This is a genomic window from Pantanalinema rosaneae CENA516 (assembly GCF_050753385.1).
In the GTDB taxonomy this organism is placed as follows: Bacteria; Cyanobacteriota; Cyanobacteriia; order Leptolyngbyales; family Leptolyngbyaceae; genus Pantanalinema; species Pantanalinema rosaneae.
The window spans coordinates 56,910-113,811 of the sequence record NZ_JBLZFZ010000012.1; the positions used below are offsets into that span (position 1 = coordinate 56,910).

The 56,902-nt window shown below is 50.8% G+C and carries 58 protein-coding genes (1 of these 58 running past the window's edge); 28 read left to right on the forward strand and 30 right to left on the reverse strand.

Annotated elements, in window-relative coordinates; genetic code table 11:
* The 7 genes from proC to ACN4EK_RS09255 form a co-directional block, all read right to left on the reverse strand.
* Positions 1–572, reverse strand: the 5' portion of a protein-coding gene (gene proC, locus ACN4EK_RS09225; RefSeq protein WP_431657545.1) for a pyrroline-5-carboxylate reductase. 232 nt of this gene lie to the left of the window's left edge; only the first 572 of its 804 coding nucleotides appear in the window; its start codon is at positions 570–572; the stop codon falls past the left edge of the window.
* 151 nt (positions 573–723) lie between these two features.
* Entirely contained in the window at positions 724–1,302 is a 579-nt protein-coding gene (locus ACN4EK_RS09230; protein WP_431657546.1) for a cell division protein SepF, read from the reverse strand.
* Positions 1,303–1,854: 552 nt separating this feature from the next.
* On the reverse strand, positions 1,855–2,538 hold the full coding sequence (locus ACN4EK_RS09235) for a YggS family pyridoxal phosphate-dependent enzyme (RefSeq protein WP_431657547.1): 684 nt from the start codon (positions 2,536–2,538) through the stop codon (positions 1,855–1,857).
* Positions 2,539–2,559: 21 nt separating this feature from the next.
* Positions 2,560–2,829, reverse strand: a complete 270-nt coding sequence (gene pipX / locus ACN4EK_RS09240; protein ID WP_431657548.1) for a transcriptional coactivator PipX — start codon at positions 2,827–2,829, stop codon at positions 2,560–2,562.
* 205 nt (positions 2,830–3,034) lie between these two features.
* Positions 3,035–4,033, reverse strand: a complete 999-nt coding sequence (locus ACN4EK_RS09245; protein WP_431657549.1) for an energy-coupling factor transporter transmembrane component T family protein — start codon at positions 4,031–4,033, stop codon at positions 3,035–3,037.
* Position 4,034: 1 nt separating this feature from the next.
* Entirely contained in the window at positions 4,035–5,393 is a 1,359-nt protein-coding gene (gene der / locus ACN4EK_RS09250) for a ribosome biogenesis GTPase Der (RefSeq protein WP_431657550.1), read from the reverse strand.
* 196 nt (positions 5,394–5,589) lie between these two features.
* Positions 5,590–6,906 carry an NAD(P)/FAD-dependent oxidoreductase gene (locus tag ACN4EK_RS09255; protein ID WP_431657551.1) on the reverse strand — a complete coding sequence of 439 codons (1,317 nt, stop codon included), beginning with the start codon at positions 6,904–6,906 and terminating at the stop codon, positions 5,590–5,592.
* A 424-nt stretch (positions 6,907–7,330) separates the two neighbouring features.
* Between ACN4EK_RS09255 and ACN4EK_RS09260 the strand changes: the two genes are divergently transcribed.
* From ACN4EK_RS09260 to ACN4EK_RS09270, 3 genes are all read left to right on the forward strand, one after another.
* On the forward strand, positions 7,331–7,897 hold the full coding sequence (locus ACN4EK_RS09260; RefSeq protein ID WP_431657552.1) for a hypothetical protein: 567 nt from the start codon (positions 7,331–7,333) through the stop codon (positions 7,895–7,897).
* Between the two features lie 63 nt (positions 7,898–7,960).
* Positions 7,961–8,365 carry a hypothetical protein gene (locus tag ACN4EK_RS09265; RefSeq protein ID WP_431657553.1) on the forward strand — a complete coding sequence of 135 codons (405 nt, stop codon included), beginning with the start codon at positions 7,961–7,963 and terminating at the stop codon, positions 8,363–8,365.
* Positions 8,366–8,505: 140 nt separating this feature from the next.
* Complete coding sequence (locus tag ACN4EK_RS09270; protein WP_431657554.1) at positions 8,506–9,027, forward strand: photosystem I reaction center subunit XI; 522 nt, start codon at positions 8,506–8,508, stop codon at positions 9,025–9,027.
* An 84-nt stretch (positions 9,028–9,111) separates the two neighbouring features.
* On the opposite strand, the gene ribH is transcribed toward ACN4EK_RS09270, so the two are convergent.
* Both ribH and psbZ read right to left on the reverse strand, forming a co-directional pair.
* Positions 9,112–9,687 carry a 6,7-dimethyl-8-ribityllumazine synthase gene (gene ribH, locus ACN4EK_RS09275; RefSeq protein ID WP_431657555.1) on the reverse strand — a complete coding sequence of 192 codons (576 nt, stop codon included), beginning with the start codon at positions 9,685–9,687 and terminating at the stop codon, positions 9,112–9,114.
* Positions 9,688–9,837: 150 nt separating this feature from the next.
* Complete coding sequence (gene psbZ, locus ACN4EK_RS09280; RefSeq protein WP_431657556.1) at positions 9,838–10,029, reverse strand: photosystem II reaction center protein PsbZ; 192 nt, start codon at positions 10,027–10,029, stop codon at positions 9,838–9,840.
* 110 nt (positions 10,030–10,139) lie between these two features.
* On the opposite strand from psbZ, the gene ACN4EK_RS09285 reads away from it, so the two are divergent.
* The gene (locus ACN4EK_RS09285; RefSeq protein ID WP_431657557.1) at positions 10,140–12,962 is read left to right on the forward strand and encodes a CBS domain-containing protein; all 2,823 of its coding nucleotides are present in this window, start codon (positions 10,140–10,142) and stop codon (positions 12,960–12,962) included.
* A gap of 154 nt (positions 12,963–13,116) precedes the next feature.
* A complete protein-coding gene (locus tag ACN4EK_RS09290) occupies positions 13,117–13,992 on the forward strand; it encodes a PEP-CTERM sorting domain-containing protein (protein WP_431657558.1) in 876 nt (291 codons plus the stop codon).
* Here ACN4EK_RS09290 and ACN4EK_RS09295 read toward each other — a convergent pair.
* Complete coding sequence (locus ACN4EK_RS09295) at positions 13,964–14,200, reverse strand: hypothetical protein (RefSeq protein WP_431657559.1); 237 nt, start codon at positions 14,198–14,200, stop codon at positions 13,964–13,966. The two genes, ACN4EK_RS09290 and ACN4EK_RS09295, sit on opposite strands and share 29 nt — an antisense overlap.
* On the opposite strand from ACN4EK_RS09295, the gene ACN4EK_RS09300 reads away from it, so the two are divergent.
* The 4 genes from ACN4EK_RS09300 to ACN4EK_RS09315 all read left to right on the forward strand — a co-directional run bounded on the left by ACN4EK_RS09300 (position 14,199) and on the right by ACN4EK_RS09315 (position 19,049).
* The gene (locus ACN4EK_RS09300; RefSeq protein ID WP_431657560.1) at positions 14,199–15,842 is read left to right on the forward strand and encodes a serine/threonine protein kinase; all 1,644 of its coding nucleotides are present in this window, start codon (positions 14,199–14,201) and stop codon (positions 15,840–15,842) included. The two genes, ACN4EK_RS09295 and ACN4EK_RS09300, sit on opposite strands and share 2 nt — an antisense overlap.
* Before the next feature lie 134 nt (positions 15,843–15,976).
* Positions 15,977–16,306: a DUF6825 family protein gene (locus tag ACN4EK_RS09305; protein ID WP_431657561.1), complete on the forward strand. Its 330-nt coding sequence runs from the start codon at positions 15,977–15,979 to the stop codon at positions 16,304–16,306.
* A gap of 163 nt (positions 16,307–16,469) precedes the next feature.
* Complete coding sequence (locus ACN4EK_RS09310) at positions 16,470–18,263, forward strand: ABC1 kinase family protein (RefSeq protein ID WP_431657562.1); 1,794 nt, start codon at positions 16,470–16,472, stop codon at positions 18,261–18,263.
* Positions 18,264–18,302: 39 nt separating this feature from the next.
* Positions 18,303–19,049: a Stp1/IreP family PP2C-type Ser/Thr phosphatase gene (locus ACN4EK_RS09315; protein WP_431657563.1), complete on the forward strand. Its 747-nt coding sequence runs from the start codon at positions 18,303–18,305 to the stop codon at positions 19,047–19,049.
* Here ACN4EK_RS09315 and ACN4EK_RS09320 read toward each other — a convergent pair.
* On the reverse strand, positions 19,000–19,167 hold the full coding sequence (locus ACN4EK_RS09320) for a hypothetical protein (protein ID WP_431657564.1): 168 nt from the start codon (positions 19,165–19,167) through the stop codon (positions 19,000–19,002). The two genes, ACN4EK_RS09315 and ACN4EK_RS09320, sit on opposite strands and share 50 nt — an antisense overlap.
* Before the next feature lie 19 nt (positions 19,168–19,186).
* On the opposite strand from ACN4EK_RS09320, the gene ACN4EK_RS09325 reads away from it, so the two are divergent.
* Positions 19,187–20,035, forward strand: a complete 849-nt coding sequence (locus tag ACN4EK_RS09325; RefSeq protein ID WP_431657565.1) for a FecR family protein — start codon at positions 19,187–19,189, stop codon at positions 20,033–20,035.
* Positions 20,016–22,346, forward strand: coding sequence for a CHASE2 domain-containing protein (locus ACN4EK_RS09330; protein ID WP_431657566.1), 2,331 nt, complete (start codon positions 20,016–20,018; stop codon positions 22,344–22,346). Before ACN4EK_RS09325 ends, ACN4EK_RS09330 begins: the two co-directional genes overlap by 20 nt.
* Here ACN4EK_RS09330 and ACN4EK_RS09335 read toward each other — a convergent pair whose 3' ends face one another.
* The 3 genes from ACN4EK_RS09335 to ACN4EK_RS09345 all read right to left on the reverse strand — a co-directional run bounded on the left by ACN4EK_RS09335 (position 22,347) and on the right by ACN4EK_RS09345 (position 26,227).
* Positions 22,347–22,760 carry a hypothetical protein gene (locus ACN4EK_RS09335; protein WP_431657567.1) on the reverse strand — a complete coding sequence of 138 codons (414 nt, stop codon included), beginning with the start codon at positions 22,758–22,760 and terminating at the stop codon, positions 22,347–22,349.
* A 199-nt stretch (positions 22,761–22,959) separates the two neighbouring features.
* Positions 22,960–24,750: a C2 family cysteine protease gene (locus ACN4EK_RS09340; protein WP_431657568.1), complete on the reverse strand. Its 1,791-nt coding sequence runs from the start codon at positions 24,748–24,750 to the stop codon at positions 22,960–22,962.
* Between the two features lie 700 nt (positions 24,751–25,450).
* Complete coding sequence (locus ACN4EK_RS09345; protein WP_431657569.1) at positions 25,451–26,227, reverse strand: type 1 glutamine amidotransferase; 777 nt, start codon at positions 26,225–26,227, stop codon at positions 25,451–25,453.
* Between the two features lie 202 nt (positions 26,228–26,429).
* Here ACN4EK_RS09345 and ACN4EK_RS09350 point away from each other — a divergent pair, with 202 nt between their 5' ends.
* From ACN4EK_RS09350 to ACN4EK_RS09380, 7 genes are all read left to right on the forward strand, one after another.
* Complete coding sequence (locus ACN4EK_RS09350) at positions 26,430–27,785, forward strand: FAD-binding oxidoreductase (RefSeq protein WP_431657570.1); 1,356 nt, start codon at positions 26,430–26,432, stop codon at positions 27,783–27,785.
* A 3-nt stretch (positions 27,786–27,788) separates the two neighbouring features.
* On the forward strand, positions 27,789–29,180 hold the full coding sequence (locus ACN4EK_RS09355; protein ID WP_431657571.1) for a (Fe-S)-binding protein: 1,392 nt from the start codon (positions 27,789–27,791) through the stop codon (positions 29,178–29,180).
* 331 nt (positions 29,181–29,511) lie between these two features.
* Complete coding sequence (locus ACN4EK_RS09360; protein WP_431657572.1) at positions 29,512–30,057, forward strand: hypothetical protein; 546 nt, start codon at positions 29,512–29,514, stop codon at positions 30,055–30,057.
* Positions 30,058–30,169: 112 nt separating this feature from the next.
* The gene (locus tag ACN4EK_RS09365) at positions 30,170–31,012 is read left to right on the forward strand and encodes a VanW family protein (protein ID WP_431657573.1); all 843 of its coding nucleotides are present in this window, start codon (positions 30,170–30,172) and stop codon (positions 31,010–31,012) included.
* A gap of 110 nt (positions 31,013–31,122) precedes the next feature.
* Complete coding sequence (locus tag ACN4EK_RS09370) at positions 31,123–31,296, forward strand: hypothetical protein (protein ID WP_431657574.1); 174 nt, start codon at positions 31,123–31,125, stop codon at positions 31,294–31,296.
* Between the two features lie 277 nt (positions 31,297–31,573).
* The gene (locus ACN4EK_RS09375; protein WP_431657575.1) at positions 31,574–32,644 is read left to right on the forward strand and encodes a ribonuclease T2 family protein; all 1,071 of its coding nucleotides are present in this window, start codon (positions 31,574–31,576) and stop codon (positions 32,642–32,644) included.
* An 88-nt stretch (positions 32,645–32,732) separates the two neighbouring features.
* Positions 32,733–33,842, forward strand: a complete 1,110-nt coding sequence (locus ACN4EK_RS09380) for an endonuclease/exonuclease/phosphatase family protein (protein ID WP_431657576.1) — start codon at positions 32,733–32,735, stop codon at positions 33,840–33,842.
* 219 nt (positions 33,843–34,061) lie between these two features.
* On the opposite strand, the gene ACN4EK_RS09385 is transcribed toward ACN4EK_RS09380, so the two are convergent.
* Positions 34,062–34,577: a hypothetical protein gene (locus ACN4EK_RS09385; protein ID WP_431657577.1), complete on the reverse strand. Its 516-nt coding sequence runs from the start codon at positions 34,575–34,577 to the stop codon at positions 34,062–34,064.
* 105 nt (positions 34,578–34,682) lie between these two features.
* Here ACN4EK_RS09385 and ACN4EK_RS09390 point away from each other — a divergent pair, with 105 nt between their 5' ends.
* Positions 34,683–34,994 carry a hypothetical protein gene (locus tag ACN4EK_RS09390; protein ID WP_431657578.1) on the forward strand — a complete coding sequence of 104 codons (312 nt, stop codon included), beginning with the start codon at positions 34,683–34,685 and terminating at the stop codon, positions 34,992–34,994.
* A 101-nt stretch (positions 34,995–35,095) separates the two neighbouring features.
* Positions 35,096–35,788, forward strand: coding sequence for a response regulator transcription factor (locus tag ACN4EK_RS09395; protein WP_431657579.1), 693 nt, complete (start codon positions 35,096–35,098; stop codon positions 35,786–35,788).
* Positions 35,789–35,790: 2 nt separating this feature from the next.
* Here ACN4EK_RS09395 and ACN4EK_RS09400 read toward each other — a convergent pair whose 3' ends face one another.
* From ACN4EK_RS09400 to ACN4EK_RS09410, 3 genes are all read right to left on the reverse strand, one after another.
* On the reverse strand, positions 35,791–36,318 hold the full coding sequence (locus ACN4EK_RS09400; RefSeq protein ID WP_431657580.1) for a ComEA family DNA-binding protein: 528 nt from the start codon (positions 36,316–36,318) through the stop codon (positions 35,791–35,793).
* Entirely contained in the window at positions 36,315–37,538 is a 1,224-nt protein-coding gene (locus ACN4EK_RS09405) for a phospholipase D-like domain-containing protein (protein ID WP_431657581.1), read from the reverse strand. The genes ACN4EK_RS09400 and ACN4EK_RS09405 overlap by 4 nt, the downstream gene beginning before the upstream one ends.
* A 121-nt stretch (positions 37,539–37,659) precedes the next feature.
* Complete coding sequence (locus tag ACN4EK_RS09410; RefSeq protein ID WP_431657582.1) at positions 37,660–38,361, reverse strand: hypothetical protein; 702 nt, start codon at positions 38,359–38,361, stop codon at positions 37,660–37,662.
* 194 nt (positions 38,362–38,555) lie between these two features.
* Here ACN4EK_RS09410 and ACN4EK_RS09415 point away from each other — a divergent pair, with 194 nt between their 5' ends.
* Positions 38,556–39,356, forward strand: coding sequence for an LmeA family phospholipid-binding protein (locus ACN4EK_RS09415; RefSeq protein WP_431657583.1), 801 nt, complete (start codon positions 38,556–38,558; stop codon positions 39,354–39,356).
* An 86-nt stretch (positions 39,357–39,442) separates the two neighbouring features.
* Here the strand turns inward: ACN4EK_RS09415 and ACN4EK_RS09420 are convergent, their stop codons facing one another.
* Genes ACN4EK_RS09420 through ACN4EK_RS09440 form a run of 5 tightly spaced genes read right to left on the reverse strand, consistent with a single transcriptional unit; the run spans position 39,443 to position 42,161 of the window.
* Positions 39,443–39,916 (reverse strand): divergent PAP2 family protein, encoded by a 474-nt coding sequence (locus ACN4EK_RS09420; RefSeq protein WP_431657584.1) that lies wholly within the window; start codon positions 39,914–39,916, stop codon positions 39,443–39,445.
* Positions 39,917–39,952: 36 nt separating this feature from the next.
* Positions 39,953–40,879, reverse strand: coding sequence for a geranylgeranyl diphosphate synthase CrtE (gene crtE, locus ACN4EK_RS09425; protein WP_431657585.1), 927 nt, complete (start codon positions 40,877–40,879; stop codon positions 39,953–39,955).
* A gap of 27 nt (positions 40,880–40,906) precedes the next feature.
* On the reverse strand, positions 40,907–41,167 hold the full coding sequence (locus ACN4EK_RS09430; RefSeq protein ID WP_431657586.1) for a hypothetical protein: 261 nt from the start codon (positions 41,165–41,167) through the stop codon (positions 40,907–40,909).
* Positions 41,168–42,040 (reverse strand): bifunctional methylenetetrahydrofolate dehydrogenase/methenyltetrahydrofolate cyclohydrolase FolD, encoded by an 873-nt coding sequence (folD, locus tag ACN4EK_RS09435; protein WP_431657587.1) that lies wholly within the window; start codon positions 42,038–42,040, stop codon positions 41,168–41,170. It lies immediately after the preceding gene.
* Positions 42,012–42,161, reverse strand: coding sequence for a hypothetical protein (locus ACN4EK_RS09440; RefSeq protein WP_431657589.1), 150 nt, complete (start codon positions 42,159–42,161; stop codon positions 42,012–42,014). The genes folD and ACN4EK_RS09440 overlap by 29 nt, the downstream gene beginning before the upstream one ends.
* 101 nt (positions 42,162–42,262) lie before the next feature.
* Between ACN4EK_RS09440 and ACN4EK_RS09445 the strand changes: the two genes are divergently transcribed.
* Positions 42,263–42,682 (forward strand): hypothetical protein, encoded by a 420-nt coding sequence (locus ACN4EK_RS09445; RefSeq protein WP_431657590.1) that lies wholly within the window; start codon positions 42,263–42,265, stop codon positions 42,680–42,682.
* Positions 42,683–42,730: 48 nt separating this feature from the next.
* Here the strand turns inward: ACN4EK_RS09445 and ACN4EK_RS09450 are convergent, their stop codons facing one another.
* On the reverse strand, positions 42,731–43,426 hold the full coding sequence (locus ACN4EK_RS09450) for a lipase family alpha/beta hydrolase (RefSeq protein WP_431657592.1): 696 nt from the start codon (positions 43,424–43,426) through the stop codon (positions 42,731–42,733).
* A gap of 79 nt (positions 43,427–43,505) precedes the next feature.
* Here ACN4EK_RS09450 and ACN4EK_RS09455 point away from each other — a divergent pair, with 79 nt between their 5' ends.
* The 3 genes from ACN4EK_RS09455 to ACN4EK_RS09465 all read left to right on the forward strand — a co-directional run bounded on the left by ACN4EK_RS09455 (position 43,506) and on the right by ACN4EK_RS09465 (position 48,010).
* On the forward strand, positions 43,506–44,288 hold the full coding sequence (locus tag ACN4EK_RS09455) for a precorrin-2 C(20)-methyltransferase (protein WP_431657593.1): 783 nt from the start codon (positions 43,506–43,508) through the stop codon (positions 44,286–44,288).
* 254 nt (positions 44,289–44,542) lie between these two features.
* Positions 44,543–45,670, forward strand: a complete 1,128-nt coding sequence (locus ACN4EK_RS09460) for a hypothetical protein (RefSeq protein ID WP_431657594.1) — start codon at positions 44,543–44,545, stop codon at positions 45,668–45,670.
* A 156-nt stretch (positions 45,671–45,826) separates the two neighbouring features.
* Positions 45,827–48,010: an ATP-binding protein gene (locus ACN4EK_RS09465; protein WP_431657595.1), complete on the forward strand. Its 2,184-nt coding sequence runs from the start codon at positions 45,827–45,829 to the stop codon at positions 48,008–48,010.
* A gap of 5 nt (positions 48,011–48,015) precedes the next feature.
* Here ACN4EK_RS09465 and ACN4EK_RS09470 read toward each other — a convergent pair whose 3' ends face one another.
* The 5 genes from ACN4EK_RS09470 to ACN4EK_RS09490 all read right to left on the reverse strand — a co-directional run bounded on the left by ACN4EK_RS09470 (position 48,016) and on the right by ACN4EK_RS09490 (position 52,337).
* Entirely contained in the window at positions 48,016–49,020 is a 1,005-nt protein-coding gene (locus ACN4EK_RS09470) for a beta-ketoacyl-ACP synthase 3 (protein ID WP_431657596.1), read from the reverse strand.
* A gap of 96 nt (positions 49,021–49,116) precedes the next feature.
* The gene (gene plsX / locus ACN4EK_RS09475) at positions 49,117–50,166 is read right to left on the reverse strand and encodes a phosphate acyltransferase PlsX (RefSeq protein ID WP_431657597.1); all 1,050 of its coding nucleotides are present in this window, start codon (positions 50,164–50,166) and stop codon (positions 49,117–49,119) included.
* A gap of 158 nt (positions 50,167–50,324) precedes the next feature.
* Complete coding sequence (locus ACN4EK_RS09480) at positions 50,325–50,492, reverse strand: hypothetical protein (RefSeq protein WP_431657598.1); 168 nt, start codon at positions 50,490–50,492, stop codon at positions 50,325–50,327.
* Between the two features lie 182 nt (positions 50,493–50,674).
* Positions 50,675–51,352: an ATP-dependent Zn protease gene (locus tag ACN4EK_RS09485; protein ID WP_431657599.1), complete on the reverse strand. Its 678-nt coding sequence runs from the start codon at positions 51,350–51,352 to the stop codon at positions 50,675–50,677.
* Between the two features lie 208 nt (positions 51,353–51,560).
* Positions 51,561–52,337, reverse strand: coding sequence for a M15 family metallopeptidase (locus ACN4EK_RS09490; protein WP_431657600.1), 777 nt, complete (start codon positions 52,335–52,337; stop codon positions 51,561–51,563).
* 309 nt (positions 52,338–52,646) lie between these two features.
* On the opposite strand from ACN4EK_RS09490, the gene ACN4EK_RS09495 reads away from it, so the two are divergent.
* Positions 52,647–53,582: an AEC family transporter gene (locus ACN4EK_RS09495; protein ID WP_431657601.1), complete on the forward strand. Its 936-nt coding sequence runs from the start codon at positions 52,647–52,649 to the stop codon at positions 53,580–53,582.
* An 8-nt stretch (positions 53,583–53,590) separates the two neighbouring features.
* Here the strand turns inward: ACN4EK_RS09495 and rimI are convergent, their stop codons facing one another.
* Positions 53,591–54,220: a ribosomal protein S18-alanine N-acetyltransferase gene (gene rimI / locus ACN4EK_RS09500; protein WP_431657602.1), complete on the reverse strand. Its 630-nt coding sequence runs from the start codon at positions 54,218–54,220 to the stop codon at positions 53,591–53,593.
* A gap of 100 nt (positions 54,221–54,320) precedes the next feature.
* On the opposite strand from rimI, the gene lysA reads away from it, so the two are divergent.
* Both lysA and cdaA read left to right on the forward strand, forming a co-directional pair.
* On the forward strand, positions 54,321–55,730 hold the full coding sequence (gene lysA, locus ACN4EK_RS09505; RefSeq protein WP_431657603.1) for a diaminopimelate decarboxylase: 1,410 nt from the start codon (positions 54,321–54,323) through the stop codon (positions 55,728–55,730).
* Positions 55,731–55,797: 67 nt separating this feature from the next.
* Positions 55,798–56,772, forward strand: a complete 975-nt coding sequence (gene cdaA, locus ACN4EK_RS09510; protein WP_431657604.1) for a diadenylate cyclase CdaA — start codon at positions 55,798–55,800, stop codon at positions 56,770–56,772.
* Positions 56,773–56,902 lie beyond the last annotated feature (130 nt).

Genomic DNA, 56,902 nt, shown 5'->3' on the forward strand with positions numbered 1-56,902 from the left:
GCTACTCCACCATCGGCTAACGCTTCCACCACTAAGGCGATATAACCAGGGCCCGATCCCGATAAGCCTGTGACTGCATCCATTTGAGACTCTGTCACCTGTACCACTTCTCCCACAGCCGCAAATAGATGTTGGGCTTGTTCAATCTGGGCGGGCTGGGTATGTTGCCCTGGGGCGATCGCGGTTACGCCTGCGCCAACGGTAGCGGGGGTATTGGGCATGGCGCGGACGATCGATTGACCGGGAAATGCGGCTTCTAACTTGGCTAAAGGGATACCTGCCAGAATCGAAATGACTAACGCAGGCTGGGACTGAGCAGAATCCGCTTGTAGACGATCGATCACCGTTTGAAACATCTGGGGTTTAATCGCTAACAACAATACCTCTGAAGCTGCGGCCAACCGATTATCATCGGTGACTTGAATCTGATAGGTCGTAGCCAAAAACTGACGACGGGCGGCGAGGGGTTCACTCACCAGGATGTCCTCAGGGGCATAGATATTTTGAGCAATTAAGCGAGAGATCAATGCCTCTCCCATTACCCCACCCCCAATCATGCCCAGCTTTGCCATGAGTCACACCTGTTAACAATCATCTGCAATAGAAAAGCACCTGAAACAACTCTAGGGTTTACCATCAAGTTGACTTCAGATGCTTTTGATCACGTCCAAGATTTAGGCAGAACGCAATCTGTTCATGCCGATCGAGATAACTGCGATCGACTTATTGTGCCATCCGAATTGGCTCGGTACCCCAGGCAGGAGTTTGGGCGGTAGCACGAGGAACCCGGATTTGAGGTTGAGGGACTTCGTGAACGGTGCCCGATTGGGTGCTGACTTGCACACAACTGGGGGTGAACAGGAAAATGCTTTCGCCAATGCGCTCTTGATGACCATCGATCGCATAGGTTCCACCCGCCACAAAATCCACTGCTCGTTGAGCTTGATCCGGATCCATAATCGTCAGGTTTAAAACAACTGACTTCCGTTCGCGCAGAGCCTGGATTACCTGGGGCATTTCTTCAAAGGAACGGGGTTCCATTACTACCACTTCGGAAATGCCATTCACGGCACCGGGCATCCCAATCACATTATTCATGCCTATACCACCACTACTGCTAGCTGGCGCACCCATGGTTGGAGCCGCGCCCATCCCCACATCGGCGGTCAGACCGGGGCGATCGCGTAACCGAGCCCGACGACTCCGAGGCTCTTCAGTTGGGGCAGCGGGAGGATGCTCTTGCTGGTAGAGATTCTGATAGTCATCCCCTTCCATTTCATCGTATTCGTAGTCGTATTCCATTGATTCGTTGAATCCTACGAAATCCCGTAATTTGCTGAAGATGTTACTCACTGTTTACGCTCCATCACGATCGGTATTGATTGACTGAAGAAAACATCGTAAGTGCTAGAAATGCAAATTCTGATTAACAAGTCCAGTCCTTACTTCCGAAACGAGAACTAATCCTTAAGCCTAATAAGCAAACGTAAAAGCTCAACAAACGGCAAACTGATTAGATTTAGAGAATTTGGCTATTCACCTTGGGAGTCTTGCTCAGTTTTGCTGATTGCTCGGTTTTGCTGAATTGAGAGAACAGTATACATCTGAATTTTTGAATTGATCACTTTATTAAAGTTTTTTTGGTTAATTGATGGGGGAATTGGCTGAAAGGGCTGTCACTCAAGCAAAAATTAGTGACTAGCAGTGTTAGCTTACACTTAACATTTAGATAATCAACCTCAAATGAGAACGATTTAATTATTTCTCAAGGTTTGCCGTGAGAAGCCAGCGCTATTCTACACAATGCTGTCGAAGTTTACGATCGTGATTGGAATTAACCCCAAATCATTTCAATCATGTCCGATCGCCAAACAAAATTCGACCCAAGCGAATCATTGTAGCGCCTGATTGCACCGCTAACACATAATCTTCCGACATCCCTATTGAAAGTTCCTGGATGTCGAGACGGGGCAGTTTTTGCTGAGAAATTGTTTCAGCCAACTCCCGAGTTTGTTGAAATACGCTTTTTACTTCAGCATCACCTAGCCCTAGAGGGGGAATCGTCATCAGTCCTCGGATATTGAGGTGTTGACACTGATTCAGCGCCGGTAGATCCGCTAATAACTCCGCGATCGTCCAGCCAAATTTATTCGGGTCGGGCAAAATTTTTACCTGCAAACAAATTTGTGGAGCTGTCTCTAATGTCGCTGCAAGCTGATCTAACCGTTGCGCGAGTTTAAGGTTATCGACGGAATGAATCCACTGGAACATCCGCATGGCTTTGGCAGCTTTGTTGGCTTGCAAATGTCCAATCAAATGCCAGGTGACATCAGACCAATCAGTTAGTTGGGCTTGCTTAGCTTCGGCTTCCTGTACCCGACTTTCCCCAAAATCTCGAACTCCTGCCTCGTAGGCTTCTCGCATGGCAGCGATCGACACCTGCTTACTGACGGCAATTAACCGAACCTGGGGGGGGAGTGTTTGGCGAATTTGCCTGATGCGATCGGCGATCGTGCCATTCCTGGAAACGTCAGTCATGCTGCCACGCTGTGATCGCCATTATTGAAAGGTACGTTTATAAACTGCCTGAATCTGCTCATAGTCCTGGTTTGGACCAATCCGGCGCAACAACCGCATCCGGTTTTCCACCAAAATTCGGGCATCGGTACGAGTAATCGGTTCAAAAGACAGTCCATTGGGTCGAGTAGCTACCAGGAAGAAGAGGCGTTGCGCGTACAACGTGGTAAATAGTTCTCGCTCATCATCAATTAAGCACACTCTGAAGAGCAAGCCAAAATTGGGGTGGTTTAGATAATCCTCGTTGCTCATTCAGGCGGAGGCGAAATAGACGTTCACACAGGGTACACGCAAGATGTTACACGCTATTGCGTCCCACATTCACGCAAATTTAGGCTTTTCTGGAAGGAAATCCGCTTTGGTATCATCTGTAACTGCTTTTTATTCGTTATGTGTAGCGTTATATGGGTTTTTGTGCTATAGGGTCGTGGTGACTCGATCGCTGGGTCGTTGGTAACTAGAGGGTGCCGCCCCAGACGAAGCGAGCTACCCATAAACTCACCATGCTGCCTAAGGCTAACCAGTCGATCGCCCGCAACCGAAATTGATACCAGTCCACGCGGTGCTGATCCGGACTGGTAAACCCCCGGACTTTCATCGCACTGGCGATCTGTTCTGCCCGTAGCAACAGATTATTTAGCAACCGTTCTGCTACCATCAGCCAGATTTGGGCACTCTGTCGCAGCCCCAGTTTCTTCCAGTTAATCGCCCGTGTACTCACCGATCGCACCAGGTTTTGGAATTCCTCCAGAACCAGGGGAATAAAGCGCAGGGAGAGGGTGAGGGTGAGCGTAATCTCGGTAACGGGCAGCTTAAATCGCTGTAATGGTTCCATCCAATTTTCGATCGCCGCCGTGATTTCCTCCGGTGAGGTCGTCAATAAAAACAGATTGGTACTGTAGACCAGGGTAAATAACAGGGTACTGACTCGCACCGCCAGATCCAGCGATCGGCGCGTGATGGTTAACGGCCCTTGTTTGACCAATACATAACTGTAATTCGTGGGCGGGGGCAGGTCTGGAGCCTCAGTGAGGGGAGTGGCGGGTTGGGGCGGGTTGGGCTGTCCCCACCCAAAGGGGTTATACCAGGGCTTGGGGGTTGGGGCAGGGGGGATGGTGGGGGGCTGTTGGGCAAATGCCAGTTCATTCGCGGGTAATCGTGGCTGGTGTTGGGCATTTAAGCCATCCGGCAGAATCATCGTCAGACTGAAGATCAGCAGGCACAGGATCAACAGCCACCCCATTTGTTGTCGCCAGACCCGTAGGGGAATCAGGGCGGTGATCGTGAGCAGGATTAGTAGCCCCACCAGACCAATGCGCCAAAAGGGATTGGCTAAAAAGGGGGTCGCCAAAAAGGTCATCAACCATGCCAGTTTGACGCGGGGATCAAGCCGATGCATCCAGGTAATCGGTTGTTCTAAATAAAGTCCCAGTGGCAGGGAGCGCAATAAATCCATCTCAAACCTTCGTTGCCCGATTCACCCCACGTTCCATTTCGCGCATCTTCTTGCCCCGCCATAGCAAGCGAATGGGGGTGCCTTGAAAGCCCAGGGATTGGCGAAACTGCCGATCGATATAGCGACGATAGTTGTCGTTAAACAGATGGGGGTCATTGACAAACAGCGCGATCGTCGGGGGTTGGCTGCTGACCTGAGTGCCATAGTAGAGCCTGCCCTGCCGTCCGCCGCGAGTGGTAGGTGGAGTATGCCAGCGGACTGCATCCTCAATCACTTCATTGATCACAGAGGTTGTCACCCGGCGTTTATGCTGTTCCGCCGCAACGTTGACTAGATCGAGAATTTTTTCCACCCGTTGTCCGGTCTGGGCACTAATAAAGATCACATCTGCCCAATCAAAAAAGTGCAAGCGATCGCGCACCTGCCGTTCAAAGTCATAAATCGTATGGGAGTCTTTTTCGATCGCATCCCATTTGTTAACCACAATAATGCAGGCTCGCCCTTCATCGGCAATGCGTCCTGCCAACTTTTGATCCTGTTCCGTCACCCCATCCAGGGCATCAATCACCAGCAAAACCACATCGGCTCGGGCGATCGCCTTGAAGGCACGATTAATCCCAAAAAACTCAGGCCCATATTCCACCTGCTTCTTCTTGCGAATACCCGCCGTGTCCACCAGGCGATACGGTTGCCCGTTCCGTTCTACCAACATGTCGATCGCGTCACGGGTGGTTCCTGACACAGGACTGACGATCGCCCGATTCTCACCGACAAAGGCATTCAGCAAGCTGGACTTGCCCACATTCGGACGACCCGCGATCGCCACTTTAATTTCGGCAGTTTCCTCTAACTCATCGACGGGAGGCAGGTACTCGACTAAGCGATCGAGTAATTCCCCAGTGCCGCTGCCATGAATCCCCGAAACCGGATAGGGTTCCCCTACGCCTAACTCCCAAAATTCGGCAGCTTGGGTAATACCCTGTTCGACGGACTCACATTTATTTACCGCCAATAACACGGGCACCGATTGCTGGCGTAACCAACTGGCAATCTCTTCATCACCGCCCGTAATTCCGGCTTGCCCATCCACTACGAAGATCGCCGCGACGGATTCCGCCAAGGCGGCCATTGCCTGTTCGCGAATCAAGGGGAGAAATTCGGTGTCATCATCAAACACTAATCCACCCGTATCCACAACCAGGAATTCTCGATCGCGCCAGTAGGCGGGTTTATACGTGCGATCGCGAGTGACACCGGGTTGGTCATAGACGATCGCGTCCTGTACCTGCGCCAAACGGTTGACGATGGTAGATTTGCCCACATTGGGGCGACCGATAATAGCGACAATTGGCAAGGACATAAAAGCTCTATAAAACGTGAGTCGTCTCAATTCATTCTAGTACCTCCGGTCGGTTTGCCTGCGTGGGCGATCGCGGCAAGGCGGGAAGCCAAGCAACCTGCGGCAATCAGATCAAGCATGGGATGAGATCGTCGCAGGTTACTTACCTATCTGACTGGGATTCAGTAATTAGGATTTGGCGAGTTGAGCCATGCCGTTATTGCTTCTTGTCCGGCGACCAACCCCAGTTGAGAATTTCCCCTTCATGCTGTTTGCCCTTCAGCATCCGGTTCCAGTACAGGCGAGGCAGGACGTGGCGCTTCACTAACCACATGCTGTACCGCTCCTTACGCGGATCGATCGGGAAGGAGGACATCGGTTGGTTGGTGTAGTCAAATTCCGCCATGATTGTCTTACCGTAGCCCGTAATCAACGGACAGCAGGTGTAACCGTCATAGCTACCCGTTAGTGCCGCCGACTGCATTGTGGCTAAGAGGTTTTCTACTAAAACGGGTGCTTGTTTGCGAATTGCCGCCGCTGTTTTAGAAATCGGTAGCGAGGAGGCATCTCCCAAACTAAAGACATTGGGATAGCGATTGTGTTGCAGGGTGTGTTTATTCACATCGACCCAGCCGGTAGCAGGTCCTTCTGTGCCAGCCAACGGACTGTTTTTAATAAAATCGGGGGAACCCATTGGGGGAGTGACATGGATCATGTCGTAGGGGATGACGATATCCTGTACCCCATCATCGGTCGTAACTTCAAACACTGCTTCTTTACTGGCGGCTCGAATCGCTTTTAAGTTGTGTTTGAACTTGAGGGTGATGTCTCGACGCTTGACGACTTGCATTAGGGGTTCGGCATAGGCAGGGACGGGGAAAATCGCGCCGACGGCAGAACAGAACATGACGTTGGTGTTGTTGCGGACTCCATTCTGGCGGAACGTGTCGTCTGCCAGGTACATGATTTTTTGCGGTGCGCCACCACACTTAATCGGGGTGGATGGGAAGGTGAACAAAGCATTGCCACCTTTAAAGTTCCGGATCGTTTCCCAGGTGTAGGTGGCGTATTTCAGGTCATAGTTGCTGCACACGCCGTTAGAGCCGAGGGCTTCCTTCAGACCTTCTACTGCCGACCAATTGATTTGGATGCCGGGACAGACAATCAGATAGGCGTACTGCACCTGAGTTCCGGTGCGGGTCGTGACGGTGTTTTGCTCGGGTTCAAAAGTAGCTACATAGTCTTGAATCCATTTAACCCCGGCAGGAATACAGTCTTGTTCGGGCTTGATCGTGGCTTCGGCGCGAAACTGACCACCACCGACTAAGGTCCAGGCGGGTTGGTAATAATGCTGGTTGGACGGTTCAATAATGGCGATATCCAGGTCGCTGCTTTTGGCACAGAGTTGAGCCGCAACGGTAATTCCAGCCGCTCCACCGCCGACAATAACAATTTGGTGTTTGAGCGGTTTACCGATCGGGGCGGGTTGGGCAGATAGCGATGGAGACGAACTCGGCTCGACGGATGTAGTCATGATTCTCTACTGTGCTCAGTCTATAGGTAGTTGCATTCTTAGCAAATTTTGCCCCGCTGATCTAGGGCTCTTCCCTGATCCCCGTCGGAATTACACAAAATTCATAGATTTTACGGAGATTCCCAAGTAAAACTTAATGAATAAATATTAAGACTACTGAACTTGCCAGGTATGACACTGCTTGGGTAATGATGCGGAATGGATGCAATGGTTAGTGTAGCTCCTATTACCCACTGTGAATCAGCTTGTGATTTCAGTGATTCCCCACTGTACAGTTCTGAAAAGATGACTGTATTGCACTGCTGCGTCTGCCCTCTTAGTTAATCATCAGTCGCAAAATTGAACGGCTGAAGTATGAATTAATTGGCTCCGGGGAATACTAACTGAAGGTATCACTTCTTACACCCAGCTTTTAATTACTCCCATGAAAACTCTATCTTTGGCGATCGCCGCGACGATCGCCCTGATGGCGGCTGCCGTTTCTACCCTCAATCCCGATCCGGCGGCGGCAATGCCCCTGGAAGACACCAGAATTAGTTGGGTGGCAACCAAACACCCCGTGTTGCGAGTCACCCTCAGTTCAGATCTGACGGAGACGGGCGAACGCCTGCTCAACCTGGATTTAGTGGTGAATGGTCAGGTGAAACAACGGTTACAGGCTGTTTCTGGGAAGGCAGATGTGCAGCATTTTCGGCTGGGGCAAGCCTCTAGAGCCAATTCCAGAGAACCTCTTCCCCAAGGGATGTATACGATCGGTCAGGTCGATCGGGCGGGGGGATTGCCTCAAGCCATGGGCGATACCTTTATTCCGCTAGCTCCTCAGTTCGCTACGGGACGTAGTGGCTTGGGGATTCATCTGGATGCCGATCGCCCAATAGGACCGGGAACGATCGGCTGTTTAGCCCTATTAACTCAAGCTGATATCGATACCGTTGCCAGGTTCGTCAGTGGTTACAACGTGCGTACCTTAATTGTGGATTATGGGTTGTAACCCGGAGGGAGATCGGTTAACCTGACCCTGTTCCTGTTCATCTCGTTACGCCGATCACTACTGATGTTGAAATCCTTATCCAGTTCGTGGTTCCTGTTGGGGATGCCGGTGCTTCTGGTTTGCCCCTCTGCCCTGGCATTGCCCGCGATCGCTGGGATTGATGATCCATTCCATAAAATCACCTTTGATCTGTCGCAACTATCACCCGACGGCTTGGTGGGGTCGGGAACCGGACGGAGATCGCTAAATTACGAATTTTGTATTCCCGCTACGGAAATGGCGGTGAGCGAAATTCAGGCGATCGATCCCAGGATGCAGATCTACCGCAACTCACGGGGGCGAATTGGCTGCGATCGGGCTCAATATCTCAGTATTGGCAACACCCATCATTCTCAGTGGCGTAGTATCCTCAACCAGATTGTGCAGTTGGACTATGTAGAGCGGATTGATCAATCCTTTGCCGAGTAGCGCAGTGACGGGGCTGAAATCTTTCAGATGTAGTGTTTACAACACATTAAATCCAACTTGCCTTATCCCCTCAGATTGATGTTAGGGGAGCAAATTGTTGCCTAATATACGCTCAAGCTCTTTAAAGGACACTCAGGCGTATGTTTGTAGACGCTATCAGCGCATCTAATGAAAATCCCAACGATCCCCGGAATCGGGATGTAATTCATCCTGCCGATGATCTGTTTTCCGCTAACCTGAAAACCCCGATTAACTCGTCACCCTTCACCCGCACCTTTATTAACAACCTACCAGCTTACCGTAAAGGCTTAACCCCACTCAGACGGGGCTTGGAAGTGGGTATGGCTCACGGCTATTGGCTATTGGGGCCCTTCGTGAAACTGGGACCTCTGCGGAATACAGAAGTCGCCAACCTGGCAGGATTGCTTTCGACCGTAGGATTATTGCTAATTTCAGCCCTAGTAATTTCGCTGTATGGCTCTAGCAATCCCCCATCGCCCACTCCGACCTTAACTACCCCTAATCCACCCCGAGAGTTGAGCCATTCCGAAGGCTGGAATGAATATGGTAGCGGCTTTTTGATTGGTGGGATTGGTGGCGCGATCGTTGCCTACTTCCTACTATCTAATCTGGGTCTATTCAAAGGATTAGCCGGGATGTAAGCTCATCTATCCCCAAACTAAGTTTCAGCAGGAGGCAAGTGACTGGAAGCCAGAATTGATCCAGTTCTGGCTTCTATTTCTTGTTTAGGAGATCTCGCCTTGCTGCACGGAAAGATCGGATAAATCGGCGGCAGCATTCTTCATGGCAGCAGGGAGCGTTGCAGTGGCGACCGTTTCCCCACTGCCTTTGATCTGACGCATTAAACTTGCCATTTCCAACGCACTCATGGCATAGTTCCAGCCCAAGTTACTCTTAATCCCTGCCCGTTCCAATGCTTGCTGCATCGTATCGGTGGTGACAATGCCAAACACAACCGGCACCCCAGTCTGAAATCCGGCGGCGGCAATGCCTTTGGACACTTCGGCAGCGACATAATCAAAGTGGGGCGTTTGTCCCCGAATTACCGCCCCTAAACAGATAATGGCATCGTAGCGATTGGTCAGTGCCAGTTGACGCGCCACGATCGGCACTTCAAAGCTACCCGGAACCCAGGCATAGTCTACTTGAGTCCCATTGGGGTCAATATCTACCCCATGTCGTTTGAGGCAGTCCTGGCATCCTTCCAGAAGCTTACCCGTAACTAAGTCATTAAAGCGACCAATGACGATCGCGAAGCGGAGTTGATCTGGACGGGTAAACGTGCCCTCGAAAACAGCCATTACTACCTGCGATTCCCTGCAATTCTGTGATTTACCTCATCGATCCAATGGCACCCAATAGCATGTCATTGAACCAATGAGGTTCAGATGATCTAAATGATCTTATGTCAGTGTTCTTATATCTCAGCGCGAAACTTGAACTAGGTTGAACTAAGCGACCAACGAATTGAGTACGCCTAGAGCAATCACCAGTGCCGCCCACACTCCAGATCCCAAAAGCACCAGCCGCTTGGATTGGTCCCAATTTTGGGGTGTTGCCAAAGCAACCGGAACTCCGACTACCATGACGAACGATAGGAACACGAAAGCAGCCAGGACAAGCTGGAACAAAATTGTAAACATCTTCGCTCCTTCCGATACAGCAATTACAGTGATTAGAGTGATTCGCTTGGGCTTGATGGTGCAATGCCCTTATCAGTAGTACGCTATCAGAAAATTGCTACCAACGGTCAATGGATCTGATTCTCTGCCATACGACTGCCGATTTTGATACGCTGGGTGCCGCTGTCGGACTGACTCGGTTACAGCCTGGTGCCCGGATTGTTCTGGCAGGGGGGGCACATCCAGCCGTCCGAGATTTTTTGGCATTACACCGCGATGAATATGCCTTGATCGAACGGCGATCGGTGACTCCCGATAGTATTCGATCGATCACCGTCGTGGATACGCAGTTGCGATCGCGCTTAGGTAAAACGGCAGAATGGCTCGATTTACCCCAGGTGACGATCCAGGTTTATGACCACCATTGCCATGCTGACTCCGATATTCCCGCCGCTCAGGTTGTGATTGAAGCCGTTGGGGCGGTGACGACCCTGGTAGTAGAACAGCTTCAGGCGCAAAATGTCATATTGACTCCGGTAGAAGCCACGGCAATGGCATTAGGGATTCATGTTGATACCGGATCGCTCACTTTTGATCACACGGCGGTGCGGGATGCTAAAGCCCTAGCGTGGTTGATGGAACAGGGGGCAACCCTGCGGACGATCGCGGATTACATCGATCCCGGACTATCGCCGCAGTTGCAACAATTACTGACGACCGCGTTAGACCACCTGCAAACTGCCACCCTTCAGGGGTATACGATCGGCTGGGTATTGCTGAAACTGGATAGTTACGTGCCGGGATTATCTAGCCTGACCTCCCGATTGATCGATTTAACGGAACTGGATGCCTTCTTGCTGGCCGCCCACTATTGCCGAGGATCTGCGTGTCGAACTGATGCTGAGGTCGAGGATGATACCTTAACCATCATTGCTCGATCGCGGATTGAGGGCACGAACCTGAACGCGTTACTCAAACCCTGGGGAGGTGGTGGGCACCCTCGCGCTGCCTCTGCCAATCTGCATGATGTGCCGCCTCAAGCTACCCTGGAAACTCTGGTGGCCCAACTGCAAGCCCAACTGCCCCAGCCACCCACCGCCAGGGAACTGATGTCGTCTCCCGTCCGCACGATTCGCCCGGAAACGACGATTGATGAAGCCCAACGGATTCTGCTGCGCTATGGTCATTCGGGGCTATCGGTTGTGGATGCGGAGGATCGGTTGGTGGGTGTGATTTCGCGGCGAGATCTGGATATTGCCCTGCATCACGGCTTCAGTCATGCCCCGGTCAAGGGCTACATGACCACCAATTTAAAGACGATTACGCCGGAAACCTTATTGCCAGAAATTGAATCCCTGATGGTGACCTATGATGTCGGACGCTTGCCGGTGTTAGATCAGGGAGAATTAATCGGCATCGTGACTCGGACAGATGTGTTGCGGCAAATTCATCAGACGGATATCGGGCGGCAGGGTGGGGAGGATGAGGGAGATGAGGGAGATGAGGGGGATGGGGAGGATCGTCGCAGGCGAGATATGGTGTTGCGATCGCGGCACTCCTGGCAGAATCCTCAATTCCTCCTGGCAACATTACGGAAGTATCTCAAGCCGGAACTGGGGGAGTTTTTGGCGATCGCGGCGCACCATGCCGAGCAACGGGGTTGGCAGTTGTATCTGGTGGGTGGGGCGGTTCGGGATTTGCTGTTAGCCACCTGGCAACCTCAGGAGTTAGCAGAACAGCAACTGATTCAGGATATTGATTTGGTGGTCGATGGCTTTCATCGGGCAGCGGATGTGGGGGCAGGGGTGGAACTGGCGCGATCGTTGCAGGAAACCTATCCTCAGGCGCGGCTGGATGTGCATGGCAAGTTTCAGACGGCAGCGCTGCTGTGGCATAACGATCCAGTGTTTAAGTCACTATGGGTAGATATTGCTACTGCCCGAACCGAATTCTATCCCTATCCTGCCGCTAATCCGGAAGTGGAAGCCAGTTCAATTCGCCAGGATCTCTACCGCCGCGATTTCACCATCAACGCTCTGGCGATTCGGCTGACTGCACCTCGCACAGGGGAAATGCTGGACTTTTTCGGGGGCGTGTTGGATTTACAGGCTCGCCAGATCCGGGTGCTCCATGCCAATAGTTTTATTGAAGATCCCACTCGAATTTATCGGGCAGTCCGGTTTGCCGTTCGTCTGGGCTTTCAAATTGATCCGCAAACGGAGGGCTATATCCGTCATGCGATCGCCAGTGGCATTTATGAGCAACTGCACGATCGCACCGATGGCAAGTTTCGGGCTCCAGCGCTACAAACTCGGCTGCGGGCAGAACTGAAATATATTTTGCAATCTTCGTACTGGTTGCCTGCCTTGAAATTACTGGCAGATTTGGGAGCCTTTCAGTGTATTCATCCCACGTTGCAGCCCGATCGCACCCTATGGCGACAGTTACGGTTGGCAGAGCGCTGGTTGCATGGGAGTGCCAGACAATCCCAATCTGTGACGAAGGAAGCATGGTTATTGTTACTGGAAGTGATTCTGGCGGATCTGCCTCAGGCGTGTCGGGGAACGGTTGCCGAGAATTTGCAATTGCCCCAGGACAGCATTGAACGCTTACACCATCTGGCAACGGCTCAAACCACGATCGCGACCAAACTACCGGACTGCGAGCGTCCCAGTCAAATGAGCGACTTACTCCAACCCTATGAGCCGGAATTGCTGGTATTGGTGGCGATCCGCAGTTCGCGATCGCTGCGGAAACAGATCTGGCGTTACCTGACCCATTGGTCGCAGATTAAGGCTCCCTTAGATGGTCGGGATCTGAAGGCAATGGGGTATAAACCAGGACCCCAATTCAAGCACATCCTACAGACCTTAACGGCAGCTACATTAGATGGAGTGATCGCCAACCGTGAACAGGCGGAGATTTATTTAAATAAATGTTTTCCTGGGAACTAATTCCTCCGTAATTCTGTCGAAGTCGCTACGGAGAATACAGTACGATCGCGGCAAGTCTCAGCGATTTTTGACTTGAATTATTCTCTTGTCGCAGGGTGATTATGGCTACTTTAGCGTTCAGCATAACCAGATAAGTCAGGTGCAGGAGAAGCAAATGTTCCTCAATCATGTCGTTCGTTCCCCTGGTTTACCCGTGTTTCGTACTACTCTTGCCGCGATCGGGCTGGTTGCCGGATTAGGCATAGCTACTGAGGCTCAAGCCGCGAGATTACGGCTGGGCGATGTCAGCTTTGAAGAAGTGTCGGGTAACTTTCAAATTACTGGAGGCAGTCGTAGTACCGATTTTTATACGATCTACCAGGATGTGACAGGGCCTGATGTCAATCTCTTGATGCGGATTGAGGGATTCGACAGACTGTATCGCCAAGGGTATGTCGGGATTCGGGTGCAGTCGATCGTCCGCAATCTTACGGGCACTCCCTGGATTTTCTTCGATCATGAACTGCGGGAAAACCAAAATATTCCCAGTCCTGAAGCCGATGGGTTGTCGTTTGCCCAGGGGTATACCACGATTCGTCCCTTTACTTCAGATCTGTTGCCGCTTGCCAATGAAGTGATTGATGTGCGGGATTTTGTCAATTATTCCGGGGGGATTGTGCAACCCGGACAAACGGTGACATTTATCTACGCCATTACGGATAATAGCCCCCAATCCCACTTTTTCCTGCTCCAGCGCCCTAACTTTCAGCCCGGTGGTGTCGGATTTGTTGATCCGCTGCCCTCACCCCCCCCGGAACCTCCGGTGATTCCTCCCATCCCCGAGCCTGAGCCAGTGGTCATCACGCCGCCGATCGTCGAGCCGCCAGTCATTATAGAGCCTCCACCCGTGGTTGTCGAAAATCCCCCTACGGCACCCCTACCGTCACCAACCAATGCGGCGGCGGTGCCCGAACCGACGACGATCGCGGGCGTGATGTTAGCGGCTCTGAGTGGCTTCTGGGTCAAGCAACGCCAACGCCAAAACTCTTAGAAATGGGAGTTAAATCAGTTTGAGATCTAGTAGGGGTGGGTTCTGCCGCCAACTCTATGCCAAAGGTATAGGGAGCAAATTGCTCGGCTAAACCTGCCCGTACAGGTTGCTGACCATCTAGATGAGATCCTGGATCTGCCCATGCCTCTATCCCAAAAGACAGGGAGGCGTTAGCATGGGGAGGCGAATTTTCATGGTGGATTTCCATGCCTCTAACCGCCGGTACCTCATTACAGCATGGTAAGTATGTCGTAGAGAAAATCTTAGGACAGAGCGGTTTAAGCATGACGTTGCAGGTAATTCAGACTCGACTGAACCAACCTGCCATCATCAAAACTCTACAACCGGAGATCACCCTACCGATCGACCGGGTTGACCTCAATCAGCGATTTGCCGAGGAGGTGCGGCGGTTTGCCCAGTGTCAGCACCCTGGCTTAGTCAAAATTCAAGACTTCTTTGAAGAGGATAACTGGCCATTTGCCGTGATGGATTACACGCCGGGACATTCCTTAGCGGAAATTGTCCAGGTGCGGGGAGCATTACCGGAGGAGTTAGCCATCCGGGTGGTGCGGCAGGTTGGGGCTGCTCTCACTGCGTTGCATCGACAGGGGTTAGTTCATCGCAACATCACACCCCGGAATATCATTCATCCCCCTGGCTCAGATGTGGTTGTCCTGGTCAATTTAGGCTTGGCTCATCCCATGGTCTTAGGGGTGCCCGATGGCATAGTGTCCCCACCGGCGGGAGAGTACGCGGCGATCGAGCAATATTACGCTCAGGCGGCGATGACGGCGGCAACGGATATCTATTCCCTGGCAGCCACCCTCTACTATTTGGTAACTGCTCAGGTTCCGATCTCGGCTCCGACCCGCAGGCACTCGCCGTTAGTTCCGCCGCGCCAGATTCAACCAACCATTAGTGCCCTCATGGAATCTGCCATCCTGAATGGCATGGCATTGGACGCGGCGACACGCTCTCAGGCGATCGCGGCTTGGTTAGGCTCCCTTACGGGACACGAGGTGCTACTACCATTGATCCATGCCACCCATCATAGTCATGCGGCAACCAAAGTTGTGACTTCCCCACCGGAATCGCCCTCGCCTACTGTGAATGGTTATCAAGGCGATCCTGGTTCGATGTCCAATGGCTCTCGCCCTCACCCTGTTTATCCTTCCCCTGACCCGTTATCTTCTCCTGTGACTAAATCTGTAAATCAACCTGCCGCCACGGCGATGACAGGGCGTTCGTTAAATGGTGCTCGATCGCCCCATGCTGGTCGTCTCAACCGTCGTTTTCTCAGTCAAGTAATTGCGATTTCGGCAATTACCGCCTCCGCCGGATTAGGACTGGGCTTAGTGCTGCGAATGGCAGGAGCTAAAACTCCAGGTTCCACGTTTTTCCATACCGAACAAGCATTTCCACCCGTTGGGGATTGGCCCCTGTCGGCTAAACCAGTGACGGAGCCCGTTCCCACCTCACTCCCGGAAGTGCCGGTGCGAGATACCTGGATTCCAGAACCCGCCGCGATCGAGCCTGCACCCATGACTCAGGAATCGTATCGGCAAGCCCCACCTGCTGCACCTGATCCCCAAGCGAACCCAGAAAGTAGCCCTCAGGGGGTGGCTCCCTCGAACCCCGAGCTTCCCAGCGAATTCGCCGCACCACCACCAACGGCTACCACTCCCAGCAATCCAGCCCCTAGCCTGGATGCTCCAAGCGTTGCTCCGGTAGCTCCTGCCGCACCCGTTGATCCGCCGCCGCCAGCCCCAATGGTGGATCCGGCTCCGGTTGCTCCATCGGCTCCGGCTCCTGTCTCTGGTGCCGCTTCCTCTACCAGCCCACCCCCATAAGAACTAGATCGTGGTTAAGTCAGCATCGGCAACTGTCTGAGTTTGCGGCTTTTCCTGCTATCTCCTTCTTCCGTTCTATGCCCTCTCTATCTGCTCTTCGCTATAATGCGGGGGGAGCAAATGGAATGGTGTTTATGAGTAACCCGATCGTACATGCTTTTTTCGTGGGTCGGGCGCTGGCAGAGTTGCTCTATGAACAGACAGAGCATGCTTTGACAGATGCCTTAAGTGAGTTAGGAAAGTTTGATGCCGAGCAGCGGGAACGGTTGCGTCAGTTTACGGTGCAGGTGCTGGAACGGGCAAATCGAGAAGAAGAAGTGACAATGCGAGCGCGAACTACCACCGCGATCGTGCCGTTAGATCATCAGCCTGCGGACTTGCAAGCGATGATTGATGATTTGCGGGCAGAAATTGCTCGGTTACGGGCCGAGTTAAAGCACTATCGCAATCAGCAGGTTGGCTAAACTCTCAGTGGCTAGCGTCCATTAGTCAACCTTTGATAGCATTCAGTTACATTAAGTAAATCAGCCCAACATTCGAGTGTCTGCTGTTCATGATGACTCTGTTACCTCCCAGCCATCTGCGGAGCCTGACTTTAATCTGCGTTCTGGGCATGTTTTTGGCGCAATGACTGGTGATGCAATGACTGGGATTGACGTACAAAGAGACCATCCAGACAGGGAAGCGTGGGAAGAACCCAGTGCTTCTAGCCCATCTGATCTGCGATCGCGGAATAAGTCCTATGGGGATAATTCCTATCGCTGGAGTCGCGAAAATTATTCCCGTCCCCGTCGCTATGTGGACATTTGGGGATTTGTGATTGCCCTTATGTTGGCGTACTGGTTATATAACAAGCCCTGGAGTTATCGGGGCGGCATGACCGAGACCGCGAAACAAAAGCGGCGTAAGGCTCTCGCTATCTGGATTCGGGAGACATTGCTGGAACTTGGGCCCACCTTCATTAAAGTGGGGCAATTGTTCTCGACGCGGGCGGATCTGTTTCCGGCGGAGTACGTCGAAGAACTGTCAAAACTGCAAGATAAAGTCCCCGCCTTTAGCTACGAACAGGTGAAGGCGATCGTTGAGCAGGATCTGAGCAAACCGATTCAGGTGTTGTATTCCAGCTTTGACCCGATTCCGATCGCCGCTGCCAGTTTAGGGCAGGTGCATCGTGCCCAATTACATTCCGGGGAAGAAGTGGTCGTCAAGGTGCAGCGCCCCGGTTTACAAAAGCTATTTAAAATTGACCTGGCAATTCTCAAGGGCATTGCGCGTTACTTCCAGAACCATCCCGATTGGGGGCGGGGACGAGACTGGATGGGCATCTATGAAGAATGCTGCCGCATTTTGCATCAGGAGATCGATTATCTGCGGGAGGGGCGTAATGCCGATACCTTCCGCCGCAATTTCCGGGGTGAGGATTGGGTACAGGTGCCGCGCGTCTATTGGCGCTATACCTCCCCACGGGTGTTGACGCTGGAATATCTACCTGGCATCAAAATCAGCCATTATGAAGCCCTGGAAGCGGCAGGGCTCGATCGTCGGCGGCTGGCTCAATTGGGTGCCAGAGCCTATCTGCATCAGCTATTGAATGATGGGTTTTTCCATGCCGATCCCCATCCCGGCAACATTGCCGTCAGTCCGGAGGGTGAGGGATCACTGATTTTCTATGACTTCGGCATGATGGGGCAGGTGCAGGCGATTACCCGAGAACGGCTATTAGGAACTTTCTTTGGCATTGCTCAGAAAGATGCCGATAAAGTGATTGCCTCTCTGATTGAGTTGGGAGCGTTAGAACCGACGGATGATATGGGGCCAGTGCGGCGATCGGTGCAGTTCATGCTGGATAACTTCATGGATAAACCGTTTGAAGCCCAGTCGGTTAGTGCTATTAGTGACGACCTGTATGAAATTGCCTATGGACAGCCCTTTCGCTTTCCGGCTACCTTTACCTTTGTGATGCGGGCATTTTCCACTCTGGAGGGTGTAGGCAAAGGGCTGGATCCAGAGTTTAATTTTATGGAGGTAGCAAAACCATTTGCAATGCAGATTATGAGTAATGGCAATCCGTCCTCAGAAGTAGGCAGTGTGCTAGGTGAGATCAGCCGTCAGGTGGGTGAGGTGAGTAGCACTGCCTTTGGCTTACCTCGCCGGATTGAAGATACCCTGGAAAAATTGGAGCGGGGCGATATTCGGGTCAGGGTTCGTTCCACGGAAACCGATCGGGCTTTGCGCCGGTTAAGTGGGGTGAATCAGGGGATGAACTACACATTACTGGTCTGCACTTTTACTTTGTCGGCTACGATTCTATTAGTGAACGGTTATGGCTGGTTAGCGCTGGTTGCTGCTGTCGTGGCAATTGCCATAGGAATTAGCCTCGTTCGCTTATGGATTCGGCTCGATCGAGCGGAACGTATGTAACTGTGATCACCTGGTGCTGAGGCACACGCTGCTTATTTTATGAAACGTCTGTTTACGGGGCTTACCGATGTTGGACTCCTCCGCAGTGTCAATCAGGATGCTTATCATATTGATCCTGATGGGCGCTTCTTCATTGTTGCGGATGGCATGGGTGGGCACGCCGGAGGACAGGAAGCCAGTCGGATTGCGACCCAAACGATTCAAACCTATCTAAACGAGCATTGGTTATCTGATATACCCTCCCAGAAACTTCTAGAAGAAGCGTTAGTCGAGGCAAACCAGGAAATTCTCCGCGACCAACGGCAACACCTGGAACGATCGGATATGGGAACGACGATCGTGGTGGTGATCTTCCGGGAGGAGCAGCAACCCTGGTGTGCCCATGTCGGAGACTCTCGGCTGTATCGCCTGCGGGGAGCTAAACTGGAGCAAATTACCGAAGACCATACCTGGGTTGCCTGGGCAATGAAGATGGGTGAGATTAGCCCCGATCAAGCCAGAAGCCACCCTCTCCGGCATGTGTTAGCTCAGTGTTTGGGTCGCCAGGATCTACGCCAGATTGAGGTGCAGCCCCTTCAGGTGCAACCGGGCGATCGCTTGTTGCTATGTAGCGACGGGTTAACCGAAGAACTTTCGGATCAAATCATTGCGTCCCACCTGAAATCAATTCGTGCCTGTGAGATGGCAGCCACAGCGCTGATCAATGCTGCCAAGGATCGAGGCGGTCGTGACAATATTACGGTGGTGATTGTCGCGATCGATAGTTTGAGATCCAGCGATAGTTAGGTGATCCAACCGCCGCGATCGCAGGTTCGCTGCCTGATTCCACCTCAATATGGACAGAATCTTTACATTTATGGTGGACTTCAGTGCCTAATGTGATGGTTAAGTACAGTTTATCCATCGCTCGTTAGTGAATCACAATGAAATACACCATTTGGGTTGGAACTGCGATCGCGGCGCTACTAGGGGTTGGAGTGATGAAAAGCTTTGCCCAACCCGCCCTTCAGGTTCGGGTACAACGCTGGCTTGATGTGCGGCAGGCGACGGGTAGCGTGATGATGTTGGAAAACGGCAACCTCCAGCCCGCCAAGGTTGGAGCGCGTCTGGCAGGCATTGGTGATGGGATTGAGACAGGCAGCAACTCTACGGCGATGCTAGGTGTCGATACCAATGTGGGGTTTGTCAATGTTTCTGAGAACACATCCCTCCGCATCCAGAGGCTAGAGATTGCCCCTGATAATGGACGAGTTACGCATTTAAGTGTGACCAAAGGGCAGGCTCGGCTGAGAGTGCGTCCGTTTACCCATCGCGGTTCAGAGCTAAAAATTCAAACTCCCGCTGGCTTTAGTGGGGTCAGGGGAACCGAATTTGGGTTAGCAATCCAACCCAATGGCAAAACGGGTTTAGCCGTGTTAGATGGGCGGGTGAATAGCAATGCCCAAGGCAAAGAAATTCCCGTAGCCAAAGGTTTCCAAAACTTTACGATTCCGGGGGAATCCCCCTCGACACCCGTTCCATTGAAAGACGATACTGGCTTAAAGTATGAATTTGAAAGAGTCGTTGAACGAGGAGTTCGGAAGGTGCGCTTGGTGGGGCAAACGGATCCCGTCAATAGCGTGATTGTCGATGGCACTCCCCGTGATACTGATCGCTCGGGTCGGTTTACGGCAGATCTGCTCCCTGTTGGCACTACTCCGGCTCTCAGCTTTCAAGTAACTGTGATTACGCCACTTGGCAAGCAACAGGTGTATGACCTGGTCTTTCGGTAAGCATTATTGGCGGCTGCTGCCAGGTGGGCTGGTGACTCTGGTGTTTGCTGGGTTGCTGAGACTCGGAGCCATACAGCCGCTGGAGGATGCTGCCTATAACCTGTTATTTACTATCCGGGGCGAAACCGCCTGGGACGATCGCCTGGTGATGGTGACGATCGACGAGCATAGTATTCAGCAATTAGGACGCTTCCCCTGGTCACGCCAACGTTATGTTGAACTCCTGAATACTCTCTATCAAGGTAATCCTAGCATCATTGTGTTTGATTTGCTCTTTTCAGAGCATAGTCGTGAAGATCCGGCTCTGGCGCAGGCAATGCTTCAATCGGGTCGGGTGGTTCTGGCTCAGGCTCAAGATCGCACTGGACCCTTATTGTTGCCTGTCCCCGAACTTCAGGATGCCGCGATCGCGACCGGACATATTTTGCACCAGGCCAGTCGGGATGGTGTGACTCGCCAAGTGCCGCTGACCATTCGCGACAAGCCTGTATTGGGACTGGCGGCAATTCAAGCCTATAAGTTGGTTCAGGCTCCGGTGAAAATATCTCAGCTTGATCAACCGTTCTGGATTAACTGGCCCGGTCGGGTGGCTCGGATTCCGCAGTATTCCTTTATTGATGTGTTACGGGGACAAGTTCCTGCCGATGCCTTCAACCACAAAATTGTTCTCATTGGCATGACGGCGGCGGATGTGGATTCTCTGATTACTCCGTTTGACCATACGCCACCCGCGAGTGGAGTCTATCTACATGCGGCGATCATTCATAATGTGCTGCAACAGAATGCTCTCCAGGTCACGAAACCCGTTTGGACATGGCTGATGTTATTTCTTGGAAGTCCCGCTTTAAGTTGGGTACTGAGTCAACGGCGTGAAGGGACACAAATTCTGGTGTGGGCAGGGTTGTGTCTGGGTTGGGTAGGGGGCAGTATAGTCCTGTTTCACCTGAATTACTGGGTGCCGATCGCACTACCCCTGACGGTAATTACAGCAACGACTATAGCGGTACTGCTCAATGATCGCCTGCGGATGAATACCGTGTTGCAACAACAGGTGCAGTCCCTTTGGCGCAAGTACCAGCCGGATTTAGTTCAGCCTGCCTCTGCACTAGCGATATCTCCAGTTGGGGCAATTCAGGGGCTAGGGAATGCCGCCTCTAGTGTGACTCAGCTTGCCACTCTGGCAGAACAGTTTGGCAAATCGCAATCAACCCAGGCTGCGATCGCTCGTAGTTTATCGATTGGGCTAATTGCGGCTGATCTGGATGGCACGATTTGGTTCTGTAATCCTCATGCCTGCCAGTGGTTATCTGTGCAACCGGGAGATCCGCTAACCTCTAGCTTGGTGCCAAACTGGATGACGACTGCACAGTGGCAAGCGGATCTTCAGCAACTGATGCAACACCAACCTGTGTTACCCAGAGAATTTCAGCGTGACGATCGCTGGTTTGAACTGAAGTTAGAGCCATTAACCTATCAGGTTACAGTTGTCCCCGAACGGTCTGAACCCGATCGCTTAGATGGATTACTGTTGCTGCTAGAAGACATCACGTTGCGTAAACAAGTTGAGGTGAATCTGGCAAATCAAGTGCAGGAACACCAGCGATTGATTCAACTGAAGGATGATTTTCTCAGTACCGTATCCCATGAATTGCGAGCACCGATGGCGAACATTAAGATGGCGATCGCTATGCTGAAAATCGCTAAATCGGATTTGGAGCGAGAGCGCTACCTGAAAATTCTCCAAAGTGAATGTGCCCGTGAGATGGAGTTAATTAATGATCTACTTGATCTACAACGCTTAGAGGCAGGGGCACGTATTTACAGTCCAGAAACGATCGATTTGCAAGATTGGCTACCAGTGTTAGTCGAACCGTTTTATGAGCGAGCAGAGGCACAGCAACAAACCTTGCAGGTTCAACTACCTAAACACTTGCCTAGTGTGGTTTCCGACCAACCCAGCTTAGAGCGAATCATGGTGGAATTGGTGAATAATGCCTGTAAATATACACCGCCCACTGGGGAGATTAAAGTCATGGCAGATTGGTCGCCAACCTATGTGGAATTAGTCGTGCAAAACTCTGGTGCAGAAATTCCCCCAGCCGATTTGCCTCGCATCTTTGAAAAGTTTTATCGAGTCCCGCGTACCGATCGCTGGAAACGAGGTGGTACAGGGTTAGGATTGGCTTTAGTCAAGAAATTAGTTGAATATTTAGGTGGCAAGATCGAGGTCAGAAGTAGTGCCGGACAAACAACATTTATTGTGCAACTGCCTCTCCGCTACCAAGTCCCTGACCTGTCAGAATCTTCATAGCTAGTGAAATACGGAGACATCAAAGCCAGGAGATGTCACTGTAAAGGTTTTGCCCTGATAGCTGTAGGTGACGATCGCCTGAATGGTTTGATGATGACTAAACCCCTGTTCGTTTGTTAGCCGCAATCCAGATTCTTGAATTTGCAAACCACCCAGTTCTACCTGCCCAACCGCTTTTTCCATCAAGACCGGCTGACCAGATAAGGAGGTGATTTTGACACTGGCGATCGTCAACGCTACAGGCTGCTGACTCAAATTCTCCATCCGTAACCGCACCACCGCATTCCCAACAGGATAGTGACCTCTTGATCCGGGTGGTGGAGTTCTGCCTTCATAGGCTTCTAGGACGCTGACCGTTAAGGTTAAAGGTAAATTTTTTGGGGGTTGACTTTGATTGGTTAATTGTGGTGACATAGCTTGGGAATGTAAAAGAGTGAACCTGTGAGAAAAGCAATGTGCTGGAAGTAGTGAAATTAATACTGTCAGAGGCACAATGGGCAGCATAGAAGCAGACATAAACAGATCACAAATGACAGTAATGGATCGCTGTAGTTTGTGGAGGATGCTGTTGCCCTCCGACAAACCACAGCTAACGATAGCTAACGATGGATAGTTACGCGATCGCTATCCCACTAAACTGACTACGGAAACTCTCGAACGATAGATCAATGAAGCCATCATAGGCATCCCCATTCGCAGCACGACCATCAACTCCCCAAGGATTTCGCACCACGACTCGCTGCTGCCCACTGCTATTCACATATACATTAGTGACAGAATAAGCATGGCTACGAACAATATCTTGAGTATTGACAGTTAGGCTACTGGCGGCAACTGCCTGGTTGTTGTTGAACGCTGTCTGGAGTTGGCTGAAGGAGAGTTGTGTGGTACTGGTATAGTTAGCAGTACGACCCGTCACGATCGGCAATAGATTGATAATATAGTCACCATTGCCAATCTCATTGTAACCAGGTCGTCCACTACGCCACTCTTGCCATTGAGCATAGGCACGCTCTGCTAATGCTGCCCATAATACGTTGCCATTGGTTCGAGCTCCTAATAATTGAGTCCCATTGTAATAGGCTAGACGTTGATCCACCGTTTGGTACTGGGCACCCCCGCTAGAGAAGAAGCGAATGGTATATGTGCCATCACCGTTGTTGGTGATCATATTGTTGATCACGTTACTAATGGCGTTGCCAGCATCGTTGGATTGTCGTCCAAAGGTTGCCCCTAAGGCTGCCAGGAAGGTGCAATCACCTAATTGCCCTTGATCAATGTCGCCGATTTGAGCGCGTCCAGAGCTACCATATAAACTGCCTTGGACTGAGACAAAGTTCAGGTTAAATATCGTTGTACTTCCATTGTCCTCCCGTCTAGCAAACTGAGCGGTCGGGGTATAGGTGCCCCGGAACCAGCGACCAACAAGGGTTGAATCAAATTGGCTGGCACTCATGTTCGTTGATGCACCATTGGCAACCTGATCGGATAACCAGCGTACCGGATCAAGCATGGTAAAGCGGCTGCTATTGCTAACGATCGTGCGTAAATCTAAGACTTCGTTGCTGTCAATGATTGAGCCATCTTGGATGTTGCTGAAAATCGCTAACATATCATTACGGCTCAAGTTGCCATCAGCCGCCAGACTGCGAGTTAAACTGACTAGCTGAGCATCGCGCAGATTCTGGCTATACCAATCAGTAATGGGACTGACTACGGCGGTAGCAGAAAGCCCCAGGTTGTAGTTAGTGTTGCCACTGAATTGATAGACGCGAATGTAATACGTGCCAGCATCTAATGTCCGGGCGATCGAGTCGGCGCTTGTTCCCCCATTGACTGAACTGGCAATCAGCGTACCGACACTGTTCAACAACTGAACATCGGCATCTGCGGATAACCCATTCAACAGCAGATTGAAGTTACTCCGACCACTGAGGCTGAAGCGATAATAGTCATTGGTATCGCCTGTCCCCACCCAGTCGCTATAGGTTGATGTGGTTGAACCAACGCTAATAGAACGGGCACTACTCAGGGCATTGCCAGCATAATCAGGGGGGAGAACGGGAGCGGCAGAAACCCCCAAGTTATAGTTTGTGCTACCACTGTAAGGGTAGACGCGAATGTAATACGTGCCAGCATCCAATGTCCGGGCGATCGAGTCTACAGTTGTTCCTCCATTAACTGAACTGGCAATAACTGCGCCTGTGCCATTTAATAGAGCAACATCAGCATCTGCGGATAGCCCACTCAAGGTGAGGTTAAAACTGCTGCGACCACTTAGACTGAAGCGATAGTAGTCATTAGTGTCTAATGACCCAACATAATCGGTAAAGGTTTGAATACTGCTACTCAGAGTGACATTTCTAGCTGTAACTAAAGAATTTCCGGCAAGATCAGTAGGCATAAAGGTTCCAGAGAGGTGAATAGTGACATGGCAAGCCGAAGGGAAGAGAAAGGTAGCCTACATCCCCTTGGGCTGCGCCTAATTGACGAAAGCATTGATTTAGTGAAAAGCTTGACTTGACAGTCTTTTGCTTATCATCCGTTCTGTATCGGTCACGAACAAAAGCCTCAGCAATGTTGACACAATTACTGCAAGCTGTTTTTACAGGAACCGTCTCATTGTTGAGCTCAATTAAGCTGCTACATACGACGTTGGTTTACCCAAAGCCTAGAGCGGAATACGCCCCTCAGCGATGTCTTGATAATGAGTATGGCTAACTTGATCTGAGATGGCTATCAGTGGGTACTGAGAAGCTTGAACTAAAGATATAAGGAAGCTTTAAGGAGATAGCAGTAGGTTCACGATCGCGCTGTGTAGCTAACTCACAACGTTCCAAGTGTGATTATGGAGTGCTTGAAAGTCAGAAATTGTTGATTGACTACCGGGTAATGTATATATTTCTTCAGCAAGAATGCCTGATCCAGGTATGAGCGCAGCAATTTTAGGGCTTGCCATAGCCATCCCCCATATCCGTAATTATCTCGGTTAGGAGAGAATTAAGTATAGAGATCTGCGATTTTTAGCTGGTTACTTGCTTAATATGTTCTATTTAGGTCACAAATAATTAATTATTTCTTCATCAAAGAATGAGCGTCCTAACTTATGCTAACAAGATGCGATCGACGAACTTGGCGATCAGTTGATTGGCAATGGGGGTGTCTTGCAAGCTGTTGAGGATGCCATCTAAAACATCGCGATTGTCTAAATAGCGATCGTGATAGCGGGTGATCCGGGCGGAAAGATCTTTTGCATCAAGTTCGGGATGAAACTGAAAACTGTAAAATGGTCGGTCTGCCATTTTGAAGGCATGGTAGGGACAGCGATCGGAATAGGCGAGTAAAATCGCTCCTTCCGGTAAAGAAACGGCACGTTCTTTGTGACCGGAGACTGCCCAAAACCCATTGGGGACATCATGAAATAACTGATCTGTAGCGGCAGCCTCGGTTAACCAGAGTGGATAGGTGCCCATCTCCATATTGTCTTTGTCTAAAATCACTTTGCCACCTAAGGCTTCTACGGCCGCTTGAAACCCAAAACAGGACGCGAAAACTGGGATACTTTTCTGTAAACAATAAGCCAGGAGTTGTTTAGCCGATTCCACAAATAAATAGATCTCTGGCTGAATCACTGAGGCATCACTGGAGCCGCCGACAAATAGCGCATCATACCCATGAATCCAGTCAGGAGCGAAGTTGGGAGTTTTGAACACATTTAGAACCGTAAATTGTTCTGGTTCTAGATCGCTATAACGAACAAATTCATCAAACTCTTCTAACCGGGTGACTTCATCATCCCGAATTTGCATCAGTAGAATTCGGAGTTGGGAACGGTGGCTTGCCATAAGGGAGCGATCGCCTGACGTGAGTTGTAGCACCATCTATGATGATAGCGATCAGACTGCTTGCTAACTCAGTTTGATTGTCAGCAAACCGTAGCCAAAAATTATACATCCAGAGAATATATTGACGGGCTCTTCTGGCATTCTGGGTCAGAGGGAGCATTGAGGTGATGCGTCATCGGGGGCATCCTGCTGCTACAGTAGCCAATAGCCCTATCGCGAAGGAGTGAAGCCCCACTGTATGGGAGTCCGTTCTACCTCAAGTGAGGCAATGATTGCTACCTGTGAGCAAGTGCTTGGAACTGCCAATGTTTGCCCTGCTGACCAACTGACGGCAACCTGGAAAGCCGCGATCGCCCGTGCCTTGACCCCTGATCAAGCGATCGCTGGTCTGGTATTGCCAACCACGCAGGCAGAACTGGCGGCGATCGTCACCACAGCACATCAACACCAGTGGCGGATTTTGCCCTGTGGAGCGGGGAGTAAATTGGACTGGGGTGGCTTAGTGGGAGCATCACAGCCTGGTGAATCACCCATGATTGCGATTAGCACCGATCGCATGAATCGCGTGATTGATCATGCGGTGGGCGATCTGACCGTGACCGTAGAGGCAGGGATGAAGTTTGCTGACTTGCAAGCCCTGTTGGCACAGGCGGGTCAGTTTTTGGCGATCGATCCGGCGTTTCCTGACCAGGCGACGATCGGCGGCATTGTCGCCACGGCAGACACCGGCTCCCTGCGGCACCGTTATGCCAGTGTGAGAGATATGTTGCTGGGTATCTCCTGGGTACGGGCAGATGGTCAACTGGCAAAGGCGGGCGGACGGGTGGTGAAGAATGTGGCTGGCTATGACCTGATGAAATTATTCACAGGTTCCTATGGCACGTTGGGGGTGATTAGCCAGGTAACCTTTCGGGTTTATCCCTTACCTGAAGCCTCACAAACGGTGGTGTTGAGTGGAACGGCGGATGCGATCGCCCAAGCTACCCAAACCTTGCTCAGTTCTGCATTGACCCCGATTAGTTGTGATCTGATCGCGGGAAGGGTGGTTCAGGAGTTACAGATTGCAGGGGAAATCGGTCTATTGGTCAGGTTCCAGGGGTTGCGATCGAGTGTGCTGCAACAGGTGGAACGGGTGATTGAGGTTGGTCAGACATTGAACTTGCACCATGCTACCGCCGTAGAAACAAGCGAACAGGATCTATGGCGACAATTGCGAGAACAAATGACGATCGCCAGCCGCGAGCAGGCAATTACTTGCAAAATAGGAGTACGTGCCTCTGACGCGGTGATGTGCTTGAAGCAACTACCTGGGTTAGGAATGTCTACCTGGTCAGTTCAGATTCATGCCGCCAGTGGTCTGGGACGTTTAGTGATTGCTGATCCGGCTTTGCCAACGAATACATTGTTAAAGATTCGTACCCTCTGCCAAATCAAAAGTGGCTTTCTCTCGATCCTGCAAGCTCCGACTGCCGTTAAACAGCAGGTGGAGGTGTGGGGATATGCCGGAAACGCCCTGGAGATGATGCAGCGAATTAAGCAGCAATTTGACCCGCATACGTTGCTCAGTCCCCACCGATTTGTGGGGGGAATTTAAGTCATGACGACTCAGTTTGACCAGCCCGAAATCACTGCTACTGTCGGTTCTTTCACTGCGATCGATCCGAATCAAGCGTTGAACGAAACGGTATCTTTTGACGCTCACCATCCTCCCGATCCCAAACTAATTGACACCTGTGTTCATTGTGGTTTTTGTTTATCGACCTGTCCCAGCTATCGGGTGATTGGTAAGGAAACCGATTCACCCAGAGGGCGGATTTATTTGATGGATGGGGTGAATGAAGGTGAGATTCCGCTATCTGCGGCAACGGTGCAGCACTTTGATTCCTGTTTAGGCTGTCTCGCCTGTGTCACGACCTGTCCGTCGGGAGTGCAGTATGACAAGTTGATCGAAGCGACCCGGCAGCAAGTCGAACGCAATCATGCCCGATCGCTGCCTGAGAAACTGTTGCGACGGTTGATTTTTTCTACCTTTCCGTATCCCGATCGCCTGCGCTTATTACTGCGTCCCTTAGGGCTATATCAACGATCAGGGTTACAAAAGTTGGTGCGATCGTTAGGGATTTTGCCCCAACTCTCGCCGCAACTCGCGGCCATGGAATCGATGCTGCCACCGATTCCGCCCCAAGCCTTTCAAGACACTTTACCTGAAGTGATTCCAGCCGTTGGGACAAGGCGGTATCGCGTGGGATTACTCCTGGGCTGTGTGCAGCGTCTATTTAATCCGGAGGTCAACGAGGCTACGGTACGAGTTTTAACGGCAAATGGCTGTGAGGTCGTGATTCCCAAGTCGCAGGGGTGTTGTGGAGCCTTAACGCATCATCAGGGGCAGGAGCCGCAATCGCAGGTATTAGCGCGACAGACGATCGCTAGCTTTGCTGATCAAAACATCGATTTTGTATTGATCAATGCCTCGGGTTGCGGGCATACCCTGAAAGAATATGGCTCGATTTTGCACGACGACCCTAACTATCGTGAGTCGGCTCAAGCGTTTGCGGCTCAGGTGCGAGATGTGCAGGAATTTTTAGCAGATGTCGGTCTAACTAGCAAACTGTCTCCTCTCCAGGAACAACCTTTGAGCATTGTGTATCAGGATGCTTGCCACATGTTGCATGGGCAGAAAATTAGTGTGCAACCGCGTCAATTACTGAAACAAATTCCGGGTGTGCAACTGCGGGAACCTGTAGATGCCGCGTTATGTTGTGGCAGTGCCGGAGTCTACAACATTCTGCAACCGGATGTGGCAGCAGAACTGGGACGGCAAAAAGTGCAAAACCTGACGAATACAGGGGCTAGTGTGATTGCCTCTGCCAATATTGGCTGTTTTGTGCAAATTACGAAACACTTGCAACTCCAAGGAAAATCTGTACCCGTCCTCCATCCCATGCAATTGTTAGATTACTCTATGCGGGGAATTCGCCTCGATCGCTAGGCAGCCCTCGTGACCCGGAAACAGTTTAGATCTCAGGCTGGCTGTGGGATCGGCGTTACAGTCAGGTTTAAATTTTATATCTAAAGATTTATTTAAGCTTTCTGCGTAATTCTCTAATGACAATTATTATGCAGAAGACTATTGTTCTGATTTCCTCATTTTTGGATCTTATACCGACTTAAACGGTGACTGCTGCCTATCAAATTTCTGTCAGGGCGAACCGCCGTTTGTCCCTACCCAAGCTATCGCAATGAACGTTTAATTTGGTATCAGAAACGGAGTGCATTTTTACTGAGTTATTAAGGTGTAAGAATTTTCTGGCAGTCAGAGTATGACCAAAAATTATGATAGGAACTTCAAGGAGTTAATAGTTGATACAACAGCTAACCTTTCTGATCAATATCTCAGTCAACTGTTGATCGAAATCTTTGGGCGGTATAATTATCACCTGGAAATTGCCAAGAAGAATCACAAGTTTTTTAGAAACTCAAACTATTTCTTTTCTTTCTTAATTCCTACCTATTCTGCTTTTTTAACCTACGTGGTTAGCAATGATTTTATTAATTCAAAAGCAATTTTAGGGTTGCTGGGATTGTTTCTCACACTGCTAACGATTGTTTCATCGATTTTGAAACCCTATGAACGATGTATTTCTGCGGCAGATGCCTTGATTGTGTTAAGTGATTGGAAAACCGATCTGATTATTAATTTAGGTGCTATTGAGTCTGAACTAGATCAAGTTCAACGAAGTAAATCATTTTATGAGTTATTGCAGCGAAAAGACCAGGAAATTTCCAAAGTAGGAGAGGCAATGATGGAAAATTTGATCCTTAAAGGGATTAGTGTGCAGGGCAGTGCCGATCGAGAGAAGAGTTGATCAAGGTAAAGTCCATGATTGACTAGTCAGGATAGTCGATTATCCCGATCGACTCCTGGCAGGCTAGATTTCTTTATCAACACTCTGTTTAGCTCCTTGAGAAAGGGTATTCATGCTGAAAGAATCAAAGCGATCGCTGCGGATTGGGTACAAGTATGCTAAGAACCTACTCCGGGGTTATCCTTTGTTTTATGCTCGGCAACAGACTTCCCATCATTCCCATCTTTACCCTTATTTATGGGGTGAATCTATTACTGCAATCCCAGAACGGGGCAGTCCAGAAATTCGGAACAATCGCATTGCTAACCTCCAACTCGCTACGAGCAAAATTCATCAATTGCAGCTTGACTCTGGACAAATCTTCAGCTTCTGTCATCGTGTGGGTGATCCAACGGTTCGGAATGGGTTTAAGGAAGGTCCTGTATTTGTGCGGGGGCAGGTACAAACTGGGGTAGGAGGAGGGTTGTGCTTAATTGCTACTAACTTGTTTCATTTATTTTTGACCTCCGGCTGTCAAATTTTGGAGCGGCATTGTCATAGTATTGATGCCTATGGCGTGAATCGTTTTTACCAACTGGGGCAGGATGCTGCGATCGCCTATGGCTATAAAGATTTAATCGTTCGGAATCATAGCGCCGTACCACTACAATTACGCTTGGAAGTATTGCCTGAACAAGGGCACGTTATTTCAAGTTTATGGGGGCAATCTCCTTATCCCTGGCAGGTTAAAGTGAGCTCGACTGTTTTACAGGAATTACCTTCCCCGTTGGCAAAAGGGGTGCCCGGCTGGATCGTGGCAACCCAGCGATACAGACGCGATCGCTCTACTAATTTAGCCGGAAAAACCGAATTAAAACCGATACCTGAAAAGTTAGCGTGGCAGCTTGATTACCATACCATTAGTGTTTATAAACCTTGTGACGATAACAATGCGGAAATTATCGTTGAAGAATAAGTTCAGATGTTACACCTTTCGTCGCGATCGCTATGCTAAAGCTGAGAAAGTTATACCCGATACTGCTTGGTGTGTTGTGTCTGTACCTATTCAGTTACGCCGTTGCTAGAGTGACTATTTTTCAAGCTGTAGAATACTATGCCGGGGCAGAAGGTAAGAGCAAGCCTCGACAAGATTACATTGCTAAGAAGGATCGTCCGGCGGGTGAAGGATGGGAATATCAGTTGTTTTTACCAGCGATTAAGGCTGAAGAAGGAATTATCAATTTCTTCCACAATCTTTGAGTGATGCCTATGACTAAAGCCTATAGGAGCAGCCTAATCTGACTCTAGCTCATAGGAGCATTTGATATTTTTGCCTCACCAAAAAAGTACCCTTATGGGTGATGACCCTGTGCTAATTCGTTGTCTAGATTAGGGCTGTTCCGCAGCAAGAGCGGTTTGCTCCCCTAGTTCTGAAAAAGGGTTAGGCAAGAGCAGAAAACGATACATCAGATCACAGGGTACTACCAAAATCATCAACTTTAATACTTAGAGCAATCGATTGGTTAAGCGCTTTGCAATGACTGAGGGAATACTGCATCACTCAGAAATCTTGGCATGTTTAGATAACGATTTGAACCTGAAGACAATCATGATGCTAATGCTGAAAAATTGTTTGTTGTTTGCCATCTCCCTATGTTTCTTTTTTACCCTATGGGCTAAAACGGCTTATGCCTTAATTACCCTTGACGATCGCTTTGTCCCTCAAGAGGCTTGTGTTGCATTAAACTCCATTCGGCAGGGAACAAACCCCGGTAATATTCGCTTAGATCCGCAAAAGATCTACCCAGTAATTGGCAAAAATCGGGAGAATGCTTCCCATTACTTAGTCACCATTGAGGGGGCTAATCCGCCGAATCGCTGGGTATCAGTACAATGTGGACGGCTTTTAGGTGCGGCTCAGAGTGATCAACCTCAACTACCAGACAATCAGGATTATTTACTTGCCTTAAGTTGGCAACCCTCGTTTTGCGAAACCAAACCCAATAAGCCCGAATGCCGCAGCCAAACACCAGAGAGATTCGATGCGACCAATCTAGTTTTACATGGGTTATGGCCGCAGCCCCGTAAAAATGTTTATTGCAACGTCAGTCGTGAAATAGAGCGTTTAGATAAAGCCGATCGCTGGTCAGAATTACCACCAATTACCCTATCGGATGAAACCCTCACGGCACTCGCTGTAAAGATGCCCGGATTGGCTTCAAACCTCCATCTGCATGAATGGTATAAACATGGAACTTGCTATAGCGACTCACCGGAAGAGTATTACCAAGAGTCGATCGCGCTGTTAGATCAAATCAACAACTCTTCTGTGCGGGATCTGTTCGCTAGCAATATTGGTAACTTCCTATCCTCAACGGCAATTCGAGATCAGTTTGATACTGCCTTTAAGTCAGGTGCAGGTAGCAAGGTGCAAGTGCAGTGTAAAAAAGATATTGATGAAGACCAGCAGAATATGGTGGTCGAGCTTCAGATTAACCTCAAAGGTAATATTCAGCCTGATACCGCGATCGCAACGCTGCTAGCAGCCGGTCAAACAGTGCCATCGGGTTGTGCGCTGGGAGAAATCGATCCAGCAGGGTTTAATTGATTACAGGGGTAGGCTTGTTGCCACCTACCTTGCTTTGCAACCGCCTAACCGTTCGCACTGTCATCATCTCAAGTTGGAGCTGTCCGGTATGCGTATCGCTGCATTCAACGTTGAAAATTTGTTTTGCCGTGTCCGAGCGATGAATCTTGAAGATTGGGAAGCAGGCAAGCCAATTTTGACTGAATATAGTCGTCTGAACAACTTGTTGCTAGAGCCTGAGTACACGGCGGCGATCAAGTCTGAGATGCTGTCATCCCTTGATCGCCTGGGTTTGCTCAAGAGTGATACGTCTCAATATGCCGTGTTGCGACAGAATCGGGGGGAATTTCTCAAACGTCCCCGCACTGGTGATCCAGAGATTGTGGCGACAGGTCGCGGCGATTGGATTGGGTGGGTAGATCTGAAGACTCAATCGGTGAATGAGATCGCCATGAAGATGACTGCTCGGGTGATTCAAGATGTGAATGCCGATATTCTGGCAGTCGTGGAAGCTGAGGATCGGATTGCCTTAAATCACTTTAATCAGCAACTCCTGAAGCCGATCGCGGCGGATTACCAGGAAACCATGCTAATTGATGGTAATGACGAACGGGGGATTGATGTTGGCATCCTGACCAAATCTGGCTATTCAATTGAGTTAATGGTCAGCCATATCAATGACATGCAGGGAGCATTTCCCATCTTTAGCCGCGACTGTCCGGAGTATACGATTCGGGTTGGTCAGACCAGGTTACTTGTGATGGTCAACCACTTTAAAAGTAAGGGATTTGGTTCGCAAACGTCGTCGAATGCTAAGCGCCGATCGCAGGCGCAACGAGTCCGGGAGATCTACGAGCAACGCCGCCGTGAGGGGATTGAGTTGATCGCGATCGCGGGCGATTTAAACGATATCCCCACCAGCAAACCGCTAGAGCCACTGTTAGCGAATGGCTCAGATCTGCGAGATATTAGTATGCACCCATTGTTCGTCAGCGATGGACGACCCGGAACCTATGGCAATGGGACGGCATCGCAGAAAATTGACTATTTACTTCTGTCTCCCGCCCTGTTCGATCGCGTGACTGGGGGTGGTGTGTTTCGCAAGGGGGTATGGGGTGGCAAGAACGGTACTCTGTTCCCCCATTACGCAGAAATGACGAAACCCATTCATGCCGCATCCGACCATGCCGCAATTTGGGCAGACATTGAGCTACCGTAACCTCGACTGTACTGCATGTGCATGATGGGTGATAATCATCGGTACAGTCATCAGGTTTATTGAAGCTTTTGACCAATTTCTCTCCGTTCTTTGGGGACAAGCTTGCTATTGCTGAAGCATAGGTTTTTTCTCTTTACTTGTACTGATCTACGAATAATTGATTGGGCGCGATCGTGACACACAAAGCTCCAATGGCATCTACAATTTGCTGACTATAAGTTAGGGAGTGCCAAACCAACCGCCAGTATCTCCCCCTGCCCAACAGGAATAGTTACGACAAACACTGGATAGTTTTTCCATACATAACTGTTTGAATTTGAATTCAGCACTGATATCGGCATCCTCAAATCCTTTAGGTTGGCAAATTCGTCCGGCATAACTCCCGGGCACTCGGACTTGTCCCATCACATAAATACCTCCACCAACCGGATAAACACTGTTGCTTGCCCGACGAGAATAACAGGCGACATAGCATCCAGGAGTGCCAGTGAAGGAGTTGATAGTCGGCAGATTTCTTTCAGTTGCCCCCCGATAGGGCGCATTCGTAACCAATGCCCCATTTGTATAGACTTTATAGGGATTCGGTAACAAAATCCGGTCTTGGGGCGGGATCGGCGGAACGGGTTTTGGCGGCGTTTTCCGGGGGGGTGTTTGAGCCGTGATCCAGGTAGACCCGATCGCGATCGTCAGCATGGCGATGGGGGTAATTTGCTGGTTCCAGATGAAATTGCTCATAGGTCACCTCTTGGCATCCGAATCATTCACTACTCTACAGGAGTAGCGCCAACCAATCAGGGAGTATCATAGGGATAGATCAAGCCATGAGCGTTCTCTAGCGTTATGCCAGCCAGTGATTCACCCGAAAGTTTGCAACAACAGGTTTTAAGCGAACTGCAACAGATTAACCAGCGGCTCGATCGTCTGGAGACAGATTTCGGTAAGTTAGAAACTAATCTAGGCAAGTTAGAAACTAACCTGGAAAAAATTGATTATAAATTTGATACCTATCAAAAAGCGTCTGATCAGGTTGTCCGGTTGGCCACTACTATCATTATTGCCGGAGCTTCCGTCGTGATTCTTTCCCCGGTATTACAAGCCGTTGCTCCGATCATTAATGCCTTTGTGTCTGGTGCTGCCAGTTCTAATAGTTAACCTCCCTGATTATCGGGGGCGGGGCATAGGGTTCAGCGTTCCGCCGATCGATGAAATCGCTAGAATAGGGAAGGTAACGCATGTAGGAGCAAGGAAGCCAGATGTCGGGACACCTGTTACTGGTTGATGATGAGCCAGCTTTACGCGAAGCGGTACAAGCCTATCTGCAAGACAGTGGGTTTGAAGTGGATGTTGCCAGTAATGCCCGCGAAGGTCTGGAACTCGCCCAGCAAAAGTCGCCGGATCTGGTGATCACCGATATTATGATGCCCCAGATAGACGGCTACCAATTCTTGCAACAACTGCGGGACGATCCCCAATTCAAAACCCTACCGATCGTGTTTCTGACGGCGCGGGGCATGACCACCGATCGGATTCAGGGCTATAACGCGGGATGTGATGCGTATCTCTCCAAACCCTTCGATCCAGAGGAATTGGTGGCGATCGTATCTAACCTGTTAGAAAAACAAAAATCACTTCAAGCCGCTGCCTCGGATGGGGAGCCCCACAAAATTGAAGAGGTGGTACGGCAAATCGAAGAAATTAAACGCATGTTGCAGCAACGGGGGGCACTGCCTCAAACCCCGAGTCCGCTTAAGTTTGACTTCACCCCCCGGGAACAAAGTGTCTTGGAACTGGTGGTGGATGGCTTGATGAATAAAGAAATTGCCCGACGACTGGATACCAGTGTCCGGAATGTCGAAAAGTATGTCAGCCGTTTATTTAGCAAAACCGGGACGAATAGCCGCACAGAACTTGTTCGGTTTGCCCTGGAACATGGGTTGACGAAATAGCCCTACCAGGTGACGTGATCCTTGAGTTTGGTCAGCAGCTTCGGACCGACTCCAGATACCCGATCGAGATCCGCGAGCGATCGAAATGGTTGACGCTGACGGGCTGCGATAATTCGTTTGGCTAAACTAGGCCCAACTCCAGGTAAGGCTTCCAGTTCTGCCTGAGTCGCCGTATTCAGGTTAACTCGTGGATTAGAGTGGGGCGATCGTTGGGCTGGAACGGTTGTCCGGTTAGCTGCCTGCTGGGGGCGGGTGGTTGCACGACGAACTTGAGGCGTGGGCGAGGGTGGGCGATCACTCGGTGAACCTGAAATCGCTGTTGCGGCTGTCGCCTGTAATTTGGCACACTGCCGTTGTTGCTCGGCTGCCTTGTGGCGAATTGCCGGTGGAACTCCCAGAATGGCGTTGGTATACAATCGCTCAAACTCTCGCTGGTAATGGGCGGCAACAACGGGATTATGGATTACTAACACTGTCTCATCATTGCCCGTGTTCGCGGCGGCTGTCCAATTATGGGAACCCGTAATCACAATCTGCCGATCGACAATGCCAAACTTGTGATGCAGCAGATCACCAGGGGCATCCGAGGTACGCCGACACTAGCGATCGCGGGTTGCCAGGGAGTGTTGCCAGGTTCTAGCTGACAATTTTCTGGCAGGACAATCCCCAACATATCCAATCCTTCACTGTACGATCGATAGGCAAATTGCGGATCGATTAATGCTCGGATCTCTACTCCCTGTTGATGTCGAGGTCGGATCTGATTGACTAATGGCTGATCGGAAAATACAAATAGCGCCATCTCGATCGATTGCTGGGCGGTAGCTAAGGTTTTGCCAATTAAGCCATTACTGGTTTGTTCCCAGGGAATCGAGCGGCTACTGGGGGAAAACTGTACGTCTACTCGGGTTTGCCCGACCTGGAGCGATCTCGCTGGACGAAACGGCTTCTTGACCCCAAACCGACTATCTGGCTTGCCTCCTACACCATCCCCCCACATCAGATTAAACTCTTGAGTAAAGAGTTTTGCCAGTTCTGGGCTGTTAATCTTGAGTAAATTATTAGCATTACCCTGGCTACTGGGAGTTTTGAAGTCGCCATGCACATCACTGGTCGTCCAATTGGCGGAGGTGACGATCAAGGTGCGATCGTCCACAACTAGAAACTTATGGTGCATTAAGTTACTACCAGCAGAGCCATCCGCCCTATCATCGATCCGGGGGACTTTGGCTCGATCGAGGATGACCAGCGCATCCCCCTGAGCTACTTCCGCCGGACTGAGTTGACCATCCTGATCCCGATCGACTAATTCCCGAAACTCCTGGTAACGACTGCGTTCGCGATCGGGTAAACGATTGACCTCTGCCGGTGTGAATTGACTGAAAGGACGGGCGTAGGTGTTTTCTAGGATCACCCGCACGTTGACCCCCGCTTGTTGCCGTTCCACCAGTGCCGCCGCGACTTTGGGCAACCGCAATTCCTGTACTGCCACATCTACAGTTCGTTCCGCCTGAGCGATCGTGTCAATCAAAATCTGCTCTAAATCATGCCCATCACGGGTTTGCTGCCGATAGGGTTCCGTGTAACTGGCAGAGGGTTCATGATTGGTATAAACCTGAATCAACTCATCCTGCGGTAACGGCTCGGGACGGAGCGGTTGAGATTGTCCGGTTTGGCAGGCGGCTAGTCCCCCCGTTAGGAGAGCCACGATCGCCCAGCGCCAGGATTTACCAGAAGAAAATTGCACCACAGTAGTTTGCCATCCTGAAGGGTATGCTCGTCAGCAATCCGCCATGATTTTTCCCGATGGCAAAATTACTCCTACATGCCAGAGTACCCACGGATAGCGCGATCGTCTCAGCCTAAGCCGTTTAACCGCCCATTGCCCAGTTCCAGGTGGTTTGGGCAAATTGTTCCAGCAGGGCATCAACCGATTGTTGGGTAGCTTTCAGGTTGTCAGTCATGGTTTGTTGCATCGATTCCTTCCATTCAGGAGAAATTTCCTGCCAGATTGCCCGTAAGACGACCGCACTCACCAGCACCATGCCGATCGCGGGGAACAGCAGCATCACCGTTGTCACCAGTCCACTCAGTAAGGGGCGGAGTCCCACTTGAGAGACGGCTTGTTCCAGCGTCATTTCGTTCTGCATCACCTTCAGCAGCGTCGGGATCAGTTGCGTACACACCATAAAGCCCAATGTGGCAAACGCGCTACTCCCAGTTAAGGCTTTAATCACACTAATCGCCATGCCCCGAATCCAGCCCCCTTTCAGGGCATCCGTGGCGATCGTCAGAATCTGCCATGCTTCCGTTTGGGCAAGTTCCTGTTCTCCCCGGCAATAGGCTCCTGCCGCTTTAATCGATTGCAGCAAGACCCGCAGTTCCGTGTTGAGGATGGCTCCCTCAATTCCCCACCCAATCATGTCCTCAAACGGCATATCCATTGGGTTAAACCCAGACCACTCTGTACCCGACTGGGGCATAAAATCGCTGGAAAAGACTTGACCAAACATGGAATTGAAAGCTTCAGGAATCATCGTCGTGCTGCCGCGATCGCAAGTTTCCTTCCACATTAGCTTGTCCGCTACAACCATGACAGGAGGAAAACCGTCTTACTCCTCATCACCCCATCTCCCTATCACCCCCATCTCCCCTACCTTTCCACTCCATTCATAAGTAAAACTTTATCCCCCCTGCTAAGACAGCCAATCAATTAACATTGCCGATACTTCATAATCTGTTACAAAATAGGAAGGAAACGTTCTAGGTGAAAGACGGCATGTTTGGAGGATTTACAGTTAGCCCTCCTGGCGTAGACTTTGGGGAGCGCATGCTCAACACAGTTGCCAGCCAATCGATTCGCCATTTGTTCACCCAGAGCGAATCGGTGGATGTAGCCATTCGGTGTCACCCTTCTAGCAAGCTGCTGCAAGGGAGCATTGATAGCTTTAAGATGAGCGGACGCAATCTGGTGATCCGCCGCGACTTTTATGTGGAGGAAATGTCCTTTGAGACGGATGCCGTGGCGATCGACTTTGCCTCTGTTCTCAGTGGTAGCCTGCGGTTGCGCCAACCGACTCAAGCGATCGCGCAAGTTACCCTGTCGGAACAGGGGATTAACCATGCGTTCACGGCTGAGTTAGTCAAGCAACACCTCCGCAATCTGGATACACCGGAGTTAATGGCGTTATCGGGTGGAGAGCCGGTGTCGTTTACCGATATCAACTTGCAATTGCTGCCGAATAACCAAATCAAAATCTTTGCGAAGACAGAATTAGCTAATGGCAGTGTGCCGATTAGCCTCCTGGCAACGTTGGGGGTAGAGCGACGGCGGCGGATTCTGTTTCAAAACCCTCAATTTCAACCGGATGTTGTGCCAGAGTCCCTGCGGGGCACATCGGAGGTGTTAACGATGGCGTTTGCTCAAATTTTGAACAATATGGTTGATCTCGATCGGTTTGATTTAGATGGTGTCACTATGCGGATCAATCGCCTGGAAACTCAAGGTCAGCAATTAATTTTCAGTGGCTACGCGCAAATCGAACACTTCCCCAAAACGGGGCAGTAGAGCCATTACCATTCTCAAAAGATGCTGAAACAGGGGAGCACAATCAACCGGTGTTCCCCTTCGTTCTAGCAACATTGGTAGGTTATCTAAGCAGGCCTAGCGCCTACGAGCGCCAGTTGTGCCACCCAAGAGATAACGATGCCTAGAATCGAGCCAACAATGACTTGAAATGGCGTGTGACCTAACAACTCTTTCAGCCGATCTTCGTTAAAGTGGTGGTCGCCCTGGAAGAATTCATCAATGATCTGATTCAGCACTCGGGCTTGCTTGCCCGCCGCTTGTCGGACTCCGGCGGCGTCATACATGACGATGACGGCGAACACGACCGCGATCGCGAATTCAGAACTGTCCCAGCCCGCATTCTGACCCACACCCGTGGCTAAAGCCGTCACCAACGCGGAGTGGGCACTGGGCATACCGCCGGTTTCAACCAATGCCCGGATATTGACCTTACGGTTTTTAACGATCTCAACGATGAGTTTAATGGCTTGGGCGGTGAGGCACGCCACCAGTGCAACCAGCAGCACATGGTTGTTAATAATATTGCCAAAGTCCTGCATGTCGGTTTGAGAGGGGTAGAGGTTAGGGAGAAAGGTTTAGTGTTTTCTAGCGGTAATAAATTCAGCCAGGGCTTGCAGCGGCATGGCACGATCGCCAAAGCTAGCCAATTCTGCTTTTGCCTCGTCAACCAGCGTTTGAGCCTGCCGACGAGACTCCTCCAATCCCCAGATACTGGGATAGGTGGCTTTTTGGGCTTGCAAATCTTTGCCTGCCGTTTTACCCAGTTCTTCCTGAGTTGCTGTGATATCTAGAATGTCGTCAATGATTTGGAAGGCGAGTCCAATATTCTGGGCATAGCGAGAGAGCTGCTGAAGTTCGGCATCCGATCCTCCTGCCAACAAGCCACCTGAAACCACAGATGCTTCCAGGAGTGCTGCCGTTTTATGGTTATGGATAAAGTTCAGCGTTTCGAGGGACACATCGGGTTTACCCTCACATTCTAAGTCCACCACTTGTCCACCCACCAAGCCAGCCGCACCGACTGCCCGCCCTAACATCGCAACAACGCGCAACACCCGATCGGCAGGAACGTTTTGCGTGGCAACCGCGACATGCTCAAAGGAATACGCGAGTAACCCATCTCCCGCCAGAATTGCCACATCCTCACCGTAGACCTTGTGGTTAGTGAGTTTGCCGCGCCGATAATCATCGTTATCCATGGCTGGCAGATCATCGTGAATCAGCGACATGGTGTGAATCATCTCTAAGGCACAGGCAGTGGGCATTGCCATCGCGATCGTGCCCCCAATCAACTCACAGCTTGCCAGACACAAAATCGGTCGTAGGCGCTTGCCTCCAGCCATGAGGGAATAGCGCATGGCTTCATAAATTTTCTCTGGGTAGACAATCGGCAGGGAGCGATCGAGTGCCGCTTCAACCTGAACTTGCCGTTCTTTCAAGTAAGCCGATAGGTCAAAATGAGCTTCTGTCTGGAATGATGTGCCAGTGTCCGTCAATACCATTCCCGTATCTCTCCCAGTAATCATCGCTTATCTCTCAACCACACTAAAAAAATCTCCCAAATGCCTGATATTGGCAATTCCCCCGGATGTACGGTGAGAAAATGGGGCTTCAGTCGTCGGCAGCAAAAATTGTCCCTGCAAGAAGTCTACTAGACTTCCTGCCCTGGTAGTGCTGTCACCTGATGATTTTGTTTGTAGAGGCACAGCGATTAACCAGGGGAGATGCTTGAAGGCATCGGCTTTGGTAGCTGCTTGCGAGAAATAGTCAAAAAGATGCGATCGCGGCATCTAGCCGAACTGCTGACAACTCCAAACGGTGTTTTGCATTAGCATGGCAACGGTCATGGGCCCAACACCACCCGGTACAGGAGTCAAAAATCCAGCCACAGGTTGAACGGAAGCAAAATCCACATCTCCGACTAAACGGGATTTGCCACTGTCATCGGTAATCCGATTAATGCCGACATCCATCACAATGGCTCCTGGCTTAACCATATCTCCTGTAATCAAACCAGGGCGACCGATCGCCGTCACCAGAATATCGGCACTCCGAGCGATCGCTGCCAGATCCGGTGTTTTAGAGTGGGCGATCGTCACAGTGGCATCGGCTTCCAGCAACATCAATGCCATGGGTTTACCGACTAAAATACTCCGTCCAATCACCACAGCGTGCTTCCCTTTCGGATCCAGGTCGTATGCCTGCAATAGACGCATGACTCCAGCAGGGGTACAACTGCGTAGACCCAATTCGCCCCGGACTAACCGCCCCAGGCTGACGGGATGTAAGCCATCGGCATCTTTATTGGGGTGAATGCGATTCAGTAATGCCACCGAATCTAAGTGATCGGGTAAGGGTAGTTGAATTAAAATGCCATCCACCCGATCGTCCTGATTGAGGGCATCAATGATTTGCTCTAATTCGGTTTGGGTGGCGGTAGCGGGTAAATGTTGCCCAAAGGAGGCGATGCCAATATGGCTACAGGCTTTTTCCTTGTTGCGGACATAGGCCGCACTGGCAGGATTGTCGCCGACCATCAATACGGCTAATCCCGGTGGACGACCCTTTTGGGCTTGCAAGGTCTGAACCTGTTGGGTCAACTCTGCCTGAATCTGTTGAGCCAGGGCTTTTCCATCAATTAGTTGTGCGGTTGAGGCAGACATGGGTAATTCGCCAATCAAATATCTCTAGCGATCGCAGGTGCAATGGCATTACGATCGTCCAACCCAAATTCTGCCATTGATAGCCGCAGATGTCCTCTGAAATTGCCGGATCTTGGCTCATGATTGCCTGACAACCTGGCATTTCTGATTAGGCAGATCGGCTGACTTTGTGTTAACACAACGATAGTTTTCTATCACAGCGCTCAGTTAGCTGGTTTTGCGATGAACTTCCAGACCATTGCTCACGCGATCGTTCCCTTCAGAAGCCTCATTAGTTTGCGGCTGGCTTTCGTCGGTTTACTCATTGGCTGCATGGGCTGTCAACCTATCGCTAGCTCTTCCGACTCGGCTCTGCTACCCAAATTTACAGCGAATACCGTCAGTATTCGGGAGTTATCTCGCCCAACTCAAGCGAGTCCGACGGTCTACCTCAAAGGCACTGTGAAAAACCGCGCCCCTTTATTGGATGGCACCGTGTATGAACTAACGGATGATACTGGCAGCATTTGGGTCTTAGCAAAAACCGCCATTCCTGATGCAGGGGAGGAGGTGACCATTAAGGGTGTGCTGCGGTATCAAACCATCCAGTGGGAGCAACGGGAGCAGAATGAACTGTATATCGAGCAGCAGGAGCGGTTATAGAGGAGCAGATTAAAGATAGGAGAGATGGGGAGATCGAGAGGCGGAGGATTAGCTCAGGTATGTTGTCCAGACTGACAGTAAATCCGGTGAGCCATACCAGAGACGATCGGCACGAGGAGAATGGTTGGCACCTTCCAGAATCAGGTTTTCGGCACCGTTGAGGTGAGCAGCCGCGATCGGGGTAATGCCATCTCCCCAGCAATTGCCTGTACCACAGGTGAGTTTGTAGCTACTGTAGGCAAGCCAGTTTGCCGGACGACTGCCGTAAATGGTTTTACCTGCCACACAGACATACTGAATATCGGGGTAAAACGCCCCCGGATAGGTCTGGTTGACAAAATCGAGGTTCTTGCGAGTCCAGCGCTCCAGGCTAGTGTGGGGGGTGCCCAAAGTAATTAAGGTTGCCACATGGGAACGGGCATGCCACAAACACTCCTGCCCATCCCTGGGATGAATACAGTAAGGTTGCTCCCCTAAATAAATCCGGGCTAACCAGCCGCCAGCCGAGTGACCAATTAAATTAATTTTGTCGCTCCCCTGTTGCTGTAAGAACTGCCGGACGGAGGCATCGATTTGGTGCAGGATCGGGGTCATCGATCGCCCGCCTAACGTTGGGAGCCAATCCTGCCAGCGCAAGGGTACGGTGATCGCTGGAATGCCTTGAGCTTGTAGCGCCTGTTCTAGATCTTTGTAGTCGATCGCACCTGCCAGGTATCCCGGCAAAATTACAGTTGGTAACACCATAGCCCCAAATTAGTGACGAATTATAAAGTTATTCATCCACTCTAGAATCTAGAATGGCAAATTCGGGGGAAATGAATTAGTGACCAGCACAACGGCTTACGGCACACTTTATGGCATTAGTGTGGGACCTGGCGACCCGGAACTCCTGACGGTCAAAGGGTTACGGCTACTTCAGCAAGCCCCGATCGTGGCATTTCCGGCGGGGGTACGCGGCAAACCGGGATTTGCGGAACAGGCGATCGCCCAGTGGCTACAACCGAATCAAATCCAACTACCTCTGACGTTTCCCTATGTGCAGGATACGGAAGTTTTGCGGGCAGCATGGCAACTCGCGGCTGACCAAATTTGGTCTTATCTGGCGCAGGGGCAGGATGTCGCCTTTGCTTCCGAGGGGGATGTCAGTTTCTACAGTACGTTTACCTACCTGGCGCAAACATTGCAACAAAGTCATCCCCAAGTATCAATTCAAGCGATTCCTGGTGTATGTTCGCCCTTAGCCAGTGCGGCAGCGTTAGGCATTCCCCTCACCTTTCGGCAACAACGCTTAGTCGTACTCCCGGCTTTATACACGGTTACGGAATTGGAAACGGTATTGCCGTGGGCAGATGTAGTGGTATTAATGAAAGTGAGTTCCGTCTATGCCCAAGTCTGGAAGTTGTTACAGCAATACGACCTGTTACCGCATAGTTACGCGATCGCCTGGGCAACGCTACCGCAACAACGCATCTATACGCACCTGCAAACTCAACCAGATTTAGAACTCCCTTACTTTTCGTTACTGATTGTTCAGGTTACTGCCAAGGCGCAGGCATCAGGTGTGCTGACAAAACCAATGATTGATTCAGCTGAATCCGACTTTTAGCTGACTAATGGCTTCAAAGGGCTCCAAATCAGATTAGATGCTGTAGTTGTTTCTGGATCGGGTGCGATCGCCGGATTCAGATCCCAGTCACCAAACTGCACCTGCTATCTTAGGCAGTGGAATCGTTGCTCAATCGGCAACTTTTTTCTCTCCCCGACTGTCTCAACCATTCAGACCCGAATGATCTCCAGTCACCCAATCTTCTGAGCCTGAGTCTATCGTCCCTCTCACTCCATTGCTTATTTGATCTGGCTATGTCTGACTTCCTTCCACCCGATTCCTTAATTCCCCCATCCCGGCAGGACAGTTTAGGCACGATCCTGCATTCCATTCGGCAACCGACCACGATCGCGTTAGTGGCTTCCCTCGGGGTGCATGGCTTGTTCCTCGCAGGCTTACCATTTCTATCGTCGGTGCAATCGAAACAGCCGCAAGAACAAGAAACGGTGCAACTGATTGAACTGAGCCCAGCCGAACAAAGTCGGTTGCCATCTGCGGCGCTGAGTCAGGCGTTTCCCGCCCCAATGGTGACACCCCAAACACCGACCTCTCAGGCGGTACCCAACCCTGCAACTCAAACAGACACAGAGGATGCTCCGCTCTATGACTTTCCCCTGATACCGCCGCCTCCAGTCGTGAACTATCCGCCTGAGTTAGCGGCTCCATTGCCAGCCAGACGGGCACCCTTAACGTTTCAGGATATCCCCGCTTTAAAGAAATCCCAACCGGCTGAGCAGCCTGAACCTGAAAAAACAGCGGCAGCAGAAGCAGAAACCGTTCCTCCCCAGCCGGAGCAAACCGAACCACAGCCAGCCCCTTCGGCGGCGGATTTGCAGTCTGAGGATCTAACGCGATCGACGAGACGCAGACTTGATGCGGCAACGGTGGCTCGTATTCAACAGGAGGAAAAGCAGGAGCAAGCGGCGGCGCAACAGCAAGCCTATTTGCAGGAGATGTATGGCACGTTTAATGCGGGAGATGCCAGTCTGGAAGCCTATAAAAAGAATATGGAGAGCTTAACGGATAGTGCCAAAAACCTGTCAGGTAAGCTGGATTGGCAACTGCCGGACAAGGAAGAGAAGCAACAAATGGAAGCGGAAATTGCCAAGCTCTACCCATCCGAAGCCTGTTCCTTTAAGCCGAAGGCGGCTGAAGTGCAGGTGGCAGCGATCGTGCAACCAGACGGTAAACTCGCGGGTGACAAGCCCTATCTGGTGCTTTCTTCTGGCTACAAAGGGTTGGATAAAGTTGCCCTGGAGTATATTGCCAAAAAAGAGTTTAAGTCAGAGAAAGACGTGCAATTTTTACTGTTTAAGCTGCCCTTCCCAGCGGCAGAAGCCGTTTGTCCCCCTGTTGCCGCAGAGAGTAAACCCGCTTCTTAACAGATTTAGCACTGCCTCTGTTGAGTAAACCCACACTGTAACGGCTCCAAATATCGCTGGTAAGGGAGCAAAATTGTTCCTATTACGTGGAGTTATGGGCAATCTAGCTAGAGTCCTCAGCGAAAGCCCCTCTAGCTAACACTGTAACCGTGCACCATGACTAAGACTGCGGCTAGCAAACGTGTGTTTCCCTTACAGCTAGTGCTGATTACCCCCTTTGTGCTACAAATTTTTGGCGCTGTCGCTTTAGTAGGCTACCTTTCATTCCGGAATGGACAGAAGGCGGTGAATGATTTAGCCAATCAACTTATGCAGCGTACCAGCAATACGGTTGATCAACATCTTGATGCCTATTTATCCACTCCCCATAAGCTGAGCCAGATGAATGCCGAAGCCATTCGGATGGGGGTGTTAGATGTTCACAATCGCCAAGTGGCGGGTCAATACTTTTGGCAGCAAATGCAGGCGTATGATGTCACCTTTATTGGATATGGTCTCACAAATGGCAATGGGGTTGGAGCCATTCGGTATGATGGCAAAACGCTCACGATCGACGATTGGCAAAACCAACCACTGAAAAATGCTATCACCTATGCCACAAGCCCCCAGGGGGAGCGGACGAGGATTGTAGGGGTGTATGATTACAACCACTTCAAAGAAAGTTGGTATGCCGATCCCTTAAAAGCCAATCAACCAATTTGGGGTAAGGTGTATGTTTGGAATTCTCCCTATGGGCCGTATATCAGTGCCTCAGCCGGTCGCCCGATCTACAGCTCCCAAAACCAGTTGCTCGGGGTAGTAGGTACGGATATTCATCTTTTGAAGTTGAGTGACTACTTACGCCAACTGACAGCCAGCACTTCAGGGCAAATTTTTGTCATTGATCGAGATGGCCTGTTAATTGCCAATTCGGCCGCTAGCGAACCATTTATTCTAGTCGGTGACGAAATTCAGCGATTACCAGCTACTAATAGTCCTGATCCAGAGTTGCAAGGAATTGCGAAACAACTCCATCAACACTTTCAGCAGTTCCAAACCATTACTGAACCCCAAGCCTTGCAAGTGAAGTGGCGGGGAGAACCCTATTTTGCTCAAGTCACCCCCTGGCGAGATCAGTATGGCTTAGATTGGTTGGTGGTTGTGAGTGTGCCGGAACAGGCATTTATGTCCCAAATTAACGACAACACCCGCACAACGATTTTCCTCTGTCTCGCCGCTTTAGGGGTGGCTACCTTAATGGGGTGGTTTACCTCACGGTGGATTACTCGCTCCATTCTGCACCTGAATCAAGCCAGTCAAGCGATCGCGGCAGGTAATCTAGATGAAACGGTTGCCAATAGCCAGATTCAGGAGTTGAATACCCTGGCGGATTCCTTTAATCACATGGCGGGGCAATTGCGGGAGTCGTTTATTGCGTTGGAAACGAGCAACTCTGAGTTAGAAGATCGGGTGGAACAACGAACGATCGCCCTCAAGACCGCTTTAACTGAACTGCATCAAACCCAAGCCCAGGTGATCCAAAGCGAAAAAATGTCCAGCTTAGGGCAACTGGTGGCAGGAGTCGCTCACGAAATCAACAATCCCGTCAATTTTATTCATGGCAACCTGCTCCATGTGCAGCAGTATACGCAGGACTTGTTGAACTTCATTCATCTGTATCAAACCCATTATCCTGACCCCAGACCTGAGATTACCGCCGCCGCCGATGAGATGGATCTGGAGTTTATGCAAGCCGATCTGCCTAAAACGCTAACTTCAATGAAAATAGGTACCGATCGCATCCGGCAGATTGTGTTGTCGCTGCGTAACTTCTCCCGCATGGATGAAGCCGAAATTAAGCCGGTGGATATTCATGAAGGTATTGATAGTACCTTGTTGATTCTGCAACATCGGCTGAAAGCCCGCTCAGATCGTCCTGAGATCGAGGCGATAAAACACTATGGCACGTTGCCGTTAGTCGAGTGTTATGCCGGACAACTGAATCAGGTGTTTATGAACATTCTCACAAATGCGATCGATGCCCTGGACGAACACATTGGGCTGCCTGAAACAGCACGTTTAGCCCCACAGATTACGCTCAGCACCACAATGATTGATGTGGAATGGGTACAAATTAGCCTGGCGGATAATGGCCCTGGGATTCCCAAACCGCTTCAACAACGCATTTTTGATCCCTTTTTCACCACCAAACCGATCGGTAAGGGCACAGGCATGGGCATGTCCATCAGTTACCAAATTATCACCGAAAAACACGGTGGGAGATTGGAATGTGTTTCCCAACTGGGGGCAGGCACAGAATTTATCATTCAGATCCCTGTCCGACGGCAGGCGATCGCTTAAATTAATTAGCGTCCCCAGCGAAACACAGCCGCACCCCAGGTGAGCCCTGCTCCAAAGCCAGAGGTGACGATCGTATCCCCAACCTTTACCCTACCCTGCCGGACTTCGGCATCCAGGGCTAACGGAATCGAAGCGGCAGAGGTATTGCCATACTGCGCCAGATTACTGATAACTTTTTCGGCAGGAATTTTCAAGCGATCGGCCACGGCATCCAGAATCCGTTGATTGGCTTGATGCAACAGTAACCAATCCACCTGCTCAACACTTAGATTGGCGCGGAAGAGAGCTTTTTCAATCACCTCTGGGACTCGCCGTACCGCAAACCGATACACTTCCTGTCCATTCATCGTAATCGGGGTAAAGCGACCCTGCCCGACCTCGACTCCCTCTAGCAGCACTTGCGGTTCCGGCTGAAACGCCAGATTTAAATACTTATTCTGAGTGCCATCACTCCGGAGTTCAAACCCAAGTAGCTGATCGCGATCGTTGGCCTGTAAAACCACTGCCCCAGCACCATCCCCAAACAGGATACAGGTGCGGCGATCGCTCCAATCCACCCAACGCGATAGAACATCAGCCCCAATCAGCAGAATATTTTGATAGGTACCCGTCTGGATAAACTGTGCCGCTGTCACCAAGCCAAACACAAAACCCGAGCAAGCCGCCGTCAGGTCGAAGGCAACCGCCCGGGATGCTCCCAACGCCGCCTGCACCAGACTGGCAGTGCCGAATAGATCATCGGGTGTCGAGGTTGCCAGAATGATTAAATCCAGATCGGTCGCGGCGATACCTGCCATGGCGATCGCGGCAGCACCGGCCTGAGTTGCCAGGGTCGTTAACGACTCGGTGGAGTTGGCTAACCGCCGACAGCGAATGCCAGTACGAGTGGCAATCCATTCATCAGAGGTTTCAACGAGTTGACTGAGTTGCTGGTTGTCGAGCGCAGTAATGGGTGCTGCCGCCCCACTGCCGGTCACTGCAATGCCGACTCCGGGTTGTTTCAATGCCATGCTCTATCCGTCACGGGGTAATTAATCGGTGGCAATTGGGAATGAACGGGTAATGAGTCACTATCAACTCTGCATTCCCAATCGTGAGGTTGCGGCTCAGCTATCCGTGGACTGACCACTGACGGCGGAGGGGCGCGAGTTTTTGTGATACTTTGCCTGAATTCGCTCTAACACTTGATGGTCAACGGCTTCCTTGGCTAAGCGAATGGCGTTGAAAATGCTCGGTGACTGAGAGCTACCGTGACTAATAATGCAAATTCCGGCAACTCCCAGCAGCAACCCACCCCCATGTTCGGCATGATCCATCCGTTGTTTGATCCGCTTCAGGTTAGGTTTTAACAGGGATACGCCCATTTTGCCATGCAAGCCTTGTGGGAGTTCTTCCCGGAGGATTTGCAGTGCCAGTTCTCCGATCGCCTCCGCAAACTTCAGCAACACGTTCCCGACAAAGCCATCACAGACAATCACATCAAACTTACCGGACAGCACATCCCGTCCTTCGGCGTTGCCAATGAATTGAATTTGCGAGTTCTTCTCCAGCAACTCGTAAGTGCGGAGTGCCAAATCATTTCCTTTGCTGGCTTCCTCGCCAATATTCAGCAAGCCGACTTGAGGCTGGTCATTGCCCAACACATATTGGGAATAGATACTGCCCATCAGCGCAAACTGTTCGAGAAACTTCGGACGGCAATCTACATTAGCACCGACATCTAGCACTAATACGGGTTTCCCTGCAATGATGGTTGGCAATACCGCCCCGATCGCCGGACGATCAATGCCTCGTAACCGCCCTAATCGGAGCAAGGCGGCTGCCATCGCGGCTCCAGAATGTCCTGCCGAAACCACGGCATCTGCCTGCTTCTGCTTTACCAAATCCATCGCTACATTGATCGATGCTTTGGGTTTACGTCGTAAGGCTGAAAGGGGTTCCTCTTCCATTTCAACCACGCCCTCGGCGGGCACAATTTCCAGGGGGCAGGAGGTCGTATGTCGTTCTAGACATGCTTTAATTCGGTCGGGATCGCCTACCAGCAACACATCCACGCCCAGTTCCTCTTGGGCTCTGAGCGCTCCAGTGACTATTTCCGCTGGGGCATGATCCCCACCCATTGCATCAATCGCTATTCGCGCTCGCGTTGATCCCATTGGTTCAAGTTATAGAAGCCTTAAAAGTCAAACATGCGGGTTTTCACCTCGCAATCCCATTGTTGACCAAAATGCTCCTTTTGTCATTTACTTAGCGTTAACTGGCAGGAATAACGGCAGGGTATGCCGTGGCAGTGAATTGGCGCGGAGCCATCCTACTATCGGTTCCAAATGCCCTGGATCTGACCACTTTCTGGGCGAGAGGTAGATTGGTTTAGCTCAGGTTCTGGGGTTGGAGCGACGTAAACTAACGCTAAGACAATCAAACTGATGGCTAAAAAACCAACTTCCGCAGTTTTCACTAATTCAGATTGGATTGTGCGCATTGCTGAGGAGCATCTCCTGGCTAGAGCGAGAGATTGAATCAACTAATTTCTTGATCTTAGGTAGCGCCATCCTGAAACACATCCGCTTTTAGGTATAGACGAATACGTCGATTAGGTGAACTCTCCTGTCACAATAGTTCACCCAATTGGGGGATTTTGCTCAAGGTTAACGGTAATTTTGACTAACTTAATGCGATCGCCTGAAGGCATTGTTCTATGGGTAACCGTTGTGCCATTGCCTGAACTAAGGTGGCATGGGCGGTTGCCTGGTCTTTTAAGATCGTTTTGGCTCGGAGCAGTGCCCACCGTTCAGCCTGGTCACAGGCGGTAGGAGTCAGTCCCTGTTGGCGTAAAACGGCTCTCAAAACCTGGAGATCGTCCTTACCCCCCTGCACATCCCCATAGGTCAGCGATTCGGCAGCGATCCCTGCCATCCAGACGGTACAGTAGCGATCGAGTACAGAGGTGGTACTAGCCGCACCAGGGCGTAATGTCTGCTCTAACTCTTGGGCATCCACCTGTACGCCTGCCTGTCCTTGATGACCCTGGCGGAAGGCTTCCCAGGCACTTAAGCTGTAGCCTGTAATCGGGATACCTAAATGATGGGCAACCAGAAAATGCCCCGCTTCATGATGAACGATGCGAGTGCGGTACTGTGCCGAAAAGCGGGCGATGCCATCCAGCAGTAAAGTTGCTCCCTGTCCCTGCCAACTCAGGGTATCTAAGGTGGCGATGCCGAGTGCCCCTGCCGTCGCGATCGCGGGCACTAGAGGCGATAAATGCACGATCGGTCCCAGTAGACTTGCCATCGTGACCGTGAAAATAGAAATTGCAATCAGATTCAGAGACAACTGGCTCATAGCAGAGAGAGCATCTGGCAATTAAGGTCAATCCCTAGTGTAACGGATTGTTAACTGCCAACTAATCTCTACTTAGGAGATCTCTGAGAAAGATCTTTCCTCTGTACGGGTTTAGCCCTCGGTAGATGATCTCTGACCGATCGCACAGAGGATTGACCGAATGCCAAACCCCTACGATTTGTGGGTATAAATTCTTTTGAAAACGAATTTATTTTTGTCTGGCGCGGTAAAACGTCTTCAAGCTATGAATATCGCCAACGTAGCGCCAATGCCAGGGTTCGTAGCTCACTCCCTGGCGATTACCTTGAGGAAACGATAGTTCAAAGCTATAGTGGGCAGCATTTGCCTGTAGCCATTGAAACGCGGCGGTCTGCTCGAAACTCTCGCTTAAATCTACCGATGGTACGCTGCCATCCCCAATATCGATCGCATAGCCTGTGTGGTGTTCACTATAACCGGGAGGGGCACTGACCTTAGCGCGTTCGGTCGCAACCTGTCCACGCTCTGCCTTTTTACCAAAAAATAAGTAGTCCTGGTCATGTTTAGAGCGAAACCCCGATAGGGGCACCAGGCTCACACCATCGGCTTGAGCGGCGGCGGCCATTGCCTGAAAAGCCGTTGCAGCACTTTTACGCAGCATGATGTCTCTGGCAACAGGGGCTAGTTCATCGGCGGGGGCTTCTGAATAAGCATAATGCCCTAGTAGAGTATCACTGGTGGGAGCGGCGGCACTGTTCGCTGGGGTAGTCGCTGAAGCGGCAGGTTGAGGTTGACTACTCGGAGCGGCGATTGGGGGATTTGCCTGAGCCGAATCCGTTGATGGCGGCTGCCGGAGTTGGAGGGACACGATTACCCCAGACACCATGGCTACAATCGCCACAGCGCTTAAGCCACCGATCAGTCCGACTCGATTTGATTTGGGCTTAACCGCGACATCTGGAGTTTCCCGGAACGCGATCGGAATATCGTCCATCGAAGGATTCATAGCTTTCGCTGCCTTTCCCGCTGTACTTACCTTATCCAATCGTTTTACTCCTGCGCCGAAGGCAATCTACCACGACTCACTAACTACGAATTGTAGACTGGTCTGATTTATATCAAAGTTTTCCCACTCAGGCTATAGAAACTTACCCCTCAGTTACCCATGAACAATCTGTCTATGCCTGGGATTAGTAAATAGTGGGGACTCCACCCGTTATTACCTACCAGCCACCACTATATCTCCCCCATCTCCCCCATCTCCCCTATCTTTCCCATCTCCCAAACTCTTGCCATTTATCTCTCTATCCTAACTATGTCGATCGTGAACCTGCTAACTATCTATACTCCTTTAGTAGGTTGGACTGGAGTGGGCTGGCTATTGGGTCGATGGCTACCCAAATCTACGCCGGTCTATCTGGGCAAATTTTTGTTTCGGTTTGGTGTACCTTTAGGCATCTTTGCCTTCCTCCGTCATACCCAAATTTCCTGGTCGTTATGGCTGGCTCCCGTTACAGCCTGGAGTGCGATCGCTCTGGGTGCAGGATTGTCTGCGATCGCCCTGCGGTGGTGGCGACCTCAATTGCAGACGCAACCGGGCTGGAATCAGCGCACTCAGGGGAGTTTTGTCCTAGCTACGATGTTTGGCAATACGGGGTATATTGGCTTTCCCGTTTCTCTGACCTTAGTGGGAACGGAGTATTTTGCCTGGGCGCTGTTTTATGACCTATTGGGGTCAACGCTGGGAGCCTATGGATTAGGAGTTGCTCTAGCCGCCCGGTTTAGCGATCGTCCCCATCATCCTGGGCAGGCGTTTCAGGCGTTACTCCGCAATCCTGCCCTGGGGAGTTTTGGAGTTGGGCTAATCTGCCGGGACGTGCCGCTACCCGCGATCGTCGAAACCGCCTTACAGGGGGTCGCCTGGGGAGCGATCTCCTTGTCCTTGGTCTTAGTGGGTATGCGGTTAAGTCAGTTAACCTCCCTAAAAAAATTGCGGACGGCGTTAATTAGCGTCAATATTAAAATGCTGCTAGTGCCGTTAATTCTGGGAACTGGGCTGTGGCTTCTGGGAGTGACGGGCTTAGAGCATCGGGTAATTTTATTACAAATGGCGATGCCACCTGCTTTTGCTACCTTGGTGATTGCGGAAGCCTACGAACTGGATCAAGAATTAGCCGTGACCGCGATCGCGATCGGGTGTCTGGAACTATTGATTCTGTTACCGATCTGGCTCTGGCTATTTAGCGGCTAAATCAATCGCTAGGTCTGAGGCAATAAGGGAGCAACCAGGGCATCCTCTAACCGATAGGCTAACAGCGATCGAAAGTAGTCCTGATCAAAAGCGATTTGCCAATCATGACTTGTTAGGCGCTCCTGAACTTGCTGCCGCCATGTGATCAGTGTAGTCGGAAAATCCGGGGATTGCAGACCACTACGCCATAGGACTAAAGCATCTTCTCCGGTGTCCTCGTAGTAGCGCCGCCGCCGTCCCGCTTCCTGAAAGCCAAATTTACTATAGAGCGCGATCGCCGATTGGTTAGAAGCCCGGACTTCTAAGGTCGATCGCTTTAAACCCCGGATCTGAGCCGCTTGTAATAGAGCAATCAACATTACCTGTCCTAGTCCTTGCCGTTGGTACTGGGGATGAATGCCAACGAGGGTAATGTGAGCTTCATCGACGATCGCCCAGGAGCAGCCAAGTCCGAGGATGGGGGGATGGAGAGGTGGGGAGGATGGCGAAGGTAGGAGGATCAGGAGGTCGCTGTTGGGGCTATCGAGTTCGCGGTGGTAGCCGTCTAGAGTCCATAAGCCGCCGAAACATTGGCGATCGAGGTCTAATGCGGCTGGCAACCGCTCCGAAGTGAGGGGGGTAATGGTGAGAACTGCCACAAAAGCTTGCTATCTCCTTCAAGGATGCACAGCACTCGATTGTAAACTGTTATTAGTATGGTTTTGCTCCGGTCATCTTGTAGAGGATTAAGTTTACGCAATGGTATTTACCCAGGCTACGGAGGGTGGTAATTCGGGTCGGCAATATTTACCGGATGGTGTAGCAGCAACGGACACCCGCTCTCCAAATCAATCGTTGTTACCGCTAACTACGGTCATTAATCAGGCAGATCATCTGGAGATTGGTGGTTGTGATGTACCCGACTTAGTCCAGAAATTTGGCTCACCTCTGTATATTCTGGATGAAACGACGTTGCGGGCAGCCTGCCAGCAGTATCGGGACGCGTTTCGTCGCTACTATCCGGGGGAGTCGCAGGTGTTGTATGCCTCGAAAGCCTGGAGTTGTCTCGCGGTTTGCGCGATCGCGGCTAGTGAAGGGCTAGGCATGGATGTGGTGTCGGGTGGCGAACTCCATACCGCGCTGGAAGCTGGAGTCAGCCCCGATCGGATTTACTTTCATGGCAATAACAAATCCCGTGACGAATTGACCTTTGCCGTCGAAACGGGTTGCACAATTATTGTCGATAACTGGTTGGAACTGCGGACACTGGCGGAATTTACGGTTGAGCAACCAATCCGGATCATGCTACGTCTGACTCCGGGGATTGAGTGCCACACCCATGAGTACATTCGCACCGGCCATTTAGACAGTAAGTTTGGCTTTGACCCGAACCAAGTCACGGAAGTGTTAGAGTTCGTCAGTCAGCAGTCCAAGTTAGCCTGTGTGGGTTTACATGCTCACATCGGCTCCCAAATTTTTGAGCTGCAACCCCATAATGATTTAGCGGCGGTGATGGTGCAGTGGTTTGGTAAGGCGATCCAATACGGTCTGCCGATGCAGGAACTGAATATTGGCGGTGGTCTGGGGATTCGGTATGTGGAATCTGATGATCCACCCAGTATTGATGCCTGGGTACAAACAGTGGCGACGGCGATCGTGGCAGCCTGTCAGGAACAGAATGTGCCCTTGCCTAAACTATTGAGTGAACCCGGTCGATCGCTGATTGGTTCAGCCTGTGTGACGGCATACACGATCGGGAGCCATAAGGAAGTTCCGGAAATTCGTACTTATATTAGTGTAGATGGAGGGATGTCGGATAACCCGCGACCGATTACCTACCAATCGGTTTATCGGGCAGTGGTGGCAAACCGGATGTCTGCGCCCATGACGGAAGCTGTGACGATCGCTGGGAAACATTGTGAATCTGGCGATATCCTGATTAAGGAAGCGACACTGCCAACTACACAACCAGGCGATACACTGGTGGTCATGGCGACGGGAGCCTATAACTACAGTATGTCGTCCAATTACAACCGGATTCCGCGCCCGGCTGGGGTAGTCGTGAATCATGGTGAGGCAAATTTAATTCTGCAACGAGAGACTTACCGCGATTTAGTGCGTCAGGATCGGTTGCCAGAACGGCTCCAACCTCCCGTGGTTGAGGCTTAATGTTGCTGATCGCTTGTTCAGCATCCACCAGAGTCAAAGTTGCAAAGCACAGGGTTGATCCAGATCGATGGGGTACTTATGGAGGCAATTGCTGGCAGATTCTGGCTGGATACAGTCTCTATTGCTTCTGACTAATCCCGATCCGGCATCCACCTGGTCATCATTGTTTCTATTTTGGGAAAGAACACGACGGCTCGTGGATGTTGGTTTGGTGGTGGCGCTGACTTACATGATGCTGGTGATCATTGGGGAACGGCGTACCCTCTGGATGGTACGGGGGTTTATCCTGTTGATGCTGGCGGCGGCGGTGAGTACCCGAATGCGGCTGGATTTACTCAGCTTTGTTTTGAGTAATCTGGTGATCGGTTCGGCGGTGGCAATGGCGTTTATTCTGCAATCCGAGTTCCGGCGGTTTCTGGAGCAGTTGGGACGAGGACAGATCATCCAACTGCTCCAGCCATATCGCGCCAGTCCTCATAAGTCCAGTAGTGTGACCGATGAGATTGTTGATGCGGTCAAGGAACTGTCGCAAAATCGTACCGGAGCGTTGCTGATTCTGGAAACCGGTAGCCCGATCGATGAACGGGATTTTTCGGTGCCCGGAGTGCGGCTGAATGCTGAGGTATCCAAGGAATTGATCCAAACGATTTTTCAGACGACGACGCTGTTACATGACGGGGCAGTGCTAATTCGGGATTCGCGTCTGGTGGCGGCAGGCGTAATTTTGCCCTTATCCGAACGGACGGCTTCCCGCCAGTTAGGCACCCGCCATCGGGCTGCAATGGGGATTACGGAGCGGGTAGAGAATTGTATCTGTGTGGTGGTGTCTGAGGAGACAGGATCAATCTCCTTGGCAGAACGGGGCACACTAAACCGTCCCTTAACGAGCAGTAAACTAAAGGAACTTTTGGAAGCCCGATTGTCGCAGACAGTCGATCGCGAAGCGGTTGCCCCTGACCTCCGCACCTTAAGTCGTCAAATTGGCGCTAAAGTTTGGATGGTCGCGGCACAACTCTTTGATCGCCAAAAACGTAAAAGTTAAGTAAAGACACAATAATTCCTGCCGGAATCCCATCGGACGAGGGTGCTTTTGCATTAGAACAGGATGGAGGGCTGTTTCATGCTACTCACCAACCTGATTTGAGCAGCCATGACTATGGTTGTGGCTTGTC

Coding starts and splice junctions, on each gene's coding strand:
- ACN4EK_RS09480 (WP_431657598.1), bottom strand. CDS start 50,492: ATGCGCACAATCCAATCTGAATTAGTGAAAACTGCGGAAGTTGGTTTT.
- ACN4EK_RS09295 (WP_431657559.1), bottom strand. CDS start 14,200: ATGGAAATCCACCATGAAAATTCGCCTCCCCATGCTAACGCCTCCCTG.
- ACN4EK_RS09360 (WP_431657572.1), top strand. CDS start 29,512: ATGACCAAAAATTATGATAGGAACTTCAAGGAGTTAATAGTTGATACA.
- ACN4EK_RS09485 (WP_431657599.1), bottom strand. CDS start 51,352: ATGAGCCAGTTGTCTCTGAATCTGATTGCAATTTCTATTTTCACGGTC.
- ACN4EK_RS09265 (WP_431657553.1), top strand. CDS start 7,961: ATGTTGAAATCCTTATCCAGTTCGTGGTTCCTGTTGGGGATGCCGGTG.
- ACN4EK_RS09340 (WP_431657568.1), bottom strand. CDS start 24,750: ATGCCTACTGATCTTGCCGGAAATTCTTTAGTTACAGCTAGAAATGTC.
- ACN4EK_RS09410 (WP_431657582.1), bottom strand. CDS start 38,361: ATGTGGAAGGAAACTTGCGATCGCGGCAGCACGACGATGATTCCTGAA.
- ACN4EK_RS09375 (WP_431657575.1), top strand. CDS start 31,574: ATGACTGAGGGAATACTGCATCACTCAGAAATCTTGGCATGTTTAGAT.
- ACN4EK_RS09230 (WP_431657546.1), bottom strand. CDS start 1,302: ATGGAATACGACTACGAATACGATGAAATGGAAGGGGATGACTATCAG.
- ACN4EK_RS09385 (WP_431657577.1), bottom strand. CDS start 34,577: ATGAGCAATTTCATCTGGAACCAGCAAATTACCCCCATCGCCATGCTG.
- ACN4EK_RS09345 (WP_431657569.1), bottom strand. CDS start 26,227: ATGGTGCTACAACTCACGTCAGGCGATCGCTCCCTTATGGCAAGCCAC.
- ACN4EK_RS09450 (WP_431657592.1), bottom strand. CDS start 43,426: ATGGTGTTACCAACTGTAATTTTGCCGGGATACCTGGCAGGTGCGATC.
- plsX (WP_431657597.1), bottom strand. CDS start 50,166: ATGGGATCAACGCGAGCGCGAATAGCGATTGATGCAATGGGTGGGGAT.
- cdaA (WP_431657604.1), top strand. CDS start 55,798: ATGGGGTACTTATGGAGGCAATTGCTGGCAGATTCTGGCTGGATACAG.
- ACN4EK_RS09310 (WP_431657562.1), top strand. CDS start 16,470: ATGACTGGTGATGCAATGACTGGGATTGACGTACAAAGAGACCATCCA.
- ACN4EK_RS09300 (WP_431657560.1), top strand. CDS start 14,199: ATGCCTCTAACCGCCGGTACCTCATTACAGCATGGTAAGTATGTCGTA.
- ACN4EK_RS09335 (WP_431657567.1), bottom strand. CDS start 22,760: ATGTCACCACAATTAACCAATCAAAGTCAACCCCCAAAAAATTTACCT.
- ACN4EK_RS09315 (WP_431657563.1), top strand. CDS start 18,303: ATGAAACGTCTGTTTACGGGGCTTACCGATGTTGGACTCCTCCGCAGT.
- crtE (WP_431657585.1), bottom strand. CDS start 40,879: ATGGTATTGACGGACACTGGCACATCATTCCAGACAGAAGCTCATTTT.
- ACN4EK_RS09355 (WP_431657571.1), top strand. CDS start 27,789: ATGACGACTCAGTTTGACCAGCCCGAAATCACTGCTACTGTCGGTTCT.
- ACN4EK_RS09245 (WP_431657549.1), bottom strand. CDS start 4,033: ATGGATTTATTGCGCTCCCTGCCACTGGGACTTTATTTAGAACAACCG.
- ACN4EK_RS09365 (WP_431657573.1), top strand. CDS start 30,170: ATGCTGAAAGAATCAAAGCGATCGCTGCGGATTGGGTACAAGTATGCT.
- ACN4EK_RS09235 (WP_431657547.1), bottom strand. CDS start 2,538: ATGACTGACGTTTCCAGGAATGGCACGATCGCCGATCGCATCAGGCAA.
- ribH (WP_431657555.1), bottom strand. CDS start 9,687: ATGGCTGTTTTCGAGGGCACGTTTACCCGTCCAGATCAACTCCGCTTC.
- ACN4EK_RS09495 (WP_431657601.1), top strand. CDS start 52,647: ATGTCGATCGTGAACCTGCTAACTATCTATACTCCTTTAGTAGGTTGG.
- der (WP_431657550.1), bottom strand. CDS start 5,393: ATGTCCTTGCCAATTGTCGCTATTATCGGTCGCCCCAATGTGGGCAAA.
- ACN4EK_RS09290 (WP_431657558.1), top strand. CDS start 13,117: ATGTTCCTCAATCATGTCGTTCGTTCCCCTGGTTTACCCGTGTTTCGT.
- folD (WP_431657587.1), bottom strand. CDS start 42,040: ATGTCTGCCTCAACCGCACAACTAATTGATGGAAAAGCCCTGGCTCAA.
- ACN4EK_RS09305 (WP_431657561.1), top strand. CDS start 15,977: ATGAGTAACCCGATCGTACATGCTTTTTTCGTGGGTCGGGCGCTGGCA.
- ACN4EK_RS09350 (WP_431657570.1), top strand. CDS start 26,430: ATGGGAGTCCGTTCTACCTCAAGTGAGGCAATGATTGCTACCTGTGAG.
- ACN4EK_RS09285 (WP_431657557.1), top strand. CDS start 10,140: ATGGATCTGATTCTCTGCCATACGACTGCCGATTTTGATACGCTGGGT.
- ACN4EK_RS09330 (WP_431657566.1), top strand. CDS start 20,016: ATGACCTGGTCTTTCGGTAAGCATTATTGGCGGCTGCTGCCAGGTGGG.
- ACN4EK_RS09490 (WP_431657600.1), bottom strand. CDS start 52,337: ATGAATCCTTCGATGGACGATATTCCGATCGCGTTCCGGGAAACTCCA.
- ACN4EK_RS09420 (WP_431657584.1), bottom strand. CDS start 39,916: ATGCAGGACTTTGGCAATATTATTAACAACCATGTGCTGCTGGTTGCA.
- pipX (WP_431657548.1), bottom strand. CDS start 2,829: ATGAGCAACGAGGATTATCTAAACCACCCCAATTTTGGCTTGCTCTTC.
- ACN4EK_RS09440 (WP_431657589.1), bottom strand. CDS start 42,161: ATGAGCCAAGATCCGGCAATTTCAGAGGACATCTGCGGCTATCAATGG.
- ACN4EK_RS09390 (WP_431657578.1), top strand. CDS start 34,683: ATGCCAGCCAGTGATTCACCCGAAAGTTTGCAACAACAGGTTTTAAGC.
- lysA (WP_431657603.1), top strand. CDS start 54,321: ATGGTATTTACCCAGGCTACGGAGGGTGGTAATTCGGGTCGGCAATAT.
- ACN4EK_RS09460 (WP_431657594.1), top strand. CDS start 44,543: ATGTCTGACTTCCTTCCACCCGATTCCTTAATTCCCCCATCCCGGCAG.
- ACN4EK_RS09470 (WP_431657596.1), bottom strand. CDS start 49,020: ATGGCATTGAAACAACCCGGAGTCGGCATTGCAGTGACCGGCAGTGGG.
- ACN4EK_RS09260 (WP_431657552.1), top strand. CDS start 7,331: ATGAAAACTCTATCTTTGGCGATCGCCGCGACGATCGCCCTGATGGCG.
- ACN4EK_RS09380 (WP_431657576.1), top strand. CDS start 32,733: ATGCGTATCGCTGCATTCAACGTTGAAAATTTGTTTTGCCGTGTCCGA.
- ACN4EK_RS09445 (WP_431657590.1), top strand. CDS start 42,263: ATGAACTTCCAGACCATTGCTCACGCGATCGTTCCCTTCAGAAGCCTC.
- ACN4EK_RS09430 (WP_431657586.1), bottom strand. CDS start 41,167: ATGCCGCGATCGCATCTTTTTGACTATTTCTCGCAAGCAGCTACCAAA.
- ACN4EK_RS09395 (WP_431657579.1), top strand. CDS start 35,096: ATGTCGGGACACCTGTTACTGGTTGATGATGAGCCAGCTTTACGCGAA.
- ACN4EK_RS09465 (WP_431657595.1), top strand. CDS start 45,827: ATGACTAAGACTGCGGCTAGCAAACGTGTGTTTCCCTTACAGCTAGTG.
- ACN4EK_RS09325 (WP_431657565.1), top strand. CDS start 19,187: ATGAAATACACCATTTGGGTTGGAACTGCGATCGCGGCGCTACTAGGG.
- psbZ (WP_431657556.1), bottom strand. CDS start 10,029: ATGTTTACAATTTTGTTCCAGCTTGTCCTGGCTGCTTTCGTGTTCCTA.
- ACN4EK_RS09255 (WP_431657551.1), bottom strand. CDS start 6,906: ATGACTACATCCGTCGAGCCGAGTTCGTCTCCATCGCTATCTGCCCAA.
- ACN4EK_RS09320 (WP_431657564.1), bottom strand. CDS start 19,167: ATGGATAAACTGTACTTAACCATCACATTAGGCACTGAAGTCCACCAT.
- ACN4EK_RS09270 (WP_431657554.1), top strand. CDS start 8,506: ATGTTTGTAGACGCTATCAGCGCATCTAATGAAAATCCCAACGATCCC.